50 protein-coding genes, 2 tRNA genes, 1 rRNA gene, 1 pseudogene and 1 riboswitch (1 of these 55 running past the window's edge) are annotated in these 57,671 nt (G+C 38.3%); of the genes and pseudogenes, 26 read left to right on the plus strand and 28 right to left on the minus strand.

The annotated features are described in order from the left end of the window. The first annotated feature begins 93 nt into the window (after positions 1-93). From rrf to H5092_RS18925, 3 genes are all read left to right on the plus strand, one after another. A 5S ribosomal RNA gene (gene rrf, locus H5092_RS18915) occupies positions 94-208 on the plus strand. A 585-nt stretch (positions 209-793) separates the two neighbouring features. Beyond that, on the plus strand, positions 794-1,987 hold the full coding sequence (locus tag H5092_RS18920; RefSeq protein WP_182734577.1) for a porin: 1,194 nt from the start codon (positions 794-796) through the stop codon (positions 1,985-1,987). After that, complete coding sequence (locus H5092_RS18925; RefSeq protein ID WP_024597417.1) at positions 1,987-2,448, plus strand: hypothetical protein; 462 nt, start codon at positions 1,987-1,989, stop codon at positions 2,446-2,448. The genes H5092_RS18920 and H5092_RS18925 overlap by 1 nt, the downstream gene beginning before the upstream one ends. Before the next feature lie 40 nt (positions 2,449-2,488). Here H5092_RS18925 and H5092_RS18930 read toward each other — a convergent pair whose 3' ends face one another. Further along, on the minus strand, positions 2,489-4,582 hold the full coding sequence (locus H5092_RS18930) for a bifunctional diguanylate cyclase/phosphodiesterase (protein ID WP_182734578.1): 2,094 nt from the start codon (positions 4,580-4,582) through the stop codon (positions 2,489-2,491). A 259-nt stretch (positions 4,583-4,841) separates the two neighbouring features. On the opposite strand from H5092_RS18930, the gene H5092_RS18935 reads away from it, so the two are divergent. From H5092_RS18935 to H5092_RS18970, 8 genes are all read left to right on the plus strand, one after another. Further along, positions 4,842-5,774 (plus strand): hypothetical protein, encoded by a 933-nt coding sequence (locus H5092_RS18935; protein ID WP_033020991.1) that lies wholly within the window; start codon positions 4,842-4,844, stop codon positions 5,772-5,774. A gap of 26 nt (positions 5,775-5,800) precedes the next feature. Further along, positions 5,801-6,700 (plus strand): DUF350 domain-containing protein, encoded by a 900-nt coding sequence (locus H5092_RS18940; RefSeq protein WP_024597420.1) that lies wholly within the window; start codon positions 5,801-5,803, stop codon positions 6,698-6,700. Between the two features lie 3 nt (positions 6,701-6,703). Beyond that, entirely contained in the window at positions 6,704-8,425 is a 1,722-nt protein-coding gene (locus H5092_RS18945; protein ID WP_182712675.1) for a polyamine aminopropyltransferase, read from the plus strand. Positions 8,426-8,504: 79 nt separating this feature from the next. After that, positions 8,505-8,918, plus strand: a complete 414-nt coding sequence (locus H5092_RS18950) for a YjfI family protein (protein WP_004335098.1) — start codon at positions 8,505-8,507, stop codon at positions 8,916-8,918. A 24-nt stretch (positions 8,919-8,942) separates the two neighbouring features. Further along, the gene (locus tag H5092_RS18955; RefSeq protein ID WP_004335088.1) at positions 8,943-9,635 is read left to right on the plus strand and encodes a PspA/IM30 family protein; all 693 of its coding nucleotides are present in this window, start codon (positions 8,943-8,945) and stop codon (positions 9,633-9,635) included. Between the two features lie 74 nt (positions 9,636-9,709). Beyond that, on the plus strand, positions 9,710-10,348 hold the full coding sequence (locus H5092_RS18960; RefSeq protein WP_024597422.1) for a DUF4178 domain-containing protein: 639 nt from the start codon (positions 9,710-9,712) through the stop codon (positions 10,346-10,348). Continuing rightward, complete coding sequence (locus H5092_RS18965; protein ID WP_024597423.1) at positions 10,345-10,665, plus strand: hypothetical protein; 321 nt, start codon at positions 10,345-10,347, stop codon at positions 10,663-10,665. Before H5092_RS18960 ends, H5092_RS18965 begins: the two co-directional genes overlap by 4 nt. A 15-nt stretch (positions 10,666-10,680) precedes the next feature. Continuing rightward, a complete protein-coding gene (locus H5092_RS18970; protein WP_182734579.1) occupies positions 10,681-10,866 on the plus strand; it encodes a hypothetical protein in 186 nt (61 codons plus the stop codon). A gap of 29 nt (positions 10,867-10,895) precedes the next feature. Here H5092_RS18970 and H5092_RS18975 read toward each other — a convergent pair whose 3' ends face one another. The 5 genes from H5092_RS18975 to H5092_RS18995 form a co-directional block, all read right to left on the minus strand. Further along, a complete protein-coding gene (locus tag H5092_RS18975) occupies positions 10,896-11,297 on the minus strand; it encodes a hypothetical protein (RefSeq protein WP_024597425.1) in 402 nt (133 codons plus the stop codon). A 10-nt stretch (positions 11,298-11,307) separates the two neighbouring features. Then, a complete protein-coding gene (locus H5092_RS18980; RefSeq protein WP_182696302.1) occupies positions 11,308-11,841 on the minus strand; it encodes a hypothetical protein in 534 nt (177 codons plus the stop codon). A 109-nt stretch (positions 11,842-11,950) separates the two neighbouring features. After that, positions 11,951-13,327: an aspartate ammonia-lyase gene (locus tag H5092_RS18985; protein WP_182696301.1), complete on the minus strand. Its 1,377-nt coding sequence runs from the start codon at positions 13,325-13,327 to the stop codon at positions 11,951-11,953. An 11-nt stretch (positions 13,328-13,338) separates the two neighbouring features. Next, entirely contained in the window at positions 13,339-13,704 is a 366-nt protein-coding gene (locus tag H5092_RS18990) for a hypothetical protein (protein WP_259398402.1), read from the minus strand. Between the two features lie 101 nt (positions 13,705-13,805). After that, a complete protein-coding gene (locus H5092_RS18995) occupies positions 13,806-13,991 on the minus strand; it encodes a hypothetical protein (protein ID WP_024596419.1) in 186 nt (61 codons plus the stop codon). A gap of 200 nt (positions 13,992-14,191) precedes the next feature. On the opposite strand from H5092_RS18995, the gene H5092_RS19000 reads away from it, so the two are divergent. Further along, complete coding sequence (locus tag H5092_RS19000; RefSeq protein WP_182734580.1) at positions 14,192-14,782, plus strand: DUF938 domain-containing protein; 591 nt, start codon at positions 14,192-14,194, stop codon at positions 14,780-14,782. On the opposite strand, the gene H5092_RS19005 is transcribed toward H5092_RS19000, so the two are convergent. From H5092_RS19005 to H5092_RS19020, 4 genes are all read right to left on the minus strand, one after another. Beyond that, positions 14,759-15,898, minus strand: coding sequence for a GNAT family N-acetyltransferase (locus H5092_RS19005; protein ID WP_182734583.1), 1,140 nt, complete (start codon positions 15,896-15,898; stop codon positions 14,759-14,761). The two genes, H5092_RS19000 and H5092_RS19005, sit on opposite strands and share 24 nt — an antisense overlap. 6 nt (positions 15,899-15,904) lie before the next feature. Then, entirely contained in the window at positions 15,905-17,293 is a 1,389-nt protein-coding gene (locus H5092_RS19010; protein ID WP_182734585.1) for a carboxylesterase, read from the minus strand. Beyond that, the gene (locus tag H5092_RS19015; RefSeq protein ID WP_182716505.1) at positions 17,283-20,003 is read right to left on the minus strand and encodes an ATP-binding protein; all 2,721 of its coding nucleotides are present in this window, start codon (positions 20,001-20,003) and stop codon (positions 17,283-17,285) included. The genes H5092_RS19010 and H5092_RS19015 overlap by 11 nt, the downstream gene beginning before the upstream one ends. A 72-nt stretch (positions 20,004-20,075) precedes the next feature. Next, a complete protein-coding gene (locus H5092_RS19020; RefSeq protein WP_024604725.1) occupies positions 20,076-20,531 on the minus strand; it encodes an Lrp/AsnC family transcriptional regulator in 456 nt (151 codons plus the stop codon). Positions 20,532-20,667: 136 nt separating this feature from the next. Here H5092_RS19020 and H5092_RS19025 point away from each other — a divergent pair, with 136 nt between their 5' ends. Together H5092_RS19025 and H5092_RS19030 are read left to right on the plus strand one after the other, a co-directional pair. After that, on the plus strand, positions 20,668-21,837 hold the full coding sequence (locus H5092_RS19025) for a monodechloroaminopyrrolnitrin synthase PrnB family protein (protein ID WP_182734588.1): 1,170 nt from the start codon (positions 20,668-20,670) through the stop codon (positions 21,835-21,837). Position 21,838: 1 nt separating this feature from the next. Continuing rightward, positions 21,839-22,963 (plus strand): aminotransferase class V-fold PLP-dependent enzyme, encoded by a 1,125-nt coding sequence (locus H5092_RS19030; RefSeq protein ID WP_182716503.1) that lies wholly within the window; start codon positions 21,839-21,841, stop codon positions 22,961-22,963. On the opposite strand, the gene H5092_RS19035 is transcribed toward H5092_RS19030, so the two are convergent. The 4 genes from H5092_RS19035 to H5092_RS19050 form a co-directional block, all read right to left on the minus strand. Then, positions 22,947-23,435, minus strand: a complete 489-nt coding sequence (locus H5092_RS19035; RefSeq protein WP_024597153.1) for an RNA-binding protein — start codon at positions 23,433-23,435, stop codon at positions 22,947-22,949. The genes H5092_RS19030 and H5092_RS19035 overlap by 17 nt on opposite strands. A gap of 307 nt (positions 23,436-23,742) precedes the next feature. Continuing rightward, positions 23,743-23,835, minus strand: a tRNA-Ser gene (locus H5092_RS19040). Between the two features lie 51 nt (positions 23,836-23,886). After that, positions 23,887-23,977, minus strand: a tRNA-Ser gene (locus H5092_RS19045). 218 nt (positions 23,978-24,195) lie between these two features. Beyond that, positions 24,196-24,336: a hypothetical protein gene (locus H5092_RS19050; RefSeq protein ID WP_164487637.1), complete on the minus strand. Its 141-nt coding sequence runs from the start codon at positions 24,334-24,336 to the stop codon at positions 24,196-24,198. Between the two features lie 325 nt (positions 24,337-24,661). Here H5092_RS19050 and H5092_RS19055 point away from each other — a divergent pair, with 325 nt between their 5' ends. Next, on the plus strand, positions 24,662-25,531 hold the full coding sequence (locus tag H5092_RS19055) for a diacylglycerol kinase family protein (RefSeq protein WP_182734590.1): 870 nt from the start codon (positions 24,662-24,664) through the stop codon (positions 25,529-25,531). Positions 25,532-25,568: 37 nt separating this feature from the next. Here the strand turns inward: H5092_RS19055 and H5092_RS19060 are convergent, their stop codons facing one another. Continuing rightward, the gene (locus H5092_RS19060) at positions 25,569-26,498 is read right to left on the minus strand and encodes a DMT family transporter (protein WP_182696294.1); all 930 of its coding nucleotides are present in this window, start codon (positions 26,496-26,498) and stop codon (positions 25,569-25,571) included. 103 nt (positions 26,499-26,601) lie between these two features. On the opposite strand from H5092_RS19060, the gene H5092_RS19065 reads away from it, so the two are divergent. Next, positions 26,602-28,044: a PLP-dependent aminotransferase family protein gene (locus H5092_RS19065; RefSeq protein WP_182725039.1), complete on the plus strand. Its 1,443-nt coding sequence runs from the start codon at positions 26,602-26,604 to the stop codon at positions 28,042-28,044. A gap of 238 nt (positions 28,045-28,282) precedes the next feature. Here the strand turns inward: H5092_RS19065 and H5092_RS19070 are convergent, their stop codons facing one another. Next, a complete protein-coding gene (locus H5092_RS19070) occupies positions 28,283-29,077 on the minus strand; it encodes a YggN family protein (protein WP_033030970.1) in 795 nt (264 codons plus the stop codon). A gap of 387 nt (positions 29,078-29,464) precedes the next feature. On the opposite strand from H5092_RS19070, the gene H5092_RS19075 reads away from it, so the two are divergent. Then, on the plus strand, positions 29,465-29,650 hold the full coding sequence (locus H5092_RS19075) for a PA3496 family putative envelope integrity protein (RefSeq protein ID WP_007579801.1): 186 nt from the start codon (positions 29,465-29,467) through the stop codon (positions 29,648-29,650). Positions 29,651-29,768: 118 nt separating this feature from the next. On the opposite strand, the gene H5092_RS19080 is transcribed toward H5092_RS19075, so the two are convergent. The 3 genes from H5092_RS19080 to H5092_RS19090 form a co-directional block, all read right to left on the minus strand. Continuing rightward, entirely contained in the window at positions 29,769-30,266 is a 498-nt protein-coding gene (locus H5092_RS19080; protein ID WP_024597148.1) for a glutathione peroxidase, read from the minus strand. Positions 30,267-30,339: 73 nt separating this feature from the next. Further along, complete coding sequence (locus tag H5092_RS19085; RefSeq protein WP_004335020.1) at positions 30,340-30,639, minus strand: AzlD domain-containing protein; 300 nt, start codon at positions 30,637-30,639, stop codon at positions 30,340-30,342. Beyond that, positions 30,636-31,340: an AzlC family ABC transporter permease gene (locus tag H5092_RS19090; RefSeq protein ID WP_182196307.1), complete on the minus strand. Its 705-nt coding sequence runs from the start codon at positions 31,338-31,340 to the stop codon at positions 30,636-30,638. Before H5092_RS19090 ends, H5092_RS19085 begins: the two co-directional genes overlap by 4 nt. Positions 31,341-31,447: 107 nt before the next feature. On the opposite strand from H5092_RS19090, the gene H5092_RS19095 reads away from it, so the two are divergent. From H5092_RS19095 to H5092_RS19110, 4 genes are all read left to right on the plus strand, one after another. Continuing rightward, positions 31,448-32,104: a cytochrome b/b6 domain-containing protein gene (locus tag H5092_RS19095; protein ID WP_182734593.1), complete on the plus strand. Its 657-nt coding sequence runs from the start codon at positions 31,448-31,450 to the stop codon at positions 32,102-32,104. 88 nt (positions 32,105-32,192) lie between these two features. Continuing rightward, positions 32,193-32,280: riboswitch (cyclic di-GMP riboswitch) on the plus strand. Between the two features lie 96 nt (positions 32,281-32,376). Further along, positions 32,377-32,940: a chitin-binding protein gene (locus H5092_RS19100; protein WP_182720802.1), complete on the plus strand. Its 564-nt coding sequence runs from the start codon at positions 32,377-32,379 to the stop codon at positions 32,938-32,940. 137 nt (positions 32,941-33,077) lie between these two features. Beyond that, positions 33,078-35,153 carry a S9 family peptidase gene (locus H5092_RS19105; protein ID WP_182734595.1) on the plus strand — a complete coding sequence of 692 codons (2,076 nt, stop codon included), beginning with the start codon at positions 33,078-33,080 and terminating at the stop codon, positions 35,151-35,153. A 60-nt stretch (positions 35,154-35,213) separates the two neighbouring features. Then, positions 35,214-35,612 (plus strand): hypothetical protein, encoded by a 399-nt coding sequence (locus H5092_RS19110; RefSeq protein WP_182196302.1) that lies wholly within the window; start codon positions 35,214-35,216, stop codon positions 35,610-35,612. 22 nt (positions 35,613-35,634) lie between these two features. Here H5092_RS19110 and H5092_RS19115 read toward each other — a convergent pair whose 3' ends face one another. Beyond that, a complete protein-coding gene (locus H5092_RS19115; protein WP_182696288.1) occupies positions 35,635-36,387 on the minus strand; it encodes a LytTR family DNA-binding domain-containing protein in 753 nt (250 codons plus the stop codon). A gap of 238 nt (positions 36,388-36,625) precedes the next feature. Between H5092_RS19115 and H5092_RS19120 the strand changes: the two genes are divergently transcribed. Continuing rightward, positions 36,626-39,568 (plus strand): TonB-dependent receptor domain-containing protein, encoded by a 2,943-nt coding sequence (locus H5092_RS19120; protein WP_182734597.1) that lies wholly within the window; start codon positions 36,626-36,628, stop codon positions 39,566-39,568. Positions 39,569-39,850: 282 nt separating this feature from the next. Here H5092_RS19120 and H5092_RS19125 read toward each other — a convergent pair whose 3' ends face one another. After that, positions 39,851-40,324, minus strand: a complete 474-nt coding sequence (locus H5092_RS19125; RefSeq protein ID WP_004334993.1) for a Dps family protein — start codon at positions 40,322-40,324, stop codon at positions 39,851-39,853. Between the two features lie 334 nt (positions 40,325-40,658). On the opposite strand from H5092_RS19125, the gene H5092_RS19130 reads away from it, so the two are divergent. Beyond that, positions 40,659-40,868, plus strand: a complete 210-nt coding sequence (locus H5092_RS19130) for a hypothetical protein (RefSeq protein ID WP_024597139.1) — start codon at positions 40,659-40,661, stop codon at positions 40,866-40,868. On the opposite strand, the gene H5092_RS19135 is transcribed toward H5092_RS19130, so the two are convergent. Both H5092_RS19135 and H5092_RS19140 read right to left on the minus strand, forming a co-directional pair. Then, entirely contained in the window at positions 40,865-41,470 is a 606-nt protein-coding gene (locus H5092_RS19135; protein ID WP_004334986.1) for an alpha/beta fold hydrolase, read from the minus strand. The two genes, H5092_RS19130 and H5092_RS19135, sit on opposite strands and share 4 nt — an antisense overlap. Positions 41,471-41,653: 183 nt before the next feature. Further along, positions 41,654-42,190, minus strand: coding sequence for a YaeQ family protein (locus H5092_RS19140; protein ID WP_182734600.1), 537 nt, complete (start codon positions 42,188-42,190; stop codon positions 41,654-41,656). 91 nt (positions 42,191-42,281) lie between these two features. On the opposite strand from H5092_RS19140, the gene ylqF reads away from it, so the two are divergent. After that, on the plus strand, positions 42,282-43,226 hold the full coding sequence (gene ylqF / locus H5092_RS19145; protein WP_004334981.1) for a ribosome biogenesis GTPase YlqF: 945 nt from the start codon (positions 42,282-42,284) through the stop codon (positions 43,224-43,226). A 553-nt stretch (positions 43,227-43,779) separates the two neighbouring features. On the opposite strand, the gene H5092_RS19150 is transcribed toward ylqF, so the two are convergent. Beyond that, a complete protein-coding gene (locus H5092_RS19150) occupies positions 43,780-46,758 on the minus strand; it encodes a DUF3857 domain-containing transglutaminase family protein (protein WP_182734602.1) in 2,979 nt (992 codons plus the stop codon). A gap of 239 nt (positions 46,759-46,997) precedes the next feature. Here H5092_RS19150 and H5092_RS19155 point away from each other — a divergent pair. Next, a pseudogene (locus tag H5092_RS19155) lies at positions 46,998-47,201 on the plus strand (HTH domain-containing protein); the annotation flags it as partial. Positions 47,202-47,407: 206 nt separating this feature from the next. Next, a complete protein-coding gene (fusA, locus tag H5092_RS19160; protein ID WP_004334977.1) occupies positions 47,408-49,492 on the plus strand; it encodes an elongation factor G in 2,085 nt (694 codons plus the stop codon). A gap of 474 nt (positions 49,493-49,966) precedes the next feature. Here the strand turns inward: fusA and mdoH are convergent, their stop codons facing one another. The 4 genes from mdoH to hemB form a co-directional block, all read right to left on the minus strand. Further along, the gene (gene mdoH / locus H5092_RS19165) at positions 49,967-51,928 is read right to left on the minus strand and encodes a glucans biosynthesis glucosyltransferase MdoH (RefSeq protein WP_182734604.1); all 1,962 of its coding nucleotides are present in this window, start codon (positions 51,926-51,928) and stop codon (positions 49,967-49,969) included. After that, positions 51,900-53,519 carry a glucan biosynthesis protein gene (locus H5092_RS19170; protein WP_182693856.1) on the minus strand — a complete coding sequence of 540 codons (1,620 nt, stop codon included), beginning with the start codon at positions 53,517-53,519 and terminating at the stop codon, positions 51,900-51,902. Before H5092_RS19170 ends, mdoH begins: the two co-directional genes overlap by 29 nt. A gap of 330 nt (positions 53,520-53,849) precedes the next feature. Next, positions 53,850-56,582 carry an ExeM/NucH family extracellular endonuclease gene (locus tag H5092_RS19175; protein ID WP_182734605.1) on the minus strand — a complete coding sequence of 911 codons (2,733 nt, stop codon included), beginning with the start codon at positions 56,580-56,582 and terminating at the stop codon, positions 53,850-53,852. Positions 56,583-56,709: 127 nt separating this feature from the next. Continuing rightward, positions 56,710-57,671: the 3' portion of a porphobilinogen synthase gene (gene hemB / locus H5092_RS19180; protein WP_024597079.1), read on the minus strand. The gene runs 49 nt beyond the window's last position; the window shows 962 of its 1,011 coding nt (coding positions 50-1,011); the start codon falls outside the window, past its right edge; its stop codon occupies positions 56,710-56,712.

A 57,671-nucleotide genomic window follows, 5' to 3' on the forward strand; every position in this document is an offset into this window, starting at 1 on the left:
AAGTAGATATTACTTAGAAAAACTTAAAAAATATTATCAGATATTTTCCAAATTCAGTTAGTGCGTAGCGATACGGATTAACGCCCAAATTTGCTTGGTGACAATAGCGTTTTGGACCCACCTGAATCCATGCCGAACTCAGTAGTGAAACGAAACAGCGCCGATGATAGTGTAGCATTTGCTATGTGAAAGTAGGACATTACCAGGCTTCAAATTGTAGAAAGCCCGACTAGAAATAGTCGGGCTTTTTTACATCTGCAGAAAAGTAAAATGTGCGCAATTAATACACACTCATATCGCGACACAAAGAGAGTGTAGCATTTCACTGCGACTTTCTACCGCTGTGGGCACTACGACATCATCAGGGTTCAAATTGTAAAAAGTAAAATGTGGTGAATTACTCACATATCGCATTATAATTTAGCTAATTTACATCCTACCAAGCACTTATGTAAAACACTCAATCTTGGTGAACGAGATAAATTAAGAATCAGTTTGATCCCCTACTTAGTTGAAAAGTATCTATATAAATATAGTTAAGCTCTATCTCAATAATACTGAATGGGATTGAGGTAAAAACAGTGTTACCTAGGTACTTAATACTCTTATAGAGCACATATATTGTGCCAACATGTAATTCATTGACTATAATCATTAATCCTAGGTCGCGGTAAAGAGCGCTACTTAAAATAATTAAATAATGGATTATCCGAACTGGTGAATTATTTCCTTGTTAGCATAATTAATCTTCATTGTACTTTGCATAATTCAACAAAGGATTTAATTTTCTCTGATGCGATATAAAATATCTTGGTGCTTACTTTTTACCACTATGCTTACTCATTTTTCAGCTTTTTCTAATGAGTTAGAATTTTCTGGTTATGCTCGAGTTATTGGTGGTTACTTAGACGAAAAAAATGTCGAGTTTAAGGGATATGAAGACAGTATTAAATTTTCTCCATCTAGTTTAATTGGATTCCAAGGCGAGTATCAATTTGATGATAAGTGGTCTGCAACAGCTCAATTTTTGTTAAGAAGCAATAACACAACAGCTTCCGATAACTCAGGGTTAGAGTGGTTATATTTAACATATAGACCGACAGATAATATTCAAATAAAACTCGGAAAGTTACGCACACCCTTTTTTACTATGAGTGACTTTTCGGATGTTGGTTTTGCGTACCCATGGATCAATCCACCTCAACAAGTCTACGATACTTATTTATTTAAAACATTTAATGGCATAGATGCTGTTTATAAATTTGGTGCAGAAAACTTTGATTTGAGCTTTGAAGGTTACTATGGTGAAGAGTCGGGTGATATAGGGATTGGCGCCTTAAGAACGGGCTTTGAAGTTGATAATCTTTTAGGGTTCATTGGTAAGATTAATATTGAAAACTTAGAATTTAGAGTTTCCCGTTATAATGGGAATATCAAGCTTGATATTGATGAGATAAGACAGCTAGAAAATGTGCTTAATAGCCTTAATTTTACAAAAAGCGCCAGCTCGGTAAAAACAAAAGGTAGAGCACATGCAAATCAATTTGGCGTAATTTACGACAATTTAGATTATTTTTTTAGAGGTGAATGGGTCCGCATTAAAACTGATTTAGGGATAGTGCCTATAATTCAAAGCTATTATTTAACTGCCGGTGTTAATCATGCTCCTTTTACTTACCACTTAACATTTGCAGATAGCGACGTAGAAACTCGTTCTGCTGAAAATGAAATTCCGTTAGGTATTAATAGCGACTTAGATCAACTTGCATATGGGTACAATCGTATTTTTGATGAATCTACGCCTGACTCAATTAAGAGTTGGACGGTTGGTGTACGCTGGGATGTGTTGCCAAACCTTGCCTTAAAAGCTGAGTTTTCAACCCTAGAAGGCGACGATGTAAAAGACTCGTTTTTTGTTACTCCTGATGACTCTGATTTTGATAAAAAAACTAATCTTTATCTTATTGGTTTGGATTGGGTGTTTTAATGATATTTTTTAAACCTATTAATAACATTAAAAAAATAATGATGCTCTTTGTAGTCGCTAGTAGCCTATTTGGTTTTAGCATTTCAGTTTATGCAGAAAATACAAACCCCTCGAACGTCATTATTGTAGTAAATACCACAGATAAAAACTTATCTTTTAGTAAGCAACAAATTCGCCATATTTATATGGGCGGAGCTATGAGCAGACAATTTAAAGCAGTTAACCTATTTGTCGGCAATCCGCTTAGAATAAATTTTAACACTAGGATGGTAGGTCTTACTGAGTCTAGAATACAAGCTTATTGGGCCCAAATGCGATTCACGGGGCGCAGCAAGCCCCCTGTTGAATTTGAGTCTACAGAAGAGGTTATAGAGTACTTACTAACCGTTGAAGACTCAGTAGCTTACCTTCCAGCAGGAATTACTATACCTAAAGAGCTCACCATAATTGCACTAAATTAAAAGTAAGCCGTTTGCTTAGTAAAAAATCAATTGCACTGAGTTATTTTGAAGTTATTGTTAGTTCTTTAAATAATATTTTCGCTCGTTCAATTGCGTGTGGTAGTTGTGCAATGCACACTGGTTTTGCAAAGTAATGGCCCTGCATTTCATCACTACCATTTGATACTAGGTAGTTAGCTTGGTCGGTTGTTTCAATTCCTTCGCTACATATTTTTAAACCAAGGCGTTGGCCTAAATCGAGTATTGCTTGTAATACTGCAGTGTCTTTTGCTGAGCTTGCATATTGATTTACAAACATTCGATCTATTTTTAATGTATCAATTTCAATTTTAGTAAGGTAACTCAATGAAGAGTAACCTGTGCCAAAGTCATCTAATGCAATTGAGCCTCCCATAACTTTAACTTGATTAAAAAATTGATTCGCGTTTTCAAAATTTTCTAAATAGCTTGATTCTGTTATTTCAAACTGAATATTTGAAATATCGACGCTATGTTCAAGTAGTTTACTTTTTACAGTATGAATGAAGTTATGATCTTTTAAGTCATGGCTTGAAAGATTCATGGAGACGAGTACATTATTCCCCATAAGTTGTTTTAGCATTTGCATATCTTTAAATACTTGTGTGATCACCCATTGAGTAATCGCTTTTATTTTACCTGCTTGTTCCGCTATAGGTATAAACTCACTAGGAGAAACAAAGCCTAGCTCTTTGCTTTGCCATCTTATTAAGGCTTCTAAGCCTTGAGCTTCGCCTGTATTCGACATTTTAAGCTGATAAAATAACTCAAATTCATTTTGCGCTATTGCGTGAGATATTAAGTTAGCGACTTGCGCTTTTCGTTTGTTATCTTCAAGCATTTTATGGTGGAATATTGTATATGCGCCTTTGCCTTTTTCTTTTGATGTGTACATTGCAATATCGGCATTACTGATAAATGTATTTATACCAAATTCAGCTTCTTTGGCACTTGCAATACCAATACTAATACCCGCTGGTACGTCCCACTCATTTATAGTGAATGGCTCTTTCATACCCTCAATGATACTTTCGGCAATATCTATAACAATAGATTGCTCAGTGATATTAGGTAGCATAATTAAAAACTCATCACCGCCTAAGCGTGCAATTATGTCGTTACTACGCAGATAACTTTTCACTTTTTTAGCCACAGCTTGTAAAAGCATATCTCCGGTTTCATGGCCTAGGGTGTCGTTAACGCCTTTAAAACTATCAACATCAAAGAACATAATCGCAACGTCTTGATCGTTACTTTTACTACTAGCCAGCTCGAGTTTGAGTAGGTCCATAAAAAACATGCGATTAGGTAAACCTGTTAATATATCGTAGTTGGCGAGGCGCTCCATTGAATGCGTTTGTACTAAAAGTTGTGCGGTATGTTTATGATTGGTTTGAACTTGGGAGTCAATTGTTTGTAGTAATGCATTAATGTCGTTACCAAGTTGAGATACTTCATCATGACCAGTGACTTGGTATTGAAGCTTATAATTTGTTGATTTTTCAACTTTCTGTGTGAACTTCGAGAGCGCTAAAAGTGGGCTTAATAAACGCTGATATATCCAAAATGAAATAATAATGGTGAGTGCAATAATTAAAACAACAAATGGAGCTGCACTATAAAAAAGGCTAATTTTACTTTCATTCAGTGGCTTTTTAAAGTCTTGCACAATGAGCAAATATCCAATAGGAAACTGCTCCTCCCCAATTGCCTTTAAGGCCACTAGTCCTTCATTGGTTATTGTAACCGCATAAGGTAAATTTTTTGGTTGAATACTTATAAGTTCAGGCTTAAAGCTCTCAAGCTCTAAATAGTTAGGGTGGACATACGATTGGATTAATTGCCAGTCAGCGTCAAATACATTAACAAACTTAATGTGTTCATATCGATCAAAACCGAGCAATTCGGTGGTTATAGAGAATAAATCAACTTGCTCAGACATAACACGTAATAAGCTATCGGAAATATTTGAAGACATTGCATCTAAGTTTTGTTTAACAGATTGGCGATATAAATCTTCGTGTTCATTAATCGCGAGGAAAAAAACTAAATTTGCGCTAAATATAATTAAAACCGTTGTTATTATAATAAATTTATATCGAATACTATGAAGCATCAAATCTAACCCTTAACCATCATTTAATTATGTTTTAGTTATTATTGTGTAATCAGGCAATCCATAATTACAAAAAAGTTACTGACTACGCCCTTTGTAGCACTAAAAGCTTAACATTGAGAATGCTTTTAAATTCATATACTAAATATAGCTGTTTATTTAATTTTGTACTGACTTACTTTGTTGCAATTTCATTCTTGGTTTAATAAGTGACCTGTGTAAAACTACCTTAGTTAATTTAGTAAATCAGGTGACATGAATGTCGAATATTAAAGCTTGGAAACTTATAAGCCTGTTTTGTTTGTTCGCAGTGCTTATGGGTTGTCAATCTAAAGAAGAGCAGCTGCAACAAACAATTCAAGAGTCTATTAAAAAAGCAGATACAGAGCTGTCACAGCTTGGTACTGCGCTTGATAATGGGAATGTGCGCAATGCTGTATTACTTAAAGAATATGGCGAGCTCCTTAAAAAACAACAGCCAGAGCTTACAAAAGTTGTTGATGTAATTACCCTTGATGCAACGCGCCGAGGCGCACTTTATAGTGGTTTAACACAGCGACTTAAAGATATTAAAGGAACTTACTTAATTCCTCCTTACGAAGATACGTTGCATAGTATTGATTTGTTGCGTGATGCGTCTAAACCTACGCTATTTTCTGATGCGTTAACCGATCCTATTAATATGCTAGCTGATATGTCCAAAGGCACTTTAGCGCGTGTAGGCGCAATTAGTAAGCAAGCTGAAGGTGAGGGTGTTGGTAACCAAATGGTAGGTAACCCTAACTATGGTAACTGGCAAACAAATAGTAATGGTATTAGCTTTTGGCAATGGTACGGCATGTACCGTATTTTAGGCGATGTATTTGACCGTGTTGAATATGGAAGTTGGAGCAAACGCCGAAAGTATAGTTATTACAATGACTATGGCCGTTCGCGTTATTCAAGCCCTAAACAAATTAAAACCCAAAGCGCGCTAGAAACACGCACGCGCCAAACATACCAACGCCAAGGTAAGCAGTTTACAAGCCCTTATGCGAGTAAAAAAACAGGTGCATCCGGTTTAAGCCGTAGTAGTTATACGCCACCAAAAAGCCGCAGTAGTTATTCTCGTTCGAGCAGTTATAGCAATAGCTCAGGATCGGTGCGTGATAGCGGTAGCAGAACCTCTCGTGGCGTGAGCCGTGGTAAGTAAAAGAATAAAGTTGGAGTTAGAATAATATGTATGAATTTAATGGAATAACTATGTGGTCGCTACAAGCATTGGCGATTGATTTTGCAATTATTGTTTTATTATTTGTAAGCCTTAAATATATAAAAGGTTGGGTTTCAAACTTACACGCAAATGATGAAATAACAGAGCGTGATAACTTTGCTTTTGGTATTAGCTTTGCCGCTGGTTTAGTGGCACTGGCGATTGTATTAACAGGTGTAAGTAGTGGTGCTTTTGCTGCAACATTGCAACAAGAAGCACTGCAAATGTTAGCTTACGGCGCATTAGCAATTGTACTTATTAAGTTGGGTCACTTTTTTCAAGATAAAGTAGCGCTTCGTAAAGTAAGCCTGCACGACGAAATAGTTAAAGGTAACGTTACAGCTTCAATAATTGATTTTGGTCATGTTGTTAGCGTTGCAATAGTTATTCGCTCAGCACTTTTATGGGTGGCTACTGATGGCTGGCATGGCCTTCCAATTGTAATTGCTGCCTTTATTATAGGTAGTGTTGTATTACTACTTGTTAGCCAGTACCGAGTGCAGTTATTTAAGCGTACAAACAAAAGTGGCGACTGCCTACAACAAGCAATTGTTGATGGTAACTTAGCTGTGGGTATTCGTTACGCTGGATTTTTAATAGGTAGTGCATTAGCTATTACAGCTGCAACGGGTGTTGCGCCATACGCTGCTGATAACATTAATGCGAGTTTACTATACTGGGCTATTAGCGCTGTAGTGAGCCTTGTCGCATTTATTATTTTGCACTTAGTGACAATTAAAATAATTTTATCTGGTTGCGATATTTCAGATGAAGTTAATCGTCAAAAAAATGTAGGTGTAGCAGCTATTTCTGCAGCAGTATCATTTGCTGTAGGTATCACTATGGCAACCTTACTAGGCGCATAATCAGTGTCATCAACCAACACTCCCCCAAGTAAGTCTCGCTTACTTGGGCACGATATATTACTAATTACTGTTATGGCCGTGCTTGCTGGGTGCGGCCTTATTTATGAATACTTACTGTCTCATTATGCGGGCCGTGTACTTGGCTCAGTAGAAAGCGCTATTTACGCCATGATCGGTACTATGATTGTAGCAATGGGCTTAGGCGCTTTTTTAGCGCGCTGGTTTAAAGATGCATTTACCGCTTTTGCTTGGCTAGAAAGCATTATTGCTTTGGTTGGCATGGGCTGCATTTTAGCGATAGCGGGTGTAATAGCTGTAAGTTATTCTCTTCCTCATTTATTTTCGAGCATTTTTAACTTACCCCCAGACGTTGTACTTAATGGTTACGTATTTCAAAAGCTACAAGAGTGGTCACGTTTTCTACCTTATGTTTTTGGTTTAATACTGGGTTTATTTATTGGTATGGAAATACCGCTTATAGCGCGCATTCGTCAGCACGTTTATGGCCGTTTTTTAGAAAACAACGCAGGGACTATTTATGGTGCCGATTATATCGGTGCTGGTATTGGTGCAGCCATTTGGGTAAGTATCATGCTCTCAATGCCTATAATGCAAGCTGCAGCGTGGACGGCGTTATTTAATATCATCGCAGGACTCGCTTTTTTATGGCGTTACCATGCCCATGTGCGCTTTGCTAAGGCACTTTTAGTTTGCCATATAGTACTGTTGGCATTGTTTGGCTTTATTTTAGTATTTGGCAGTAGCTGGATGAACAATCTAAGTAATGTTTTATACAAAGATAAAGTAATTTATTCGCAAGCAACTAAATACCAACACGTAGTTTTAACCGAAAGGTTAAGCAAAAACCAACCTCAGCCAATTACCGATTTATATTTAAATGGGCGTTTACAGTTCTCAAGTATTGATGAGCAAATATATCATTCAATGCTGGTTTATCCTGCAATGCTTGCCTCTAACAGACACGACCGTGTATTAATAATTGGTGGTGGTGACGGGCTTGCACTTAGAGATGTTTTAAAATGGCCTGTGAGTGAAGTAACGTTAATAGATTTAGACGCGCAGCTTCTCAATTTATTTGGTCATAAAGACGGTGACTTTACCCCGCCAGAGCACATCAATAAGCGATTACTACAGCTAAACAATAAATCGATGCAAGACTCGCGAGCCAACATAATTGTGGGTGATGCATTTTTAGAAGTAGAAAAGCTACTTGATCAATCTAAGCAGTTCGACACTATCTTAATTGATTTACCGGACCCAAATCACCCTGATCTAAATAAAATGTACAGTGACTACTTTTATAATCATGTACGTCAGTTATTAGCACCCGATGGCGCAATGGCGGTTCAATCAACTTCACCTTACCACGCTAAAAAAGCGTTTTTAAGCATTGCTAAAACAGTTAAAGCCGCAGGGTTTGGCTATGTTGAGCAGTATCAGCAAAACATACCTTCGTTTGGGCAGTGGGGCTGGACTATAGCCACTAAAATGGGTCAGTCGGCCAGTGGCCGTATTAATGATGCGACGGCTATGCCTGTGCCATCAAGATGGATTAGTAAAGAATATTTATTGGCAAGTTTTGTATTTCCTAACCACTACTTTGAACAAGTTAAAAGTATTGAGGTCAATAGGTTAGGATCTGGTCAGCTTTATGATTACTACCGAACTGCATGGCAAATAGAAAGCGAATTGTATAAAAACTAACAAAACATGGTTGACATAATATGTCGACCATGAGAATCTTAACTCAGACATAATATGTCAAACGACAAAAGGCAGAGACATGGAATTAAATGAACTTTCAATAAAATTAGCTTCTTTTGAAACTGAAGGCGCTAACTTTGAGTCTTTCTTGATTGCCAACCCTGGCGAGCAAGATGTTTTACAAGTCATTGTTGATGGAAATGATGAACTTCCAATTTTTGTTACACAAACGCAAGAGCAGTTGTTATGTATTAGCTACTTGTTTGACGAAGATGAAGTTAAGAGTGAATTACGCAACGAGTTAAACGAAACATTACTACGTTTAAACGTGCCAATTCCACTGAGTGCATTTGCTAAAATCGATAACAAATACGCGATTTTTGGTGCACTGTCGGTAAATTCATCATTAGATGACGTTACCCACGAACTAGTGACATTAGCCGATAACGCTATCGATGCACTAGAAGCCGTGACCTTGTATTTAAACGATTAATAGCCAGTTAGTGGAGTTAAGATTATGAGTATTTTAAAAAAATTATTTACAGCAGTACGTGGCGGCGCTCGTGAAGCAGGCGAAGCAATTGTAGACAAAAATGGCATCCGTATTTTTGAGCAAGAAATTGCAGACGCGCAAAATGCACTTCACCGCGCTAAAAAAAGCCTTACAGAAGTAATGGCTAAAGAAATGCAAACTAAGCGTAAAATTAGCGCTGTAGATGCATCAATCGCGGAACACGAAGCGTATGCAGGCCAAGCTCTTGAAAAGGGCAACGAAGCGTTAGCATTAGAAATTGCAGAAAAAATTGGTGACTTTGAAGCTGAAAAAGCCGAAAACGAGCAAGTATTATCTGGCTTTAGTAACCATATTGTTGCGCTTAAGCAGCAAGTTAAAGATGCTGAAAAATCGATTAAAGAGAATCAACGCCAGCTTACAATGGTTAAAACCACTGAAAGCGTACAGCAAGCAACAATGGCTGTTAACAGCACGCTTAATACAAACAGCTCGTCTATGACATCGGCTCGTCAATCGCTTGAACGTATTAAACAGCGTCAACAAGATCGTAGCGACCAGCTAGGTGCTGCAAAGCAACTTGAGTCAGACGTAAATGGCGATGACTTAAAAGCAAAAATGGCTGAAGCAGGCATTGGCGACACAAGTCCAAAAAGTGCTGATATTTTAGCTCGCATCAAAGCGAAGCAAAATAGCTAACCATTACGTTTATACTTTAAAAAGGTAACCGAGTTTTGCTCAGTTACCTTTTTTGCTTAGAAGGCAGCCTTCCTATGTTTAATTTTTTCAAATCTAAAAAAGAGCCAGAGCGTCAGCTTAATCATCCGAGCGAGCTTAAAAAAGGCGACATGTTTAGCGTTATCGACTCATTTGCTTATCCGGCATGGTTAAAAGGTGAAACGCTACGTGTTACTGATATTCAGACTTACCAATATCAGCACAGCAGCGATACTGAATTTGTACTTGAGACAAATAGCGGCCAAGTTGTATTTTTACAAATTGAGCAAGATGACGGCGAAGAGTGGGCTAACTTTTCTATTAAAATTCAGCGAAACGAAGTTGAAGAGATATTTGGCCTTGATGAGTTTGCGCGTATTTTTGATGAAGAGTCGTTAACCCACATTACAGTGCAAAATACACCAGAGCGCTTTATGCAGTTTTTAGCTAAAAGCTATCAACAAAGCGAGTCGCCTTATGTGTGTTATTTCCATAATAAAGATTACCGCAACCAAACTTTGCCTCGTTATGAGCAAGAAGGTGGTGAGCCATGTGAAATGATTTGTTTAGCATCAGATAATGAAGGCTTTGGTTTAAATATCGAAATTTGGGATGGCGGCGAAACCGAAGTATCGCTAACGCTCATGCGTCCAATGTCTGATATTGTAGACTTGTTTCCCGGAGATGCTAAGTGAGTGATGCTAAAGACAAGTGGTTACGTCAGGAACAAGCTGTACGTGCCACACAAATGGCATTTGATCTAAGCAGTGAAGTTCAAAAGCTGATAAAAAAGCAAGCTATTGACCAAGAGTTAACGCCGTCAGATATGATCCGTAAAATACTTGGCTTAGATGTAAAGTCTAAAAAAACGCGTCAACGTTTATCGTTTAATTTAAATGATGATGAGATTGCGCAACTAGCCAGTCGCTTTGATGTCCCAAGTGATGATAAGCGAGCCGTAAAACAACAAGTAGCTGACTTACTAATTGCTCACACTAAAAAAACTAAGTAGTTGCACTAGATTATTATGAATATTACTCTAATTGCTTATCTACTTATTTTTGCGTTGTTTGGTACTGCGGCGAGTTATTTTGTACGCTTTATTTATGCATATTGGGTGCTTAAAACAATGCCCATGAAGTACATTATAAAAGCGGGTGTTTGCGTAGTGCTGGTTGTTGTAATTTCAGCGTTAATTCCGTATTTAGGTTAACGCTGAAATTAGCTTATACGCGACCGTTTTTATTTTATATCAAACGACTGGCATTGGTGATTAATACACAGCGATTGCACTTCAAGTACTGGTGAACAATCGGTTAAGCCTTGTGCTTTATTTTGTATTTTTTCTTGTTTTGTTATTTGTTGAGCAAGCTGTTCTGCTTCTTCTTGAGATGTGTTCAGCGTTGAATAAACAGCATACTTACTCGGTCCGCCGCATGCTCGGGCGCCCACTTCAAGTACTTTGCACTGAAAGCTTGCAGTGCAGCTGTTATTACTCACCATGTTATTCAGATCATAGTTTAAGTCAGATAAGTTTTTACTTTGCTCATTTGACGTCACAGTACTAGCACAACCACTTAGTAGTAAAATGCTGCTAGCAATGCTTAAAATTGATAGTTTAATTGCCGATGGTAAACAACTCATAACGTTATCCTTAAAATGCACTTACCGCTGAACCTTCAAGTTTAACACATTTATTTTCAACACACTGCGTGCTTGGCGTTGTTAAATGCTGACAAATGCTCATCATCCCTTTTTGTGAATTATAACTACTTTCAAGCTTAGTAATTTTGTCGCTAAGGGCTGCTACTTGTTTTTCAGACGCTGATTTTGTTGAATACACAACAAAGCTACTTGGCCCGCCACACGCGCGACTGCCTACTGCACTTATTCTGCATTGAGTGCTGGTATCACATTGCTTATCTGTAATTAGCGTATTTAATTCGGCTTTAGCTGTTTTTATATCGTCTATTGAAACGTTTTTTAAATCAGCTTTTGGTATTTTTTCAGCAACTACGTTCTTTTTAGTATTTTCTTGTAATTGAGTGTTTTCTTTTAGCTTTTGTAGCTCTTGCTTTGGTGCTTCAGCTTCTGAGGTTATTGTTACTTGCTGCGTTTCAGTTGGCGTTTTATCTAAGCATGCAGTTAAACAAAGTGGTAAAAGTATGGCTAACAATGGGGTACGCATAACAAACCTTGATAGTGATGAAATATTCATCACTATCATACACGGTGCATTTTTTACAGCAATAAAAACTATATTATCAAGTAATTAAAGCCGTGAAAAATATCGTTTATTAAAGTCCCCCCTGCGTTAGTTTGGTGGGATTAAGTAGCTTTTCGAGTTCACTGCGTGGTAAATCGGTTTCTTGTTCGGCTACATCAATAATAGGGCGGGCTTCCTTATAAGCCTGCTTTGCTATTTTTGCTGCTTTTTCATAACCGATCACCGGATTGAGCGCAGTCACTAAAATTGGATTTTTAGCGAGTGCTTTATCTATATTAGGCTTATTTACTTTAAAGCTGGCAATGGCTTTATCGCCCAATGCTTGTGCGCTATTGGCAAGTAATTCTATGCTTTGCAAAATATTATACGCAATGACTGGCAGCATAACGTTTAGCTCAAAATTACCCGCTTGGCCTGCTACTGTAATGGTCGCGTCGTTACCGATTACTTGTGCGCTTACCATGGCTGCGGCTTCTGGTATTACCGGATTTACCTTGCCAGGCATAATAGACGAGCCCGGTTGAAGTGCTTCTAGCTCTATTTCGCCTAAGCCCGCAAGTGGTCCTGAGTTCATCCAGCGTAGGTCGTTCGCTATTTTCATTTGTGCTACAGCGAGTACTTTTAATTGCCCCGAAAGCGCTACTATGGCGTCTTGTGAGCCGATGTTATAAAAAAAGTTACTACTAGGCGTAAATCTAATGCCTACATTGGCACTCAGGTTTTCTGCAAATTTGGCTGCAAACTTAGGGTCTGCATTTATTCCTGTTCCAACAGCTGTACCGCCTTGTGCCAGTTCGCATACACGCTCTAAGCTATGTCTAATTCCTGCTGCGGCATGGTTAACTTGTGACTGCCATGCACTTAGTGTTTGATCAAATGTAACAGGCATTGCATCCATTAAATGCGTACGGCCCGTTTTAACTATATGGCCTATCTCAGCTTTTTTCTTTTCTAGGCTTTGCGATAAGTTTTCAAGCGAAGGAAGTAATTCATACACTACATTTATTGCGCTACTGAGTGCGATAGCAGTAGGGACTACATCGTTAGAGCTTTGCCCCATGTTTACATCATCATTAGGGTGAATGCTTTCACTGCCTAATCGGCTAGCAAGCGTTGCAATAACTTCGTTGGCATTCATATTTGAGCTTGTGCCCGAACCGGTTTGAAAAATATCAACGGGGAAATGCTCAACGTGCTCGCCATCAATAATACTTTGACAAGCTTGCTCAATAGCATTTGCTTTGTCTTTACTTAAATGGCCAAGCTCGCAGTTACTTTGCGCAGCAGCTTGTTTTATATAAGCCAGTGCAGTGATAAATTGCTTTGGCATAGATAAGCCACTAATAGCAAAGTTATTAACTGCTCGTTGTGTTTGCGCCTGATAGAGCGCATCAGTAGGTACTTGTAGCTCGCCCATGCTGTCTGATTCTGTTCTAAAGTTGCTCATAAGTGTGCTCCTTAAAAAGGGTTGAATTCGTGACTAAGAATACGAGCTTCACGCTCAAGTATTAAAAATTGTGCAATATTGTTATGCACCTTATAAAACCGTTTTAATGCTAATAATGGTTTGTATAGCTGCTCTAAACATTGTTTACGAATAGCATTATGTATAAGAGGGTCGCACATTTTGTTCATAATTTCATGGTGTGTGCGCCTAAGATAAAACTCTTGAAGCAAGGGATTATGTTGTTGCTCAAATTTTTTGGCGACGTTAAGGGCGGTTTCTATGTAATCGGCAACGAGCATGGGTGCATGCAGGCCAGGTCTTAAGCAATGACAAGAGAGTTCTTGATGGTAGCGATGCTGGGCATAATTTGAAGACATAAAAAAACCGACTCAAGTTAACGATAATAGTTATCATTACATTTAATCGGTTTCAGTGTAAACAGTTATTATAAAAATTATTTGCGATACTAATTTGAGTATTAATTGTAGCCAAGAATAAATATCTGATCTGTTTCATGTTTGCTCATCGCCTGTTGATTATGTTTAGGGTGCGAAAGTAAATCGATTACTGTAGCTCTCATATCAACGGCGTAACTATGATCGTCGGTGGTTTTTTCGGTTATAGCAATGGCCGCGTCTACAGCGGTATAAGGGGGTATATGCATAATTTTATCCTTTGAAATTTAATATAAGTTAAACCCTTTAGTGGGTTAACAATATAAAAGCATATTACGTACCAACCATAATGAGCCAGCTCAACCATATGATAGTTATAGTATTTAAAAATTACCTTTTTTTCATCACGACAAAATAAGCTAAATTTGCTTTACTGTTGTGCATTAATCTACAATTTTGGTGCACAGTAATGACAAAGCCATTTTCACAAGCCTGTGAAAACAATAAAACCCCTATTTTAGAGCAATTAAAGGACGTATTAAAAAATACTAAAACAGTCCTCGAAGTCGGATCAGGAACAGGCCAACATAGTGTGTTTTTTGCAGAGCAATTACCACATTTACAATGGCATACAAGTGATCGCGCTATAAACCACGAAGGGATTAATTTATGGCACCGCGAAGCTAATTTAACTAATTTACATGCACCACTTGAGCTTGATTTAAATAATGAATGGCCTGTAGATAAGGTTGACGCTATTTATACTGCAAACACATTTCATATTGTAAATTGGCAATTAGTTGAACGTTTTTTTGATGGTGTTAAACGTCACTTAAATAGCGACGGTATGTTGTGTATTTACGGACCATTTAAGTACCAAGGTGAATTTACCAGCCCAAGTAATGATGACTTTAGTGCCTTTTTAACAGAGCGCGATCCGTTAAGTGGAATAAGAGATTTTGAAGCAGTTGAACAACTAGCTAAGCAAGCAGGGCTTACGCTTATTAGCGATACTGCCATGCCTGCAAATAATCAGTTACTCGTTTTTAAACGGCAGTAATGAGCTACATTGCTCTTTATATATATCAATATGGCCGCGTTCACGCTTTAAGTAGTCGCTTATTGCATTACTGAAATCGCCATCAACAATATGGTGAGCAGAGTAGGTAAGTACGGGTTCAAATCCGCGTGCTATTTTGTGCTCACCTTGTGCTCCCGAATGAAAGCAGCTGAGTTTATGCTTTATTGCAAACTCAATACCTTGGTAATAGCACAACTCAAAGTGAAGCGAATCTACTTCCTCACTTGCTCCCCAGTAGCGCCCATAAAGTGTATTCTCACCTACTAAACTAAGTGTTGCAGCAATCACGTTGTCGTCTTTTTTGGCCAGCATAATAACGAGGTTATTAGCCATTAATGCATGTAAAAGCGTAAAAAACTCCATATTTAAATAGCCCAAATGACCAGATCGCTTTAAGTAGGTACGCTGATAAAACTCACAAAACAATTGCATTATCTCGGGCGTAATTTGCGTTCCTTGCAGCCATTCAATATCAATATTTTGTTGCGCTATTTTAGCTCGCTCTTTTTTAAGAGATTTACGTTTTCGTGAGCTAAGTATTTGCAAAAAGTCGTCAAAGGTTTCAAAACCTTTATTAAACCACTGAAATTGCACACCCACTCTTAGCATGGCGTGTTGCTCAGTTAATGATGTTGCTTGGGCTTGGTCGCAAAAATTAACATGCCACCCCGACCACCTTTGCTCAGCACTGTGTATGCTAAGTTGCTCTGTAATGTACTGATACACCGCATTTGGATTCGCGTGCTCGATAGCAATACGCTTGCCTTCAATAGGGCTAAAGGGAATGCCAGATAGCCACTTGGGATAATATTCTAAACCGTGTTTTTCGTATGCCTCAGCCCATGCCCAGTCAAATACGTACTCGCCGTATGAATGACTTTTTAAATACCCAGGTGCAAGCGCAATGAGCGTATCATCTTCAAAAATAGCGAGGTGATGGGGCTGCCAACCGCTTTTTTGTGTTACGCATTGGCTTTGTTCAAGGGCATATAAAAAAGCATGTTGAGTAAATGGTTCATCACCAAATAAACGTTGCCACTGCGCCTGATCAATCTCATTAATACTGCTAAACCATTGGTGCGAAAACGTTCCCATGACTACTTACCTTGTAGTTGTTCTAAGCTGTTCTACGTTTTTAATAAACGTACTAATTTGCTTTTTAAGCTCGGTAAAATGAGGATTATAAGTTAAGCGTTGTAAAGCCGGATAGTGTTTTAAGTTGGCGCTTGTACGCTCTCCTAGTTGTGGATTTTTTGTTGTTTTACATGTTTTGTACAGGGACTCGTCGTTAATAAAGCTGCCACAATTACGATAGGTTGCGTTAATCCCATAATGTGGATTTTGCGGTGAGTTAACAATAGCAATATGCGACATACCATGAACTTTTTTACACTGAGGCGATGTGCATTGCGGGTTATTTACTGTGTAGTCACTAGCAAAGTCTGGCGGTAAAATATCAGTGCTTCCATAAAGCACTAAAGTATCGAGCGGCTTATATTTTACTGAATTATCTTTGTGTAACGCACTTAATAATTTTAGCGTGGCACGCGTATCTATCGTGGTATCAATATCGCTAAGTACACTAAAAATAGGTAATTTAAGTGCAGAGCGTTTGTTTAAGCTACTTACGCTTGCAAGTGACATTGCATCGTACGACGCGGCAGCTGCATTTAAAGGAAATGATTCATACTTAGCAAAGTCTACATCAGCGTCTTTATCTATCCAATTAACAAAGGGTATGTCATCAATCCACTTTGCTATCCAGCCGTACTTATTATGTGGCTCGGAGCCTGGCGAATAAAGCATAAGCGCTTTAATTTTGGGTGAAACAGTGTGCTTGGTTGCGTAATCAATAAGTAACGCTGCACCGGTAGAGTAACCTGCGAGTATCACCTCATCAAAGTCTTGCACCGAGCGTTTAATACCGTATTTTATTGCCTGTTGCCATTGGCTAACCTCTACATTGAGTAATGCACTTGCGGCGCTTCCATGTCCTGGTAATAAAATAGTACGCACAGTATAGCCTTGTTGATAATACACTTGTGCTAAATCGTGATACGTAAAGGGTGAGTCAGTTAGCCCGTGAATTAGTAGTGCAACTTTATTGCTGTTTGGATGCGTAAGCTCAAAAGGGGCAATAATATCTGCAATAGTAGGGTCAGGTTTTCGCGTACCTTGTGTTACTAATTGCTGGTACGTTTGTGTAATAACAGGGCATGGCATATCTGCACGTGGATTGGTTTTATTTATATGTTTATATGCAAAATCTAAGTAATCGTTAAATGGTAAAAGTGCGTGGTAATTAAAGCGCTGGTGGTTGTGCTCTTTTTCAAAGCGTAATAAGCCTTGTTGCTTACTTTTTGTTATAAATTTAAAGTCGCTCGCCTGCGAGATACAGTTTTGAGCGACAGCTGTATGCGAAAAAACACTTAAAACAATACCAAAAGCGACTCTTAAAACTACTCTTAAAATTAAACCACTATTGTTCATTAACTTCTGCATATTGGACAAGACACTCGGTTAGCTTAATGAGTTCAAGCGGTTTTGCAAGATGCTGGTTAAATCCAACTGCTTGTGCATGTGCTTTATCCTCTGGCATAACGTCGGCAGTTAAAGCAATAATCGGGAGCTCTTGTTCAGTTTTAAACTGGCGGATCAGTGCCGTTGCTCTATAGCCATCCATTACAGGCATTTGGCAATCCATAAGCACTAAGTCAAAATGCTGCTTTTTAACTATATCAACGGCCAGTTCGCCATTTTCTACTATATACGGCACAATTCCTAATGAGCCAAGCATCGCTTTAATAACCATTTGATTTACCGGGTTGTCTTCTGCGACCAAAATATCTAGCGAAGCAATATTAGTATTATCAAATGCAATAACATGTTCTTTTTTAGGTTCTGTTGTTTCTAATCGCATTGAAAATGTAAAAGTAGAGCCTTTATTTACTTCACTTTTAAGTGTTATATCAGCCCCCATTAATTGGCTTAACTCTTTCGCTATGGTTAAGCCAAGGCCTGTACCACCAAACTGCCTTGAGGTAGAACTATCCGCTTGGGTAAATGCGTTAAATAATTTTTTATGTTGGCTTGGTTTTATACCTATGCCGGTATCACTAACGGTTATAACTAGCTGTACTTTATTGGCGGCGGTAAACTCTGTTTCTATGTTTAAAGTAACGCTGCCTTGGCTTGTAAATTTAATCGCGTTGCTACATAAATTAAGTAATATTTGCTCAATTCGCATAGGATCACCAATAAACCAGGTATCAACAGGTAGCTTTGAATTAACTTGCCATTTAATACCTTTGTTAACTGCGCTTTGCTCAAACATGTTGTTTATACGTGTTATTAAAGCACCTAAGTCGAATGCAATAGATTCAATAACTAACTTTTGGGATTCTATTTTTGATATATCAAGAATGTCATTAATTAAGTTTAATAAGCTTTTAGATGCTGAGTTTATTTTATCTAAATAGCCAATGAGTGTATTTGCATTGTCTGTTTCTCTAGCAAGTGAAGAAAAACCAATAACGGCGTTTAATGGTGTTCGTATTTCGTGGCTCATATTCGCTAAAAATTGGCTTTTAGCCTGATTAGCTAAATCGGACTGCTTCTTTGCTTGTGCGAGTGAGTGAGTACGCTCTGCAACTTGACGTGTAAGTGCGATTTGTTGCTGATTAAACAGCAGTAAAACCATTAAAATTAAAGAACATACGGCAACTTGAAGTATGAGTAATAATAAAGTTAGTTGACTATTATGTTGTGTTAAAAAGCTTTCTTTAAGGGCTAGTTTTACAATCCATTTTTGCCCTGCAAAGTCCACATCAAACGACATTAAGCGGCTGCCTTTAGCTTGCTGAACATTTTGAGAGTAATTACTATAAAACGGCGGAGTGTTTGTATCTTCGTATATACCAATCGAAAACATATCAGACTGTTCTTTAGAAATTGCCTGCTCAATAATACTACGCACTAAAAATACACCAGTGGCATAGCCTTTAATTGTTTTTTCATCACTATGCTGGGAGTACACAGGGGCAAATAATAAATAGGCTGGTTTAGGTTGTTTGGTTTGCACTAACTGAATTATTTTAGTTCCTACTGGCATGTACTTTATAGCGGGGTTAAGCAGAGAGCTTTTTCGATCAGGGTTTGAAAATACATTAAAGCCAATAGCTTTTTGATTACCATTAAAAGGAGCTATGTATTTTACTATCACAAGGGGATCGCTACTTTCAAGAGGCTCACCTACTACATCAATATCTAAATGATAAATGTTTGATATTTCTTGGGCAAAGACGTCGCGTTGATCTTGAGGTATTTTTGCGTTCCACGATAAGGCGTTAATAAATGCGTGCTGAGTTAGTAACTGGCTAGCATAAGAATAAAAATCTTGCTGGCTTAGCATGGGAGATGACTGTACCTGACTTGCTAGGCTCTGCACTGCAATAATACTACGATTTGTATATCTATAAAGGCTGTTTTCTATAACATGGACTTCACGTTCAGCAATTTTAATAGTGTTTATACGATTTTCTTGATCGTATAACTGCGTTGTTACCGCGACTGATAAAAATAAAATAGAGCATACTGCAATTGTCGGAAACGCCGATATATTATGTTGATTAGACTTTTGTGGTAATAAAGAAAGTAAAAGCGGAGTCGCAATTAATACTCCTAATGTATCACCAAGCCACCAGTAAGTAACATTCTTCCAATGATTATCAACACTGTAAACCGAGTTGAATTGGCTTAAGGCAAATACGCCAAAGTTAGCCGAAATTAAGCTGACCAATATTGCTATGACAAGGATAAAGTAAATTATATTCTTGCGCTTTTTAAAGCGCAGCGGGTGCCCAAGCCAATACTTTAAAAGAGCTGCGCCGACCATTGCCTGTATAACAACACCAAAGGCGATATACATAGCCTCGTTAAATGAGTTACCGACCAGGACTAGCTCATGAGCAGAACTGTCAAAAATATTTAGATTAAATGCAATTGCAGCTACAAATAAAGGCGGGATAAAGCGCCACCACCAAATATAACAACCGACTAGTGCTATGCCGGCAGGTAACCAAATTGGAATTATTTGCGAGTTAAAAGCAAGTTTAGTGAGTGCTATGCCGACTAAAAAATATGCTAAAGCAAACATGATGTAAAAAATAATGGAATGATTTTTAGAGTTAAAATTTTTCACATAAGGTCCAAGCAATTATTATTGTCGTTTTGAAATATCAGTATAGCTAACAGTAAGTTATTTTGGTTATTTTTATAAAGGTAACTGTTTTTTGCTAAATGATTGTTTAAGCACAACTGTTGATTCTATATTTGCGATACAGCTTAAGCCACCTAGTTGATGTTTCACAAACGTTTCGTAGCTCTCAAGATCATGTGCAATGATTTTTAATAAATAATCATAGCTTCCTGATATTACACAACACTCTAATACATGTGGTAATTTTTCTACATGTTGCTCAAATTGCTCTGCAGCACTGACCGAGTTTTGGCTTAATCGTACAAACGCATATACCAATACATTAAGATTAAGTGCTTTAGGGTTTATGGCAGCGTGGTAGCCGGTAATAATGTTTTCTTGCTCTAACTTTTTTATACGCCTTAAACAAGGTGTATCCGATAGGTTAATACTGCCAGCTAAATCTGAAACCGACATACGAGCTTGGCTTTGCAGTGCAATGAGTAATTGCTGGTCTTTTTTATCTAACATAGTTGTCGGCTTTTATTAATTATTTTTATATTTGTAGTGATTATTGCTAAGTATTGCAGTTTTTACTAATTTTTTTGGCGTTTTACCCTCATTGAACTCTGTTAGCATTTAACTATAAAAATAATAGAGCACAACAATGAACACACATACCGCTATTTTCGATCACTGGATACGAACTGAGTTTGTCACTTTAAATAGTGAATTAGAGCAGCTTTATTGGCAGCAAACCGATAAAGCAAATGTAGAAGGGGTAGGCGAGGCCTTAAAGCAACAATTAGAAAAGGAAGGCAACGTATTAATTAGCAATTTATTAGCCGAGGGAAACACAGATCAAGGCTTTGATAGCGCTTTTGACTTACTCGGTAACGTAGGATTATTTATGGCAGCGTGTAGGCGCCATGAAATTACTGAGCCAAGCAGAGAAACTACTTCACCGCTAATAGAAGCCTCAGCGCTTGCTATGCATATAGGCGCATCCATTGGCGTAACCCCTCGTTTTGCTACCGCCCACTTAACTACTCATAACAAAGCACTTAACGGTATTTATAAACGATTTACTAATTTACCTGATGAAAAGCTATTTATTGATTACAACACCCAAGGCATTTTGGCCTACAAACGGGCAAGTGATGCATTATTAAAAATATTGCCGTTAGGTATTTCACATCCCTTGTGTGGTGAGTTATTAAAAGTAGCTAAACAAGCGCTTATAGATGTAATTGAGTCAAACAATGCACTTTATTCTGAGCTCGATACAGATCGCTTTTTTAACTGCGTTCGCCCTTATTATAAACCGTACCGTGTAGGTAAAGAGGTTTACAGAGGGGCAAATGCTGGTGACTTTGCAGGTATTAACGTGATTGATATGCTGTTAGGGCTGTGTAGTGCAAACGAGCCTAGTTACTCGCAAATGCTGGTGGATAAGTTTTTATATATGATGCCAGAGGATCAACAAATCCTGCGAGAAGCCATGCGTATGCAAAGCTTTATGGATGACTTTTTACAAGCAGAGCAATATAAAAATACAGATTGGTTTAAAAGCCACGCAACGTTATTTATCCAAGTGTGTAAATTACATGGCGACACCGCAGTCGGTCATCATAATCAACTGGTTGAAAAGTTTATTGCTCAGCCTTCAAAAAATATGCAACAGCAGCATATGAGCAAGGTAACAGCAAGTGGTCCGCCGCTTAATGTGTTACTTGATTCGCTCGAAAAATTAAGAGATAGGCGAGCCAGTGCCAAACGCGACGATATAAAAACACGTTTTGACGATCTAAATACACTTAAAGAATGGGTTAAATAGCATGCTTAAAAATGATTTTTGTATGGCTGATGGCTGTTATTTACTAAACCACTCGGTAGGGCGTCCTCTTAAAAATACGCAGCAATATTTAGCACAGCACTACTTTTTACCGTGGGAGAGCTCAAATAAAGAACCTTGGCAACAATGGCTGCCCGCAGTTGAGCAATTTACTACCGCGCTTGGTAAGTTATTTAATGCGCCTAGTTCGCAGTTTTGTCCTCAGGTTAATTTATCAAGTGGCTTAACAAAATTGCTTATGTCGCATCCACGGCTACAGCAAAAAAATTGTAAAGTGCTTATGGCGCAAAGTGATTTTCCGAGTATGGGTTTTGCAATGCAAAAAGCGTTGCCAAAGTGCGCGCAAATCATATTTATACCTGAGCACGAAAACCTAACTGATATTAGTGTTTGGCAGCGTTATATAACCGCCGACATCGATTTAGTTTTTATAAGTCATGTATATTCAAATACAGGTGTACAGGCGCCTGTGTACGATATTGTAGCTATAAGTAAATTTACCAATAGTTTATCAATAGTTGATGTTGCTCAGTCAGCGGGTGTTATACCGCTTGATTTAAGCGTGCTCGATGCGGACTTTATGATTGGCTCGAGCGTTAAATGGTTATGTGGTGGCCCAGGTGCAGCTTATTTATGGGTTAACAAAAATCAAATAGAGTATTGTGAGCCTAAAGATGTGGGTTGGTTTTCGCATCAAAATCCATTTGAGTTCGATATTAACCACTTTGAATATAACGCCAGTGCGCTCAAGTTTTGGGGTGGCACCCCTTCTGTAGCGCCTTATATTATTGCCGCAAATAGTATTACCTACTTTGCAGAGCTAACAGCTCACAAGGTAAGGGTGCATAACTTAGCGATGCTTACGCTTATTCATGAGCAACTAAGCGAATATGTTGTATCACCTATGAGTGGTGATAAATGCAGCGGGACTGTTATTTTGTTTTTTAACAAGCAGCAAGACCATGTACTTACAGAGCTTAATAAAGCGAAAGTCAGTGTAGATGCTCGCAAATTTGGAATACGAGTATCGCCACATATTTATAATACTCAAGAAGACGTTGCGCAATTTATTTCTATAGTAAAACGAGCGCTTAAGGGTTTTGGCTAAGCTGCTGCTTTCTTTGCTTTAATGACTCTATTTTTTGCTGCGTTTGACTAATTGATGCGTCGTAGGCTTGTTTTAATGAATTTGTTTTAGTTGCGATAGCATCAGCAATAGACGAAGCGCCTAAACGATTGGCCTTATCTTGGGTCATATAATCTATTTGTTGTTTTTTAGCTGCGTATTCTTTTTGGCTTTGTTCAATAGATAGCTCAAGGCGCTTTATTTCACGCTCTATTTGCTGAACCTCTAAGTAGTCATCAACAGAGGTATCGGTAATACCTTTACCGGGCGTAGAGCTTTTATATGCTTCAATTACATTTATATCTTTTAGAGTAATAACTTGTGCATCTTTAGCGCAAGGCGTTTGGCTAAAGGTAGGAACGCCCTTAATTACACACTTATACACTGTTGTACTTTGTGCCAAGGTAAAAAATGGTGCTGCCGCGCAAAATGATAGCAATATGAACCGGATCATAGCTAAACCTAAAAGTGGCTAAAGTTGTGTTAATAATGCCCTAAGTTATTACTAGGCACAATTTGTTTAGTTTTTATAAATTTTAGGCACAAAAAACCACAATCAAGTGGTTTAAATTACGTATGGTCCAGAGGGAGGGATAGACTTGCTTACATCCATGTAATCAATCGCTACGCGACGCTTGCAGCGGCCTAAAATATTCCAGACATTTTGTCGAACCATGTCGAGGGTTCTCACCCTCCCAATTTAGTATCGGTGTTAAATTTTAGGCACAAAAAAACCACAATTAAGTGGTTTAAATTAAGTATGGTGGAGAGGGAGGGATTCGAACCCTCGATAGAGCTACAAACTCTATACTCCCTTAGCAGGGGAGCTCCTTCGGCCACTCGGACACCTCTCCAACGCATAACCGGTTGTATTGATGGAATAAAAAAATCCACCAATTAAAATATGGTGGAGAGATAGGGATTTGAACCCTAGATGGGCTATAAACCCATGCCGGTTTTCAAGACCGGTGCATTCGACCACTCTGCCATCTCTCCGTGACGCAGAATAATACTTAGGTGATACCGCTGTGTAAATAGCAAAATGACTGTTTGCCTAAAAAATATACGTAAATGAGGTTTTTTTTGTAAATAAGGGGAAATTAAGGCAATTTTTAATAAAATAAATAGGTTGCAGCAAACAATGGGAGCTAAATAAGTGACTTCATTTAGTGGTTGAGTGTTCGCTGCACCGAAAAATAATCATGGTTGGGTGATTATTTATATTGAGCTGCACCGCTAAGTGCTAGTCTTTTACCAATCGTGTTAAGTTTAGCTAACATTCTTGCTTTACGGTTAGTTGGTTTAACGGCTACTTGCGCTACTGCTGTTTGATTTAATGTATTAATTGGTTTCATTATTTTGCTCCGGTCGTATCTGTTGAAATCGCGTGCATTTTGCACGTTGTTTGATTAAAAATACAACGATAAAAATTGAGCCTGAGGGATTAGTTAAACTAATCTGAATTGATTTTATTAATATGCGATTCAGTAAGTTGCATTACTGTTTTTGCATAGCTATTTATATGACGGTTGGTTTTAACCCCTTTGATGTTGGGGTTTTTGGTTTTTTAATTTATTTTTATGCATTTTATACAATGTTTTTTGATTATTTATTCAGATTAAAAAAATTTAATTAAACGTTTGTTATCTCACTCTAAAATACATTGCTGGAAACAAAAGCTTGTCACTACTTATAATTATTAAACCAAGTATCAAAAAACAGAGCCAAAAATCATTGGCATGGCTTAAAAATATCTGTAAAAAACGCAGCTTTTCTTATTGTATATTTACTACAACGGGAAGCTTTGACGATGACTGCGCTCAAATAAGGTTGTTACTGAGTAAATTTCCCAAAGTAGTTGCACTAGGTGGCGATGGTACATTGAACTTGGCGGTTAATGCACTAATAGGGAGCAGCTGTTCGTTAGCATTATTACCTTGCGGTACAGGTAACGATTTCTCCAGAGGGTTTAATTGCAAAGAAGATGATTGGCGAAAGGCATTATTTAATACACCGACAGCCATTGATATAGGAAAAATTAATAGCCGCTATTTTATTAATATTGCAGGGGTAGGATTTGATGCTCATGTGATTAAAACTATTAACGATAAAGCTAGTTTTTCATCTTTTGATTACAGTTGGACGAGCATTAAAGAGCTATTTTATTATCAAGCTCAGCAGTTACAAGGTACGTTTAATAACGATGCTCGGCAGTATCAAAATTTAATTACTGTATTTGCTAATCATAAGTACTTTGGTGGCGGGCTAAAAATAGCGCCAAAAGCAGATTTAACTGATGGCCAGCTTGAGTGTTATCAAATGCGATCGGGTGGGCTTTTTTATAATGTAATAAGCTTTATTAAGTTATTTTTTAAGCGTCATGAGTATATAAAAAACCTTACCTATAGTCGCTTAAATACAGCTTCCATAAAAACTGAAGGGTTATTGATTGAAGCAGATGGTGAGCTGATAGGTAAAACTCCTGCAGTTGTTAGTGTGTATGGACAGGCCTTACTTTTTCATATGCCAATAAAAAAGCGCCTTCAGTAAAGTAGGCGCTTTTGCGTTAGTTGCGTTAATAACGCGTCTAACTGGGGACGGAGCCACTTTTAGCTATTGCTCTATTAGCTAAAAAGGCGTTAATTCGTTTTGTTGGGGTAAGCACAATGGCGTTACCTAATAGCACTAAGCTAAACCCTGCAAAGGTATTTGCGTGCCATTCAAAGCCTTCAAAAAAGCTACTCAGTGTTACTGCCACTAATGGGAATAAAACAATAACGTAGCTGGCTTTTTCAGGGCCTATATTTTTTAGTAGTGCAAAGTAACAACCAAAAGCGATTACTGTGCCAAATATTGATAAATAAAGTAATGATAACCAGTAGCTAGTTGGGGCGTTTAAACTAAATTGCACATCGTTCATTAATACATATAAAGCTAAGCCTATAGCACTATATAACATGCCCCATGCATTGCCCTGCAATACGCCAATTTGCTTACGAGAATTACGAACGCTTATCATGTTGCCCAATGAAGCCACAAAGGTGCCACCAAGGGCAAGTAGTAACCCGACCAATGCACCGTTACTTAAGTCGAACTGCTGTAACTGTGGCCAAAACAGACACGTAATACCTAATACAGCGAGTGCGGCACCGGTATAAATTCGTTTTGAGATAGGTTTACCAAAAAATAGTCGAGTGTTAACTATGTTCATAACCAGCAATAGTGAAAAGGCGATAGAGGTCATAGCGGAGGTTAAGTAATTTTGTGCCCAGTAAAGCATTAAGTAATTTAAGGCAAAATTACAAATAGCCAACAAAGCAAAAAAGCCATGATCGATTAATGAAAAGCGCATATCCGGTTTTTTGTACGCTACATATAACCACATTAAAAGTGCTGCAATAGCAAAGCGATAAAATAACGATAGCTCTACCGCAATATCACCTAGCTGAAATTCGATGGCTAACCAAGTAGAACCCCAAATTAAAACGGTTGTAATGTATAGCGCTGCACTTTTCATGGTTACTCTCCAAAGCCCGATTGAATGGCTATTTTAAGACCTGTCTGTATACTTACCATATACAGAAAAGTAAAAATGTAACCTATACAGATTTGGATGCGTGATGATAAGACAAAAAAATAGCCAGGGGCATGAGTTTCTATATCAGCAAGTTATTCAGTTGATCAGAGATATGAGCGCCCAGCAGGTTTTACTTCCTGGCGAAAAACTTCCATCACTGCGTAAAATGGCAGATAACTTAAACATTAGTATTCCGACAGTGAAGCAAGCTTATCAAACACTTGAAGATCAGGGGTTAGTAGAGGCACGTGAAAAATCAGGGTATTTTTTAAAAGTCGTTAGCATGGCGCATAATTTACCTAAGCGAGTTAAATTAAGTCGCGAACCTGTTGTGGTAAATAAACAAGCCTTAATAGAGCAGGTATACAGTGCGATTCATCAAGCTAATGTAGTTCCTTTTGGTATCGCTAATCCAATTGCTGCTGCACCCACCGATAAAGCACTCGCCAGAAACATGCGCCGTGTAATGACAATTGCGGGCAGTAAAGCTATTAACTATGGACCAACAGATGGGTTTGTACCGCTGAAAAAGCAATTGGTGCATCGCTATTTAGATTTTGGTATTGGCATAAATATGGACGAGCTTGTGATCACCAATGGTGCGCAAGAAGCCATGGCTATTGCACTTAAGTGTGTGACAAAGCCAGGCGATGTAGTTGCCATTGAGACGCCTTGCTATCACGGGATTATCGAGTTAATAGAAAGCCTAGGGCTTAAAGCGCTCGAAATACCACTGTGCCCAGATAATGGTATTTGGTTAAGTGATTTGGAACGCGCTTTAAATGAGCATGATATAAAAGCGTGTTTATTCTCGACTGCAATTAGTAACCCTGTGGGCAGCTTTATGCCTGATACAAACAGACAGCAGCTGGTGGAGCTACTTGAAAGTCATGACGTAGTGCTTATTGAAGATGACGTATATGGCGATTTATATTTTACGGCAAAACGAGGCACACCTGCTTTAGCGTACTCTAAAAAAGGATTAGTGATTAGTTGCTCATCTTTTTCTAAAACCGCAGCGCCTAGCTATCGTGTGGGTTGGGTCGTTGCCGGTAAATTTGCAACGCAAGCAAGGCGATATAAAAGAGCATTAAGTTGCTCTGCTTCGTTAATAAACCAATGGACGTTATCTGAATTTATTGCCAGCGGCGAGTACGACCGAAATTTAAAAGTACTTAGGCAACGCTTGCGCGATAATAAAGAGCGTATGCGATGGTGCTTACAACAAGCTATGCCAAAAAATACACGTATAAGCGATCCAAAAGGAGGCTGCGTTATGTGGCTAGATTTAGGTGGCGAGTACGATAGCCAAACATTGTTTTTACTTGCGCTTGAGGTTGGTATTAGTATTACCCCTGGGCTTGTTTTTTCGGCCTCTAATAAATATAAAAGCTGCGTAAGATTAAGTTATGGTGTGCAATGGAACGCGCAAATTGAGCAAGCAATAGTTACATTGGGTAAGCTTACTTTATTAGCTAAAAAGTAATACCAATCTGCTTATATATGGGGTCTATTTAACGTTAAGAAAATTACGCTAGAACTAGGCAAAAGTTTTTGTATCGAGTTGTTCTAAATAAAAAATTTTTAACGACGTTATAGTGCAATTTAATTCGTTAAATTGCTCAAAGATTTATGCAGGTTGGTATAAGTTTGCGAAACACAAAAAAGCAGCATTTAAGTAAACTTAAGTGCTGCCAAAGGGATGTTAAATAACGTTTGCTGTACTAATTTTGTTTAAAGCTAAATAACTGGTAACCTTCAAGCTCAGGCACTTGCATTACTAATTGCTCTTCTTGTTTTGCAATATCAGCAAAGTTTCCACATAAAGAGTTGGCACGTTCTTCAAGTGCGCTTGCATGTAGCTCTACTTTTTCTTCTATTTGTGCACCCATATTTTCCATACGTTGTTCAAAGGCATCCATATCACCGCCTGAACCAAGTAACTCAGAACCTAAAGCAACTAAAATACTGCCCATTGATTGCATTACTGCTGATTCAACCGCTGTTTCTATCTGCTGCTCAAATTGTTGTTCAAAGTTTTCGCCAAATTGATTAAAACTTTGTTGGCCCATCACAAATGTACCTTGCTGGTAAAATGTGTTTTCTACTTCGATTTTAATGTCATCCATAAGCTCAGACATATTATCAAGACCGTCAATATTAAATGCATTGCCTACTTCTTCTAATGCTACTCCGGCAATTTTAACACCCTCAAGCGCTATATTAGCTACTTCAGGTAATTGAGTGCGTAAGCTATCAGAGTACTTGGTTAGCGCGTCGCGCTGCGAACTATTCAGCGCTACAAGTTCGCCATTTACGGTTAAGTCACCATGGGTATTAAACTGCATGGTTTTATTGTTGGCGGTAAAAATTTCCAATTCGTTTGGCTTAATGCGCACATCATTTTTAAATTCGACGTTACATTCATCATTACTAAATGAAATTGCAGAATCGTTATCGTTATGAGCCATAGCGGCTGGTGAACAAATTAATGCGCTAACTAATAGTAATTTTTTCATGTTTGTTCTCTACTTTTTGTTGATGACGATTAATTAATAACAAGTTTGATGCCAGTTTTATTTTTTAATATAAAACATATGCTTAACTGTTTTTGTTTGTTTTTTAGTAAATGAAATTAATTAATAAATAACTATTTTTTAGTCAAATTGGCTAACTAATAAAAATTAATAAATTTTATTTATCGATACGATAAAAAACTCTCACTTTCCTCAATTCAAATTTAGCGCTATTTATTCACATTACTGACATGAAGACTATTTACAGTAGTCACGTGGCTTTATTTTGATGTTAATTTGCACAGCATTTTGACGTTAAACATTTTAATTTTACCGACTATTGCGATAATAAAATCCTTGGTTGGTCTCAAACACTTTATGGAGTGGGTTGTGGGTAAGACATTTAGTTACGATGCGCTAGATGACGATTTTGTTGAAGACGAGTACGAAATGCTCGGCCGTAATCAACACGATAAGAACAAGCAAAAGGTTAAAAAGAAGTTGGAAGACTACCTTGAGCAAAAACGCTTGCGTAAAAATCTAGGCGAAGATGATTTAAGCGATTACACCGATTAAATTTCACTAGTACAAATAAAATACCAATTAATATTGAGAGTTTAAATGTGCAGTTATGCGTATGTTTAAGTTTCAGTAGTATTGGCAATAAAGAGGCCTTGCGCCTCTTTATTACTTTTTAAAGCGCATTTTTAGTTTGTGCCAAAGCTTTTTGAATTGTAAGTTCTAGCTTTTCTGGTTTAGTAAAAGGTGCATAACGTTTAATTGGCGTGCCATCTGCAGCAATTAAAAATTTAGTAAAATTCCACTTTATTTTACGTGTTAAAAAACCAGGTAAAGCCGATTTTAAAAAACGAAAGACTGGGTGAGCATGCTTACCGTTTACATCTACTTTGGCCGCCATTAAAAAACTCACACCAAAATTAATTAAACACCCTTGCTCTATTTGTGTAGCGTCGCCGGGTTCTTGCTGACCAAATTGATTACACGGAAACCCTAAAATAACTAAACCTTGGCTAGCATATTTATTATGCAAAGCTTGAAGCGACTCGTATTGGTAGGTAAATCCACATTTACTTGCGGTATTAACAATAAGCACAACCCTACCTTCAAAATCACTAAAGTTAATAGGTTGACCCTGCAAGCTTGTTGCGCTTAATTGATGGAATTTGTGCATATTGGCGTCTTTTTTATTATTGTTATTGGTATTTTAACCTGAGTACAGTATTTCATAAAGTACAAAGAGTGCTCTAATTTAATATTAAAAATAGCCCCATACCGGCAAGTGTTGTGTAATAAATATTATGTGTTTTATAGGCAACAATGATGGCGACTATTGCTGCGCTTAAATAAGGGTTTTGCCAGTTTAAGTTAATGCCATCTTCATTCAAAAACACGATAGGCACCCAAATTGCTGTAAGCACCGCAGGTGCGCTAAAGCTTAAAAATTGCTGCATTTTAGGACCTACTTTAAACGGTAAAGCGCGGTGTAAAAATAAATAACGCGTAAAAAATGTAATGCACGCCATGAGTAAAATAGTTGTCATCATAGCGTTGCTTCCTTTTTAGCGGTTAGCCTTGCTGTGCTGTAACCTGCGGCCATTGCCAGCAGCGCTGAGCAAACAAGCCACAACTCAAATCCTGTACTTTTTAAAAGCGTTGCGCTAACACCAGCTACAATTACCGTAACGAGTGAGGCCAAATTTTTGATTCCCGGAATAACCAACGCGATAAACGTCGCGGCAATTGCAAAGTCGAGCCCTAAATTAGTTAGGTCGGGCAGCATTGTGCCCGCTACAATGCCAATTAACGTCCAAATATTCCATGCAATATAAAAGCTAAAACCAGCGCTTAATGCGTATATTAAGCGTGTTTTTGTTCTATATGCTCTTCGATGATGAGAAAACGCAAACAGCTCGTCGGTTAAAACAAAGCTCACCGGTAAGCGCCAACGCATAGGTTGATCAATGACCTTATGACGCACAGCTAAACCGTATAAAAAGTGTCGAGAGCTAATAATAAATGTTGTGAATAAAATTGTGAGCAATGGTGTGTTGCCCGCCATAAGTTCAATCGCAACAAGCTGTGCAGAGCCTGCAAATACTAATAACGACATTGCTTGGGTTTCAAAGGCGCTAAAACCATTTTGAATTGCTAAAGAGCCGCATAAAATACCCCAAGGAACAACGGCTAAACACAGTGGTAGCATATCTAAAAAGCCTTTTAAAATAGCTTTTTTAACTGGTTGCATGATATTTACTCTCACGGCTTGTAGAATGGCTCATAAGGATACCTTAATATTATGATGTTAAAGTAGTTAACAAATTAAATAATACTGTTTTTTTAAGGATAGGCACAATGACGACGTTAAAAGTGTGGGATGGGTTTATTAGATGCTTTCATTGGTTTTTGGTTGTAAGTATTGCAGTGCTTTATTTTAGTATTGAAGAGGGCATGATTGAGCTTCACTTTGTCGCTGGTTTTTTTACTTTAGCACTTATAGTAACACGTTTAATATGGGGTGTTATTGGTAGTAAAACCGCGAGATTAAGTGGGTTACTGCATTCTCCTAGAGCTATTTTAAGGGCGCTAAAAACACCAAGCGAATCGTTAGGCCATTCAGCACCCGGTAGCTGTATGGTGATAGTGTTTTTTATATTGATCATAACGCAACTTGTAAGTGGCTTAATGAGCAGTGATGGTATTTTAACTGACGGGCCGCTTGCTCAATATCTGTCTAGCGATACGATTGATTTTGCCAATTGGCTACATGAGCTGAATTTTGACATTTTACTTTATGCTATTGGCTTGCATGTATTAGCTATTATTGTTTATAGAATAAAAGGCAAACCGCTAGTTAAGGCGATGATCACAGGCTCAAAAGAGTTAAAAGCGGATGACTCTGAGGCTAAAGTAACTAAAGCGTCTTGGCCTGCGTGGTTAATATTTATATCTTTATTGGTGTTGCTGGTATTTACGTGGGCGAAAGAGCCTTTAACTTATTTGTTTAGTTAAAAACACATTAAACCAACCTTAAAGGGTTGGTTTTTGTTTTTGGTTACATTCTTTTGTTTGATTGTTATGCGGGGTCGAATTATAATCGCCGCATTGCTGGCAAACTAGCCGAAAGGTTAGGACGCAAAGTTTCCGGTCTAAGGCTTTTTAAAAGCTATGGTAGCGGGACTACTGCATAACGTGTTGTTATGTATCACTTGCCCTCAGTGTATTTTTTGTGTATCCATAGTGTATGGATAAGATTTTGTAACTCTTAAGGTGTTGCCGTGTTTATGCATACGTCGTTGGCCTGTGGAAAGTGGTCAACAATAGGTTGCTTAAATCATCATACCCAACTATTTATTGGTGATGTGGTGAGTGTAACCTTTTACGACATGCAAGGAGAGCTGGTTAGTTTATCATTTGATTACAAGATCACCTCGCTTGAGCAAGGTGAGCCTCACGCATGGCCGCGTTTAGTTGCCGAGCATATTAATGTGCATGTTCCTCTGGTTAGCGCAGGTAAAATGACCGAACAGGGTTTAATTGTAGCCTATAGAAATAATGAAATTTTTGCACTGCAAAGCAGTGGCATATGTAAAGCACACATCGACTTTCATTGTATTGCAAAATGCGATGAGCGTGTTGTTAATAACCTTGATACTTATGATTACGTGTACCCTGAAAATTGTGAAAACTATAATGCGGGTACAAAGGTATTGCAGCCAAAAACTGGGCATGTATATCAATGCAGGCCTTGGCCATTTAATGAGTTTTGCCGCACGAATGACGATAATAAGTCTATGTTCGAACCTGGTGTGGGGCGAAGCTGGGCTATGGCTTGGCAGCAAATATAAAGCTTAAATTATCTTCCCAAAGGTATAGCGGTTTTAGTAATGAAGCGTTTACCGTTTTAGCCCATCCAACTATTGGATGGGCTTTTTTATTTTTATGATAAACTGCAAATCACATTATTTTTTTAATTGGTTTTGTTGTGTCTCGTCCTGTCTACTCTTTAAGTTTATTACCTAATTTCCCGATTGCTAAACAGCAAGCCCATACATTAAGTACTCATAATAAGATACGTACCGATAATTACTATTGGATGCGCGATGACGATCGCCAGGATGAGCAAGTACTTGCGCATTTACATGCTGAAAATGCGTACTGCGATGAACAGTTAGCTGCTATGAAGCCACTACAAAATACACTTTTTGAAGAGTTAAAAGCACGCATTGTAAAAGATGATAATTCGGTACCCGTTAAAGACGGGAAATACTGGTATCACTCAGAAGTTCGTGGTGATGATGAATACTCGCGTCACTATAGAAGTACGAGCATAAAGGCCGATAATAAAGAGCTTTTACTCGATGTTAATGTATTAGCTGAAGGATTTGAGTTTTTTGAGCTGGGCGAAGTCGCACTAAGCCCATGCGAGCAGCTTATGGCTTACTCTGAAGATACTGAAGGTCGTCGTATTTATAATGTTCGCTTTAAAAGCTTAGCGACCGGTGAAATGCTTCCTGATGTGCTTGAAAATACAGAAGGACAAGTTGTTTGGGCTAACGACAATAAAACTGCTTTTTATGTAAAAAAAGATTTAAAAACGCTATTAGGATACCAAGTATTTAGGCATGAGCTTGGCAGCGAGCAAAGCCAAGACGTAATGGTCTACGAAGAGCAAGACAGCAGCTTTTTTATGGGACTTGGTAAAAGCCGCGATGAAAGCTTAATTATTATTGATTTAGCATCGACAGAGACCAACGATACATGGGTGCTTGATGCTAATAATCCCACTGGCGAATTTAAAGCATTAATGCCGCGTGAAGATGGCCACGAGTTTGACGTAGATAAGCTAGGTGACACATTTTATATTGTGACTAACTGGCAAGCTAAAAACTTTAGATTAATGACGGCAACAAACGAAACGATTGCTGATAAAACACAATGGTTTGAGCATACAGCTCACAGAGAAAATGTCCTGCTTGAAGGTGTCGAGTTATTTAATGACTTTTTAGTATTGAGTGAACGCGAACAAGGGCAAGCTCGATTTGTAGTTGTTAATAGGCAAGGGGATCGTATGGCACTTGAGTTTGCCGATCCTTGTTATTATGCTGCAATAGCAATGAACCCAGAGCCAGACACTCGCACTGCGCGTATTTATTACTCAAGCTTAACAACACCAGGTTCGTTATATGACGTTGATCTAGCAACCGGCGAAAAAACACTACTTAAACAGCAAAAAGTACTCGGTAGTTTTAATGCCGATGACTATCAGTCTGAGCGATTAATGGTAACTGCTCGCGACGGAGTGAAAGTACCCGTATCAGTTGTTTATCGAAAAGACAGCTTTAAAAAAGGTGGCTCAAATCCGTTATTTCAATACGGTTATGGTGCGTATGGCTATACGATTGATCCAAGTTTTTCAAGTTCATCGCTGAGCTTGCTCGATCGTGGTTTTGTTTATGTAATAGCACATGTTCGAGGCTCTGAAATGCTAGGCCGCGAGTGGTACGAGCAAGGTAAAAAAGAGCATAAACAAAATAGCTTTAGTGACTTTATTGATGTGACAAAAGCGCTTGTTGCACAAGGCTATTGTGATGGCAGCAAGGTGTTTGCCTCAGGCGGCAGTGCTGGTGGTTTATTAATGGGGGCGGTTGTAAACCAAGCACCAGAGTTATATTGCGGTGTTGGCTGTCATGTACCATTTTTAGACGTATTAACCACGATGCTTGATGAAAGTATTCCGCTCACAACAAATGAATATGATGAATGGGGTAATCCAAATGAGCCTCAGTTTTATGATGTAATTGAAGCTTACTCGCCGTATGACAATATTCGCGCCCAAAACTATCCGAACATACTCGTTACTACCGGTCTTCATGACTCACAAGTGCAGTATTGGGAACCTATGAAGTGGGTTGCAAAAATGCGTGAACTTAAGACTGATAGTAATATTTTAGTATTTAAAACCGATATGGATGCAGGGCACGGCGGTGCATCAGGTCGCTTTAAAAGTTTAGAGGAAAAAGCACTCGAAATGGCCTTTTTTATTGCTTTATTAAATTAACTGCAAAATCGGAAAATTGTATTATCCTATATATAGAAGTTGATATATGTAAGGCGATATATGTTTGGTGCACATGGTGAATTTCAAATTTGTTCACAGCCCCCTCAGATGTATTTAGAATTGAAAGGGAGCTTTAATAATGAAGGCATTACGCTGTTAACTAATGGAGTTGTTCAGGAGTTGAGCACTCACCCTGAAAATACGATTAAGTTTGTGGTTGTTAATTTAAAAGAGTTTGAGCTGTTAACTTTGGATGGCCTCGATTCATTAGAGGCCTATTTTGCCGGTGTAAAAGAACGAGGCTATCAACGAGTTGATTATATAAACATTAATATCATAGCTAAAAATATGTTTGAAAAAGTATGGAAAAATAGCGATGTAGAAGTTAATTTTTATAAAGATACCGACAGCTATTTATTAGTGCACCCAAATGACAGTTATATAAAACAGAACTGGTAACTAACATGAGTATTATAAACCGCTATTGAAGAGGGCTTATAATACTCTCTAAACAACCTTTATAGCGCCGTGAAAGGTTTAAACACATATCGTTTTTCAGCCTTACTCTATAATCGCCACTGTCAGTAGGCATCAGTTCGCAAATAGCTTGTCTTCTTACCAGCGTTGAGCGATGAATGCGAACAAACCCTTCTGGTTCTAGTTGTTGTTCAATATTTTTCATGGTTTCGCGATGTAGTACCGGCGTATTACCTTGGGTAAAATGCAGCTCTACATAGTTGCCCGCGCCATTTATCCAAATAATATCATTGATATCAATTAGCCTTACCTTACCGACATCTTTAACCACAATGTGTGATGATGGCTTTTCAGCTTGTGTGCTTTGCTGGTATTGGCGTTCGGCCGCACTTGCAATCGGGCAAAGGTGAATCAGCTTATCAAAGCACTTATCAATACGTGATGCAGTTGAATCTAATATTAAAAAATCAACAGCGCCAACTTCAAAGGCAAAACTCGCAAAATGTCCCGATTGGGCAATAATGACTAACTTCAGCTTTTTAGCAAGCTCTGTTAAATGCACTATTTGCATAGGGTCAGCTAGGTTGGTTAGTTCGTAAAACAGTACATTGTATTGATCAGTGTCTATTTGATCTAATCTATTTGTTTGAAGAAAAGATTGAGATTCAAAGTGCCGGTGATCTTGCACGCGCTTTGTTAAAAATGTTGCAAACTTAGTGTTACTAACAAAAGTTAATGCATGAAAAGAAGCGATCATTATTTTATATCTCTTGCTGTATATAATAATAAAGACCGTGCTTAGCGGAAAAACTGTTATGAAAAGTACAATATATTTATAAAATAATTGTGACGTACTAATTCATCCCATAAAACCAGCTATTCGTACCAAAGACTACGCCTCATAAATAATGCCCGTAGAGTGTTTAAATAAATCCCCTTACTGTAATCCGCGAAGTAACCATTTAGTTACAAAAATAACAATTCAGGGGAATTATATGACATTAACTAACAAAGGTAGCGCGCGATTATTTAAAAAATCGTCGTTAACAGTTGCGCTAAGCAGCGCAATACTTGCAAGCTTTTCATTTCAAGGTGTGGCTGCAGAAGATGACGAAATTACTAAAATAGAACGTGTACAAGTTACAGGTTCTCGAATTCGTTCAGCTGAGGCAATGTCATCTGCTCCTATTCAAGTTTTAGATAGTGCTGCTATTGATGCATCAGGGTCGTTAAATATTCAAGACTTATTATTAGAGAACCCTGCATTTGGTACACCAGCTATTAGCCGAACTAACTCAAACTTTAATACCGCAAGTGCGGGTGTTGCTACTGTTGATTTACGTAATTTAGGCTCTAACCGCACATTGGTTTTAGTGAATGGTCGTCGTTATGTATCAGGTGTACCAGGTAGCTCTGCTGTCGATTTAAATACTATTCCGAGTCAATTCATCGAACGTGTTGAAATTATGACAGGTGGTGCTTCATCTGTTTATGGTTCTGACGCTGTTGCTGGTGTAGTTAACTTTGTACTAAAAGATGATTTTGAAGGTATTGAATTCGAAGGCCAATATGGTGAATCAAGCGAAGGCGATGATGAATCACGCCAATTTAACTTTACCTCAGGCTTATCAAGCTCAGATGGGAAAGGGCACGCGATGTTCCATCTTGGGTATTCTGATCAAGGTGCTGTTTTTTCACGTGACCGTGACCGCTCGGCAGTAGACCAATTTTCAGGTATCTTCTTTGAAGATGATCCAGTAGCAAACCCAGGTTCTGTATTTGATGCTGTAAGCCCATTTTTATCTTCATTTCCGCCACAGGGTCGCTTTAGCGCTGGGGATGAAACATTTACGTTTAATGATGCAAACACCCTACAAAACTCGTTTAGTACTAACGGTGGCGATGGCGTAGCTGCAAATGGTTTTAACCGAAGTGGCGTACGTACGATAGCGATACCTACAGAACGTTACTTATTTGCCTCAAATGGTAGCTACGAGCTAAGCGACAAGCATAGCTTTTTTTATGAAGGCACTTACGCTGCAACAACAACTGTTTCTGAATTAGAGCCGTTCCCTTTTGCTTCTGATGATATTTATGCAAATGGCCAAGTACCGATTGAATTTAATGTAAACGGTGAAATATTACGTAATGCATTTGTACCAGACGATATATATAACGCAGCAACCGACACCGATGGTGATGGTATGCGTGATATCTTTTTTGCAAAACGTTTGAGTGACATTGGTAACCGTGGAGCACGAGCAGAGCGTGATACATTCCGTTTAGCGCTTGGTTTTCAAGGTGAAATAGCAGATGGTTGGTTTTACGATACTTACTACGTATATGGTAAAACAAAAGAGCAGCAAGTTTCTGGTGGTTTAGTCAACGTGCAAAGCTTCCGTCAAGGTTTAGAAGCTGTTATTGATAGCCAAGATTTAGATGGTGATGGTATAACTGACGAGGCTATCTGTATCGATGCGACAGCCCGCGGCTTTAACTGTGCGCCTGTAGACATTTATGGTTTTAATTCGTTATCACAAGGTGCTATTGATTTTGTAAGTGCACCTAGCTCTCTTTCAACGTCAGTTGAGCAAGAAATCATTGGTGGTAATATCTCAGGTGATTTATTTGAACTACCAGCGGGTGTTGTAGGCATTGCTGCTGGTTTTGAATACCGCGAAGAATTTTCACGCAGTGAGTTTGATGCACTACAGCAAGCCGGTCTTAATGCAGGTAATGCAATCCCAGCAACAGAAGGCTCGTTTGACGTAACTGAATATTATGTAGAAGCAAACATCCCAGTACTTGATACTGTAACGATGAATGCAGCAGTTCGTTTATCTGATTATTCAACAGTCGGTAACACCGAAAGTTGGAATGTGGGTGTTGATTGGGAAGTAATGGATAGCTTACGTTTACGTGCTACTCGTGCTCGTTCAACGCGTGCTCCAAATATCGATGAACTATTTTCTCCGCCTTCACAAACGTTCCCAAGTGGTTTAAACGATCCATGTTTAGGTGTTACTAATAGTGGCGGTGGTGCTGCTGGTGATGCTTGTCGTACAGATGGTGGTGTTACAACTAATATCGCTACAAATGGTGAGTTCACGCTTAACCAGTCTGACTTACAAGGTATTAGTGGCTTTAACCGTGGCAACCAAGATTTAAAAGAAGAAGTTGGTGACTCTGTGACAGTAGGTTTAGTATTTACACCAGAAAATCTAATATCAGGCCTAGACATTACGCTTGATTACTTTGATATCGAAATTACAGATGCAATCGTATCAACACCTCGTCAGTTTATTCTTGACCAATGTTATGGTGGTGGCGATACAAGCTTTTGTGACTTTGTAACTCGTCGTAGTGCGCCATCAGGTAATAATAGTGCTGGTTCACTAGAGTTTATTGACAGTGGTGTATCTAACAGTGGTGGTTTAGGTACAGAAGGTGTTGATTTAACACTAACGTACTCTACTGATATTGGCCCAGGTGCGTTTAGAACTCGCCTTGCTTATACTTACCTAATTGATGGTTATAGCATCCCACTTCCAGGCGCTGATAAAGATGAGTTTGCTGGAGAAATTGGTGCATCAGAGCATAAAGCTAACTGGAACTTTGGTTATAAACTTAACGACTTTGATTTTAACTGGAGCTTAACTTACATTGGCGCTGCAGACTTTGATGATCAATTCTTAAGTGGTTTTGGTATTGCTCCAGGTGGAGTAGGGATTGGTTCAGTGACATATCATGATGTTCAAGCAAGTTACCATATCAGCGATTCAACAGAGCTTTACGCTGGTGCGAGTAACTTATTTGATAAAGAGCCACCACGCATTTTATCGGGTGTGAGCGGTTCAAGTACTGGTACTGAAACAGACGCAGGTACGTATGACCCAATTGGTCAATCATTCTACATAGGTTTTAGAAGTAAATTCTAACCAACAATAACGACACTAATATAGTTACTTAATTCGTAACGTTCACAAAGCCTCAGTATTGCTGGGGCTTTTTCATGGGGAAAAATAATGTAGTAGTAATGCTTATACATTGTTTATCCCAATATATGAGCATTACACCCACTTAAACCCAAAACAACGCCACTGGTAACAGGGGCGTTGTTTAGTATTGGGAGGAGGCTAATATAGTAACCGAATCGCTTGATTATTTAACGATTTATCCCTATTTGTGGCCCTCTTCATTGAGGGCTTTTTTTTGCTGGTTTAGTCTAAGTAAGCCTTTAGCATCCAAACCAGTTTCTCTTGCTCTGAAATGTAATCGCTCATTAGTGAGGCTGTACCTTCATCGTCTGCATCACCAGCTTGGCTTAAAATATCACGCTGCATGTGAATTAATGTACTGTAACCAGCAAGTAGGTTTTCTACGGCTGTAACACCATCACTAATACCTTTAGCTTCTTTAATTTTACTTACTTCAAGGTAATCAGAAAATGCATGTAGTGGTGCGCCATCTAACGTTAAAATACGTTCTGCAACTTCATCTACTTTTAGAAGTAGCAAGTTATAAATTTCTTCAAACTTAACGTGTAGTTCAAAAAAGTTACGGCCTTTAATATTCCAGTGAAAACCACGCGCATTCATGTATTGAATCTGGTAGCTACTCAATAATGTATTGAGTGACTTTATGATGTCTTCGCTTTTTGCGCTGTTTAGACCAATTGCGTTTACATGTGACATAACTTGCTCCTGAATAACCGTTTGTTTGTGAACTTGTGATAAGTATTACTAATTTCGATAAATTAGTAAAATCGTTTAAATGTATCTAGTTAATAGTTTTAACCTATTAGCTGTTTTTGATACCTGTATTCACTTTAGACTATTAATAGAAATAGGACTGATTAATAAAAATACTACCCCTCAAAAATAAATAAAACCCAGAAGTATATAAATCATGATCTAAAACAAACTTTATTCAAGGTAATGACTTAGCTATTTTTTTATTGATGTAGGTCAAAAATCATCCACCCTAACGGCGCATAATAATGTTGTCGAAATAATTAGGAGAGATAACATGCATGCAAAAACAGCGAAACAAAATAAAGCAGAGTTAATCGTGGTAGGAATTGCAGTCATCGCATTTGTGCTTGGGCTAGTCGCGCACTTAGCAGGAGCAAGCTTTGCGAACTCAGATTTTTTTGGTTACATTGCGGCGCCCATTCCGCTGATACTGGCTGTGATATTTTTAATTAGTTATAAAATAGCAGCCAATGCTGAGGATTAATCTTTCTCGTTTAAGCACTTTAAAATGTAATCGAGTACTTGGCGCGAGTAAATCATACTGGTATGGCTTAAATGAAACACTTTATGTTCGGCCATACCTTTAAGTTTGGTTTCATCTAGTAATACAGTGCCATCTGACTGGCTACCTTTGACTATTAAAGGCATAAGCCCAATAGGTAAATCCCCTGCGATACTATAAAGCTTAGCTTTAAAAGGCCAATTACCATTTTTAGTAAGCAAAAATTCAACACTATTTTTTAAAAATGATTCAAACCCTTTTTGCTTCATTTTTTGCGCTATATGGCTGCCTTTATGTGGAGTACCCAGTGTAATTACCTTCGTAATATTCTGGCTAGCAGGAGAGTTTGCCTCTAGGTAAGCACGTGCAATCAGCCCTCCCATTGAGTGGCATACAAGCGCTGCAGGTTCGTTAGAAATACACTCATCAATTTGTGCAAATATGGTATCGCGGTGAGGGTCGAGCGTATTGTAGGTAATGTTTAATACCGTCATACCCGACTCTTCAAGTCGTGAACAAAGTGGGCGCATAACAAAGCCAGACATATACAAGCCATGTAAAACAATAACGTGTTTAACTTTCATATGCTCCCTAATACCAATTTTATTAAAAACATGATCATCCTAGCGTATTAAATAATCCGCTACCTGCGTTAAAAATTATTTAGATAGAACAACTATATGTCATAATTTTCGCCTTGTTATCGACTTATTTATTTGTCGCTATAATAGATAACTAATTTAATGCAATTGGTATAACTACTGTAATTACATTAACTGTAGCGGTTTTATTTCAATATTGGTTGTATCGGTATTTACCCATACTTCACCATCTTGAATGGAAATGGCGAGCTTAATTCCACGATCAACCAAAGCAGCAAGTGCTTGTGTTGCTGCGTAATCAAGGCTAAAAATACTTAGATTTTTAAATTCATACAATTTAGGTTGATGTTTTTGCCACCAAATTGCTTGATTGTTTTCACCATAAGTATATAGCACCACTTTTTTAGATTTATTACAGGCTTTTTTAAGGCGTTTCTCATCTGGTAAGCCAAGTTCAATCCATAGTTCTATCTCTTCACTATAGCTTACATGCCAAAGTTCAGGCTCATCATCAGCACTTAACCCTTTAGTAAATTCTAAACCATCACAGCTATTTAGCGCAAAAGCGAGTAAGCGAATCATCAACCTTTGGTCGGTTTCTGATGGGTGTTGAGCCAAGGTTAAATTAAAATCTTGATAAACGTGGCGGTCCATATCGCTAAGCGATAACTGCACTTTCATAATGGTGGATTTAAGAGCCATAACAACTAATCTGAAAAAATTTGCGCCAGTATAGCGCAATTAAATGAATTGCCAGTTAAAATAGCGGTTAATTATACGTTAGGAGTTAAAAATGGCTATCCAGTGGTTCCCTGGGCACATGAATAAAGCCCGCAATGAAATTAAAGAAATAATGCCACAAATGGATGTGATCATTGAAGTGCTTGATGCGCGCATTCCCTACAGTAGTGAAAACCCGATGGTGGCAACCTTGCGTGAAGGTAAGCCGGTCATCAAAATTTTGAACAAAGCTGATTTAGCTGATCCTAAAATGACTCAAATCTGGAAAGATTATTTTGAGCAAGAAAACGGTGTTAAAGCGATTTCTTTTGGGCATGATAAAGCAGCTGAAGTACACCGTATTAATGAGCTTTGTAAAAAGCTAGTGCCGCATAAAGTGGGTGCAGATAAGCAAATTAAAGCCATGATCATGGGTATTCCTAACGTGGGTAAATCTACGTTAATTAATGTATTGGCTGGGCGTATAGTTGCAAAAACAGGTAATGAGCCTGCTGTTACTAAAGCGCAACAACGCATTAAGCTTGAAGACGGTATTATGCTTTACGATACGCCAGGTATGTTGTGGCCAAAAGTAGAAAACGAAAACTCAGGTTATCGCTTAGGCGCCACCGGTGCCATTCGTGATACAGCACTTGAGTATGAAGAAGTAGCAAGTTACACAGCTGAGTACCTATTGCGTGCATACCCTGAGTTATTAAAAGCGCGTTATAAAATAGATGAATTACCACAAAGTGATTGGGAATTTGTTGAAATGGCGGGGAAAAAACGCGGCTGTATTCGTGGTGGTAATCAAATAGACACATATAAAATGTCTGAAATACTAATCAACGAATTACGCGACGGTATCATTGGCCGTATTACTATGGAAACTCCGCAAATGCGTGAGGAAGAAGAAGTAATGGTTGCTGGTTTACGCGCTGCAGCAGAAGCTAAAAAGGCAGCTAAAGAAGAAGAGAAAAAACAACGCCGAGCACGCGCACGTAAAAACCGTCGTTAATTGATTTAGTTTAATTTAACCAACTAAATTACAGACATAAAAAAAGCCCGTAAGGGCTTTTTTAGTTTCATATCTACCGTCACCGATATGAGCAATGTAGCAAGTAAAATAGTAGGGCGGTTACTCATCATCAACATCAAGGGGCGTTGCGGTTCATAACAAGTAACCATAGCTGTTTACGTGCGCCACACGTTGTTTCAGGGTCGAGAAACAAATCAATTCATTCCTTAACAAGTGGTATGCAATCCGTCTTGTTGATATTGATTATCAGTTAGATCTAACTATCTGTCAATATCTAAATGCAAATAATTCTTATTATTGGTGAGTTTGTTTTTTATTCATATATAAATCGGCTAGTTAGCACTGACATTTAATAAAAATACTTACTTTGGTTGAACAATTAAGAATAAAAAATAGATGCTTAATACTTATTAAATAATTTGATATGGATTTTTATTATAAAAGCATTGCTTGTAAAACCTTAGCCCCTAAAGATCAACAGCCTTTAATTTATGGCTAAAAATATTCGTACTTAACTGGATATTTTAAGCCACTAACGCACTTTATTTGCTGTTATACGTAAATTAATCTGCTCCACTAGTACTTTATCCTGCTTGTTTAGACGCCCTACAATGAGCAAGAAATCACTACCGTCAGTTTTTATTACTTTAATGCTTGTGTTATCAAGTTTGGTTTTACCGTATGTGGTTTCTATTTTTTCTATGTCTTTAAAGTGACTAAGATCTGATTCAAGCTTACCGTCATCGTTTTTGTAGTAACTAAAAACATAGTTCTCGGTTATTCCGTTACCGTCTTCTCGGTAATCAAATACTGCATCGCTATAAAAATAAAGTATTTCTTCGTTTTCAGGTGTTAGGCGATTACGTTTTAAAAAGTGTACTTGGTAAGGCCATAAACTATCGCCTTTTATAATTGCAGCATTGGGTAAAATATTTACTTCTTGAAGTACGCCTAAAAATAATAGAGGTGCAAACGCAAGCGAGATTAAATACTGTCTAATTCGCCAGTATGAGTTGTAATGTAGGGCTTCTTTACTTATATCGGTTTGCTCAATGTAACTAACTAGGGGCAACCATAAAAATGGCATTATACAAATCACTATGGTTGCGTATTCGTCCATACGATAAGCAAAGGCGCTGGCAAGTACCATTAGCCAGAGTGTTAAGGCAGTCCAGTTAGGCATTACTTTATTTTTGTTTAACTGTTGTTGGCTGTGCTGTGCAAGTGCGAGATACAAAGGGTAATACCATAAAAATGCAAATATACCTCGAGCAATAGGCATAATACTTGAGTTATCGCGTTCTTTAATGGCTTTAAAGTTACGATAACTCCAATAGTTAACAAATATGCCTAAACTCAAAATACTGTAAATAATAAACTTACCTACAGATACGGCATAAAATGGACTATCTTCAAATTTTACTTTTTTTGCTGACTCTAATCGCCAATCGGCGAAAAAGAATATGAGTACTAAAATATAGCCAGCCAACACATATTTAAGCCAGCTATAACCAAAGCTATCTAACACATCAGCTGTTGTTTGAGGCGTTTCGCTCGCCTTTGCATATTTTAGAATAGGGTAATGAGTTGCTGATATTAACTTTTTACGCTGTGCTAAATAATCATCTATTTGAGTGGCTTTTATATGATCTTGTTTTGCGTAATAGCTATAGGTCAGTGTTAAAACGTTATTATTAAATTCAGTGGCTGTTTTTAAATTAAAGTAGTCGTTATCAATTTCTTCTTTTTCGCTATCAAATCCCCAATCTTTTTCTGCAAAATGTAGTTTTATTGTGGTGTTAATTATATTGGGGTAGCTGAAGTAAAGCGGGTCAGTTCTGTTTACTTGTTTTGGTTCGTAAACGCTATTTTGTATTTCACTCGCATAAAAACTAGCTTCGTAGCCTTCGTCCGTTTTTTCCCAAAATTCATCAATTAAATACGATTCTTTGGTTATTAGTTTACCCGTTTGCTCTTGCTCACTAATTGCCATTGTTTCATTTATTGATAAGCCATTTAAAAAACCTTGGTAATACTCGAAGTAAGATTTAGCAACGCTATTTAGACCACTGCTGGCTATATTGTTTCTTCGGTTAATTGCTTCAAATTCAGCATAAGTGTACTGGGTTTCAAAACGTGATGACTCAGATACTTTTTCAGCAATAAAAAAGTTATCCTCTACAGATACATTTGTATGTACAGGTTTTTGCGCCATAGAGGTTAAAGCAGTTTCACCTTTATCAATAATTAGGGCATAGCCATAATCAGGTTGTGCTAAATATTCAAGTGTACCTCGTTGGTAGTTCACCGTAGGATCGAGCCAGTAGCGCTTTCCGTCTTGCTTAAGCGTAACAATGACGTGATTAAACACACTTGCAGTAGCCGGTAGTTCTATTAAACGTTTGGTTTCTTCAGTATCGACCAGCGCAGGGAAAGCCTCTATACCCATCGCTTTTAATAACGAAATAAGCAGTACCGTTTTATCTTTACAATCGCCGTATCGTAGCGAAAGCGTTTCTGAAGCTGACGTTGGTTGATGCGAGTTAGTGCCCATTTCAAGCCCTAAATATCGAACTTCGTCTTGGCTAAAGCGCAGTGCTGCGGCAATTTTATCTGATGTTTTTATGTGTGTTGCTTTTATGTTTTCAGCTACATCCAAAATGCTATTTGGGGTTTCTATGGCTGATTGATAAAGTGGATATGCCCAGTTAACTACCTGACCCCAATCGTCAAACTCAGAAAAGTAAACTTGTGTATATGGGTCGTACCACGTTGGGGTTTGAGAATTCTGCTCCAGTAAAGGTTCTTCAAAAAGAGTTATAGAATAATCTTTGCCATATTTATTAAGCGTTTCTTGAATATCTGCTGTGCCGTTTATTGTATTTATATGTAGAGGTGTTTGTTTACCCCAAAGTACACGCATATTTTGTTGCACTACGGGTACCGACCAGTTCAGCGTGCGTCTTGTACTAAATTTATTAGCATATATAGGGTTGCTACCTGTCACTGTGTAGCTGTAGTCAAGTATGTCGCCACTGCGCATATCATCAATAATAATATTGAGTGACAGGCTACCGTTATAAATACGATCTGCTAATTCAGATTCACTTTGTATAACCGTCATTCTCGCGCTACCAAGCTTATCAATGCGCTCGCTATTTCTAATAATTGTTAAGCTGTTTAATGTTAGCGACTCGTAACTTGGATCAAAATCAAGATTAAGCTGGCTTATATAATCAACACCACTTTGATTTAAAGCTTTCATAACTAGGCGGGTATAGCGTTGTTGCTTTTGTTTATTTGGAACATAAGTTTGGTTATCGAGTAACAAATACAGTGTACCGTCACGCACTTTGGTTATGTCGGAATGCTTGGGTTGCTCAATAATATGTGTATTAACCCAATTAGCTGGCTTATCTATTTTATATTGCTGCGCAAAAATATTATGAGAGAAAATTAATAAGGTAAGTGCAATTAGCCAAGCACTGAGTCGAAGGAAGTTCCATTTCATTGTGGGGTCTTATAGTTGTTTTTATAAATACTATTGAAGGAATAATGTACCAAATTTAGGCTTTTTTGACAATGAGATGTTAATAGAACCCATCGACATATTTATAATTATGATAATGATTAAGTTCAGCTCAATTTAGCTTATTATTTATAGGCATGGGTTATAAATACAATGAAAGCATAAAGGTATTTAATTATCTCTAAAAATGCCTTTGCTGTTTGTCTTATTGCTCGGCACACATTTTACTTTGCAAAATACACTATGCTTTTATAATGCACGCAACCACTGCATTTACTGCTCAGCAAATGGGCGATTTGGTCGGTGTGAGTCGCTCTACAGCACGCCGTTACTTAGAGTATTTGCTTGAATCAGGTAAGTTAACAGCGGATCAAAGTTATGGCAGTATTGGCCGTCCTGAACGTTGCTATAAAATAGCGAAGTAACTTGGTGTATCTGAAACTTAAGTATTAAACGCTATTAATTTCAATGTCTTGCGTTTTTTTTGTTATGTTTGATATTTAATAGATTCTGACGATAAAAAAAATATGTTGAATTGATTGCATTTTAAGCGGCTTGTATGGTGATGTTCGCATTAAGTGATGTTATACTCCTGCCGAATAATTTATCGACTTTATTAAGAGTAAAATTAATGGCAGATTTATCGAAGTACAGAAACATTGGTATTTTCGCGCACGTTGATGCGGGTAAAACCACGACTACTGAGCGTATCCTAAAGCTTACTGGTCAAATCCATAAAACAGGTGAGGTTCATGATGGTGAATCTACTACTGACTTCATGGAACAAGAAGCTGAGCGCGGTATTACTATCCAGTCTGCGGCTGTAAGCTGTTTCTGGAAAGATCACCGTTTTAACGTTATCGATACTCCTGGACACGTTGACTTCACAGTTGAAGTATACCGTTCACTTAAAGTATTAGATGGCGGTGTTGGTGTATTCTGTGGTTCTGGTGGTGTTGAACCACAATCAGAAACTAACTGGCGCTATGCTAACGAATCAGAAGTTGCACGTATTATCTTTGTAAATAAATTAGACCGTATGGGTGCTGATTTTTACCGTGTAACTGAGCAAGTACGTAAAGTACTTGGCGCAACTCCACTAATCATGACTTTACCAATCGGTATCGAAGATGAGTTTGTTGGTGTTGTAGATGTTTTAACTAAAAAAGCGTACGTATGGGATGACACTGGTCTTCCAGAAAACTACGAAATCACTGACGTTCCTGCAGACATGGTAGAAAAAACTGATGAATACCATGAAATGCTTATCGAAACTGCTGTAGAGCAAGACGATGACCTTATGGAAGCGTACATGGAAGGTGAAGTACCTTCTATCGAAGATATCAAGCGTTGTATCCGTAAAGGTACTCGTGACCTTGCTTTCTTCCCTACGTTCTGTGGTTCTGCTTTCAAAAACAAAGGCATGCAACTAATCCTTGATGCTGTTGTTGACTACTTACCTGCTCCAACAGAAGTTGATCCTCAACCTCTTATGGATGAAGAAGGTAACGAAAATGGCGAATTCGCAATCGTATCTGCTGACGAACCTTTCAAGGCGCTAGCATTTAAGATAATGGATGACCGTTTTGGTGCATTAACTTTCGTACGTATCTACTCAGGTAAGCTTAATAAGGGTGACACTATCCTTAATGCGTTTACTGGTAAAACTGAGCGTGTTGGCCGTATGGTTGAGATGCAAGCAGATGACCGTAACGAATTAACTAGCGCACAAGCTGGTGACATCATTGCTATCGTAGGCATGAAAAATGTGCAAACTGGTCACACTCTATGTGATCCTAAGCACCCAGTAACACTTGAGCCAATGGTATTCCCAACTCCAGTAATCTCGATTGCTGTACAGCCTAAAGATAAAGGCGGTAATGAGAAAATGGGTGTTGCTATCGGTAAAATGGTTGCAGAAGATCCATCTTTCCAAGTTGAGACTGATGAAGATTCAGGCGAAACTATCCTTAAAGGTATGGGTGAGCTTCACTTAGATATCAAAGTTGATATCCTTAAGCGTACTTACGGTGTAGACCTTATCGTTGGTCAACCACAGGTTGCTTACCGTGAAACTATCACTCGTGAAATCGAAGATAGCTACACGCATAAGAAACAATCTGGTGGTTCTGGTCAGTTCGGTAAAATCGACTACCGCATCAAGCCAGGCGAAGTTGCTTCAGGCTTCACGTTTAAATCATCAGTTGTTGGTGGTAACGTACCTAAAGAATTCTGGCCTGCAGTTGAGAAAGGCTTTAAGTCAATGATGGGCGAAGGTGTTCTAGCTGGCTTCCCAGTATTAGACGTTGAAGTTGAACTTTTTGACGGTGGTTTCCATGCCGTGGATTCATCAGCAATCGCGTTCGAAATCGCTGCTAAAGGTGCTTTCCGCCAATCGATCCCTAAAGCGGGCGCACAACTTCTTGAGCCAATCATGAAAGTTGACGTGTTCACTCCAGAAGATCACGTTGGTGACGTAATCGGTGACCTTAACCGTCGTCGTGGTATGCTAAGCGACCAAGAAGCTGGTTTAACTGGCGTTCGCATTAAAGCTGACGTTCCGTTATCAGAAATGTTCGGTTACATTGGTTCACTACGTACAATGACATCTGGTCGTGGTCAGTTCTCTATGGAGTTCTCACACTACGCACCATGTCCACAAAACGTAGCTGACACAGTAATCGCTGCAGAAAAAGAGAAAAAAGCTGCTAAGTAATTAGTTCCTTAACTCTTTAAAAAAACCCGCACATGTTGCGGGTTTTTTATTACCTATAATTTGGTTTTATTCTTTATAGGTTTTTATAACTGCTCTTTATTATTAATTAGTCCTATATTTTTAATTAATGAAAAGGTACTAGATAGAAATTTATTTATATTGTTACAAAGCAGGGATTTGTTATACACGTCTATGCACAGAGCGTTATATCAATAGTGAGGAAATTACTGTTGTATCATTTAGCTCGTTTTTTCTTTTCACTATTTTAAAGTAGAACTGGAGAATGGTAAGGTTTTTCATTTTTATAACTGGCAACTTGATGATGAAACGCAATCAGTTATTTCTAAAATGTACTGTAATAAGTTAGCTAGAAAAATAGAAAATATTAGCGGCAAATGCAGCGCATGATTTTTTAATTTAGATAGAAAAAAGGAGCAATTAATTGCTCCTTTTTTGTTTTTATTTTATAACGCGCTAATTAAACTTTTTTATAGCCTTAGCTTTTAGCGCTTTCATCTTTAGCCTGCGTGGCTTTTTAAAAGATTGTATAGGCATTGATACCATATGCTCTTGTGGCAGTGCCGGAATTGTTTGTGGGTAAGTTCCTTCCTCTGGCACGGAAATCTCTTTTAGATGTACTTTAAGCGCCTCTAGAGTTGAGTCGTTATCAACTTCACTAGGGCAAATAAATATACCTAACTTTCTTAGTTGTACGCCGAGTTTGATACTACTGGTATAACGGATAATTGGAGCACCTAATACTAAGCCTAATAATATAGGTGATAGCCACCAAAAGAAGACAGGTGTGAAGTAGTAGGCTGTGCTACCCCATGCTATAGCCACAATAGTAGAGAATAACGTATAACCAAACGCTTCTTTCCACGGAACCATACGACCTTCGCGCGGTTGTGCATCCCACTTCACTTTTTTACCTAAAAATACGCAAAGCACAAAGTAAGCATGAAATACCATCATTAATGGCGCAACAATAATAGCAAATACGGTTTCAATGATTGAACCTAGTATGAGCTTAATTGAACCACCAAAGCGTTTGTTTCTATGAATTAGGGTGACTATTACGCCCATTAATTTAGGCATTAATAAAATAACAATAGTTAAATACAAGAGTGAATCAATAAGATCGGTTTTAGCTATTTGCCATGTAGGAAATAATTGATAAACACGGTTAAAGTACACATCACTATTTAATGCGCGCGTTACTGCATCAATAGTACTTAGCGCTAGCATTGAGAGCCAAATTAGTGATGAAATATAAGCGGTTGCACCTAATAGAAAGTGCAGCTTACTCATTAATTTTAATTTAGATGACGATAGTAAACCTAAGTGCTGAATATTACCCTGCACCCAGCGTCTATCGCGTACAGCATAATCGAGAATATTACTTGGTACTTCTTCGTAGCTGCCTTCAATATCTGATAGTAATAGTACATCCCAACCTGCACTATGAAGTAGTGATGCTTCTACAAAGTCATGACTTAAAATCTCACCGCCAAAAGGTGCGTTACCTTTGAGTGTTGGCAAGCCACAGCACGTTATAAATGCTTCAACTCTAATGATTGCATTATGACCCCAGTAGTTGGCTTTATCTGTTTGCCAAAATGCTGAGCCAGTAGCGAGCATTGGGCTATATAGCACTGATGCAAACTGTAAAAAACGACCAAAAAAGGTATCTTGACGAACAGGTATTGGAATCGTTTGGATCAGGCCTGCTTGTGGGTTGTTTAGCATGCTTGTAGTAAGTTCTAACATACATTTACCGGTCATTACGCTATCTGCATCAAGCACAATCATATGGTCGTAATTACTTCCCCAGCGCTCACAAAAGTCGGTTAGGTTACCTACTTTGCGGTGTTTGTTATCTTCGCGACGACGATAAAAAACATGCTTTGCTGTATCCCCTAAACGTTCGCACAATGCATGCCATGCACTTAGCTCGTTTTTAACTATTTGAGGGTCTTGTGTATCGCTTAATAAATAAAAATCAAATTTATCAAGCTGACCAGTTTCTTTTAACGATTGTAGACTTACTTCAAAGCCCGCGATAACACGGTGGGTATCTTCGTTATAAATAGGCATTACAACGGCGGTTTTCTGAGCGTTAATTGCCTCGTTATTGAACTCAATTGGTTTAATACGTTTTAACGTAAGCGGGTCAATTCGAAACAACTGTAGTACAAAGCCGATTGTGCCACTACAAAAGGCCGTTACAATCCAAGCAAATGTGATTGAGAATAATACTAAAAGAGCATACTCAAGTAGTGTCATACCGTTTGAGCTTAAAATCTCAAACATAATAGATATGCCGTAGCCAGATGTGCCAAGTGCCGCAATGGCAAATAACCATACTCTTAGTGTTTTGAATGGCATTGGAGTGCCCCTACCTTTATTACTTGATGTCATTTGGGTACCAAACATAGCTCCATACCTCGCTAATTTCTTTGTCACGTAGTTTTAACGATAAACGCATATCAACGGGTTGATCGTCCTGTGGTGCAATTTTAAAGGCTACACGCCATCCACGTGAATCCGGAAGTTTTTGTACATTCACGTCGGTTACTTCGCCTGTTGTAAGTTGAATGTCGGCATCTAGTTTTAACTGTTTAGACAGTTGATTTATTTCTGATCCAGTAAAATCAACAGTAAATTGGCGGTGGCTTTTTGGTGGTGGGTTGTCCTCACCAGGTAAAGCGGCGCTACCAATTCTTGTACGTAGTACACGTGCTTTCTCGTGCTGAGTTAAAACTGAATTAAAGGTCGTCATTTTGTAGCTTAATTTTAATGAATCTCCGGCCTTCATTGGTTTTTCTGGTACCCAGTAACTTACGATATTGTCGTTAGTTTCTGTATCAGTCGGTATTTCTACAAGCTCTACACGACCATTTCCCCACTCACCTTGTGGTTCAATCCATAGGCTAGGGCGGTCGTGGTAATGTGCTTCTGTGTCTAGATAGTTATTAAAGTCTCGGTCTCGTTGAGCTAACCCAAAACCTTTTGGGTTATTGTACGAAAATGAAGTAACGCTGAGTTGTGATGGGTTGTTAAGAGGGCGCCATACCCACTTGTCATCAGCAGATTGAGTTAATAGGCCATCCGAGTCATGAACTTCAGGGCGATAGTCATCAAAAAATTTGGTGCTGTTTTCGCCGTGATAAAACATACTCGTTAATGGTGCTACACCTAGTTTTTTAATATCTTTACGCGCAAAAATCTGCATATCAACATCAACTAGCATATTCGTTGTAGGGTCGACGCTAAATTTGTACGCACCAGAAATAGATGGACTATCCAACAATGCAAAAATGGTGATTTGTGTTTGCTCTGCCTTTGGTTTAACTAACCAAAACTCTTTGAACATTGGAAATTCTTCACCCGAATTCTCAGCAGTATCAATGGCAAGGCCTCTTGCTGATAAGCCATAAACTTGTTGAGGGCCAACGACTCTAAAATACGATGCTCCCTGAAATACCATTACTTCGTCTTTATACTCGTTAGTATTTAATGGGTAATGTAAGCGAAATCCAGCATGGCCTAGTTGAGTGCCCGCCACACTTTTAGCTATTTCTTCTTGTAGTGGTGCAGCAGTGCCATCGTATTGGTAAAAGTCGGTGCTGAAAGGTAAGCGGCTACGTTTAGAGTCGCTATCAACAGTATTTATTGTTACAGGTGTTTTATATAAAAAACCAGGGTGGAATAATTGCAGCTCGTACAGGCCTTCATCTTTCCACACCGCTTTGTCTTTTTTAAATCGAATTGAACGGTAGTCTTGATAATCAATATTATTTAGTGCTTCAAGCTCGATGTTTTTAGGTGCCACATATTCTTCGCTTGCTAGCTTTTTAGCGCGAGCGCTAATTACATCAAATAAGCTACTTTGTGGAATTGCTACATCAACAGTTGCAGCAATCGCTTGGTTGCTATTGCCCCAAGTCGAAAAAATAATAAGTAGACCCAGTAGTGGTGCTGACTTTTTTTGCCATTTAGGCAAGTTTTGGGTTAGTTGTTTCATTCTCATTCCTTTATAAAAACACGACTTATTTTTACGTTTAGGGTAAATATTGATTTTGTTTTGTAAGTATCTTCTAATTTACTTAAAGCAAAATGTGAACCCTTATAAAAGTTCATATTTTTCAATAGGAAAACCAATATACGTAACTCATTGAGGTTTTTGTTGTGTAAAATTCACTCAATCTTATGTAGTTGTTACTGATTAATTACTAGAAGACTCACTAATCGTATGAACATATTACGGGGAGTTTAATGAAGCTTGTCTGAATTACATTTGTATAAAATAAAAAAGCCGCAAAAGCGGCTTTTTATATGTTTAGATTTTACTTAATTATTTCTTTTTAAATCGACGCACTATTGATAGTGGTGCTAAAAGAAGTGATAACCATAATAATGAACCTGCATCATTATCATCATCTGAGCGTAAGTTATTTACCTTAACGGCTACTTTTTCAATGTTTGATAAGTTACCAGCACTATCTTGAGCTTGTACTGTTAAAGTAATACGATTTTCGAATTCGTAATCAATCTCTCCAGCAACAATTAACTGCCCCTCATTGTTAATAGAAACGCTGTCATTATCAGATGTAATAAATTTAACAACAGGTGATTCATCGGCATTTGGATCACTAAAATCGAGCGTGCCGATAATTGTGCCAATTGCGCTGTTTTCATCGATTGCAAAAACTTGATCGGCTGCAATTACAGGTGTTTGCTCTTCAGGCGTTAAAGTAATTTCAGATTTAATGTCAATAATCACAGGGTCATGGTCTGATGCGCGGTATGCACTTTCAGAGTACAAGCTAGATTGTTGACCTTCGCTTTTAAACTCTACATTGTAATCAAGTGAAATAGGTTCATCTGCGTTGATATGCCAATCTGTTGCAGCGACAACTTTGCTAAGTAATGATTGTGTAGCTACTGCATGGTCTAAACTTCCTGCACGACCAGAAAAGCTATAAGAATAACCAAGTGTATCACCATCAATTTCAGCAACTACATTTTTGTAGCCTTTATCAGCAAATGCACGTATTGGATCTTCCATTGCGTAAGCATTCATATCGCCGACTAAAATAGTATCTTCGTCATCAACACCGGTTGGTTTGCTATCAAGCCAATCTGCGAATGCATTAGCACCTTGCGTGCGTATTTCATTCCAACAGCCTTGGCCATCACCTAAATCTGCATTATTTCCAGAAGCACTACCACAGCTTTTAGATTTAAGATGTGACACAGCAACAGTAAATACTTCATCAGTTTCTATTGATTTAAAGCTTTGTGCAATTGGAGCACGGTTACTAAAATCAAATGGAGCCTCAGTTGTAATGGCAGCAGTGCCTACTTCTTCTACTTTGTTAGCACGATAGATAAGTGCGGTAGTAATTGCATCGGTACCAATTTGATCTACGTTAAAATCAACAAATGCATAGTTGTTAGCACTATCTGCATCATTTAATGCATCTACTAAGCTAGCAATTGCACTAAATTCGCCAAAGCCATCATTCTCAATTTCCATTAAACCAACAACATCGGCCTCAATAGCGCTAATAGCACTTACAATTTTAGCTTCTTGACGAATAAATTCAGCTTCAGTATCTGCACCTCGAGATGTAGGGAACCCTCCGCCTTGGCCATCACCATTGAAGTAATTAAGTACGTTAAAGCTAGCTACACGTAAATCTGCTTCAGCATTAAGTTCAGGCGCATCTTCACGTGCATTTGTTGCAATAAACGAAGGCGCTAAAGTTGGGTGAATTCGGTAAAGACCGAAGCTATAAGCAAGTGCCCCTGTAACAGTATTAACAGTATCGCCAGTTCGTAATGTATTTTCTGCCGATAAGCCTGGAGTTGGATAAGCTGTAGGGTCTAAGTTTTGTACTGTAGAGCCATCATCTATTAAAATCTTTTTAAGTAGATTTTCAGTTTCAACTGCATTAGCAGTATCGCCAGGTAACGCAACCTGAGTACCTTGGTACAAGCGCTCTGTTGCTAATTCAACTTCACCATATCGACCAAGACCAAAGTTATTAGTCACTACTAATGGTTGCTCTAATGTGACTAACATACCTTCAAAAGCTTCTAAATCAGTTGTATTAGCTAAAGGTAAAGTGATTTTTGTAGCTGCTGCAGCTAAACCAGTGCCACACACCTCAACTTGGCTAACACTGCCAATTTGTGTTGCATCAAAATATTCTTCAACAGTACCTTGTACACGTACATGGTCGCCTACATTCACGTCAGTATCTGCAAAATATACAAATACACCTTCAGAGGTAAGTGGATTTGCATCTATATCAGCAGCCAGTGAGTTAACAAAAAAGCCTTTTAATTGTTCATCACCTTGAAAATCGGCGCTTACAACACCTTCAAGTTCTACTAATGTACCTACAAGTGGGCTAGCAGAGCCGTCACCTTGAATAGCATTTATTAGTGTTTTTTCTGCACCACAAACTAGTGGTTCAAGTGGTTCTGGCTCAGGGTCTGGCACAGGAGCGGTACCGCCGTTTCCTGTGTGTGAACCTAATCCATCAAAGGTGTCAATATCAAACTGTTCCCATTCTTCGCTAGGATCAAAAATGGCTGTCGAGTCAGTTCGGCCTGTGGTAATGCTATCTTTTCTTCGCAGCGTTTTGTTAACCGTAGTTACCCCCCCTTCAGACCACTCTGAACCCGGATCAACACCAACTTGACCAAAACTATCAACAATTACACCGTCTTTAGTTAAAACAAGGGCATCATCACCGTTATAGTAGGTTACTGTGCTGGTTTCATCTGCAATATCAAGTATTGCAGCTGCTGCACTGGGGTTTGAAATAATGTAGGTGGTATTGGCGGCCAATGTTCCGGTTAAATCAATCGAGTTGCCAATCGAACTGCTACCATTTGAATAGAGTCCTAAAGTATAACCTTCAAGAGAAAGCTCCGTATCAGCATTATTATAAAGCTCGATTGCTTTATTATTACTGCTTCCCTCTATATATTCTGAAATGATTAGATCAGCGGATGCTGGTGCACTGAGACTTGCTATAACAAGTGCGAGTGGTGTTATTTTTGTTTTAAACATTTTTTTATTATTCCCGTGTATTAATCCCAAAATGGGACACCAGTTTAGAGAATAAATATGACGAAAATAATACAAAAATGTAAATGAATGTAAACAAAAGGCGGTTTAACCGCCTTTTAATAAAAAATTACTTTTTAGCTAGATATTTTGCGGCTTGCTTAGCAAAGTAGGTTAATATTCCATCGGCTCCTGCACGCTTAAATGCAAGTAAAGATTCCATTATTGTAGCCTCTTCACTTAACCAACCGTTATCAATTGCTGCTTTGTGCATTGCATACTCGCCACTTACCTGATATGCGAAAGTAGGTACACCAAATTCGTCTTTAACACGCCGTACAATATCTAAATAAGGCATACCGGGCTTTACCATAACCATATCAGCGCCTTCTTGTAAGTCTAATGCGACTTCACGTATTGCTTCATCAGAGTTTGCTGGATCCATTTGGTAAGTTTTTTTATCAGCACCTTTTAAGTTACCAGCAGAGCCTACAGCATCTCTAAATGGGCCATAGTAGCTAGATGCGTATTTAGCTGAGTAGGCCATAATTCGAGTATGAATAAACCCATCAGCTTCAAGTGCTTCGCGAATAGCGCCAATACGACCATCCATCATATCAGAAGGGGCAACAACATCAGCACCAGCTTCTGCATGGGAAAGTGCTTGTTTAACTAAAATTTCAGTAGTGACATCATTAATAACATAACCTGAATCATCAATAATACCGTCTTGGCCATGCGTAGTGAAAGGGTCAAGTGCTACATCAGTAATCACACCCAACTCAGGAAAAGCTTCTTTTAACGCTCTTACGGTGCGTTGTGCTAAGCCATCATCGTTATATGCTTCTTCGGCAAATAATGATTTTTTATCCGCAGGCGTTACTGGAAAAATAGCAACGGCAGGTACGCCAAGTTCAACGAGTTCTTTTGCTTCAACAAGCAGTAAATCAATTGATAGGCGCTCAATACCAGGCATTGATTCAATTACCTCGCGGCGATTTTTACCATCAAGTACAAATACAGGGTAAATTAAATCATTTACGCTAAGCTGGTTTTCAGCCATTAAGCGGCGAGAAAAGTCGCTGCGGCGCA

This window comes from Pseudoalteromonas sp. SR41-7 (assembly GCF_014163935.1).
Taxonomy (GTDB): Bacteria; Pseudomonadota; Gammaproteobacteria; order Enterobacterales; family Alteromonadaceae; genus Pseudoalteromonas; species Pseudoalteromonas distincta.

What these genes read in the sequence shown, in the direction of transcription:
- H5092_RS19120 (WP_182734597.1), top strand. Translation starts at nt 36,626, where the DNA reads ATGACATTAACTAACAAAGGTAGCGCGCGATTATTTAAAAAATCGTCG.
- H5092_RS18955 (WP_004335088.1), top strand. Translation starts at nt 8,943, where the DNA reads ATGAGTATTTTAAAAAAATTATTTACAGCAGTACGTGGCGGCGCTCGT.
- H5092_RS19175 (WP_182734605.1), bottom strand. Translation starts at nt 56,582, where the DNA reads ATGTTTAAAACAAAAATAACACCACTCGCACTTGTTATAGCAAGTCTC.
- H5092_RS19035 (WP_024597153.1), bottom strand. Translation starts at nt 23,435, where the DNA reads ATGATCCGGTTCATATTGCTATCATTTTGCGCGGCAGCACCATTTTTT.
- H5092_RS19140 (WP_182734600.1), bottom strand. Translation starts at nt 42,190, where the DNA reads ATGGCTCTTAAATCCACCATTATGAAAGTGCAGTTATCGCTTAGCGAT.
- H5092_RS19050 (WP_164487637.1), bottom strand. Translation starts at nt 24,336, where the DNA reads ATGAAACCAATTAATACATTAAATCAAACAGCAGTAGCGCAAGTAGCC.
- H5092_RS19010 (WP_182734585.1), bottom strand. Translation starts at nt 17,293, where the DNA reads ATGAACAATAGTGGTTTAATTTTAAGAGTAGTTTTAAGAGTCGCTTTT.
- H5092_RS18960 (WP_024597422.1), top strand. Translation starts at nt 9,710, where the DNA reads ATGTTTAATTTTTTCAAATCTAAAAAAGAGCCAGAGCGTCAGCTTAAT.
- ylqF (WP_004334981.1), top strand. Translation starts at nt 42,282, where the DNA reads ATGGCTATCCAGTGGTTCCCTGGGCACATGAATAAAGCCCGCAATGAA.
- H5092_RS18980 (WP_182696302.1), bottom strand. Translation starts at nt 11,841, where the DNA reads ATGCGTACCCCATTGTTAGCCATACTTTTACCACTTTGTTTAACTGCA.
- H5092_RS19125 (WP_004334993.1), bottom strand. Translation starts at nt 40,324, where the DNA reads ATGTCACATGTAAACGCAATTGGTCTAAACAGCGCAAAAAGCGAAGAC.
- H5092_RS18940 (WP_024597420.1), top strand. Translation starts at nt 5,801, where the DNA reads ATGTATGAATTTAATGGAATAACTATGTGGTCGCTACAAGCATTGGCG.
- H5092_RS19095 (WP_182734593.1), top strand. Translation starts at nt 31,448, where the DNA reads ATGACGACGTTAAAAGTGTGGGATGGGTTTATTAGATGCTTTCATTGG.
- H5092_RS19110 (WP_182196302.1), top strand. Translation starts at nt 35,214, where the DNA reads ATGTTTGGTGCACATGGTGAATTTCAAATTTGTTCACAGCCCCCTCAG.
- fusA (WP_004334977.1), top strand. Translation starts at nt 47,408, where the DNA reads ATGGCAGATTTATCGAAGTACAGAAACATTGGTATTTTCGCGCACGTT.
- H5092_RS19080 (WP_024597148.1), bottom strand. Translation starts at nt 30,266, where the DNA reads ATGCACAAATTCCATCAATTAAGCGCAACAAGCTTGCAGGGTCAACCT.
- H5092_RS19025 (WP_182734588.1), top strand. Translation starts at nt 20,668, where the DNA reads ATGAACACACATACCGCTATTTTCGATCACTGGATACGAACTGAGTTT.
- H5092_RS19030 (WP_182716503.1), top strand. Translation starts at nt 21,839, where the DNA reads ATGCTTAAAAATGATTTTTGTATGGCTGATGGCTGTTATTTACTAAAC.
- H5092_RS19070 (WP_033030970.1), bottom strand. Translation starts at nt 29,077, where the DNA reads ATGAAAAAATTACTATTAGTTAGCGCATTAATTTGTTCACCAGCCGCT.
- H5092_RS18950 (WP_004335098.1), top strand. Translation starts at nt 8,505, where the DNA reads ATGGAATTAAATGAACTTTCAATAAAATTAGCTTCTTTTGAAACTGAA.
- H5092_RS18975 (WP_024597425.1), bottom strand. Translation starts at nt 11,297, where the DNA reads ATGAGTTGTTTACCATCGGCAATTAAACTATCAATTTTAAGCATTGCT.
- H5092_RS19000 (WP_182734580.1), top strand. Translation starts at nt 14,192, where the DNA reads ATGACAAAGCCATTTTCACAAGCCTGTGAAAACAATAAAACCCCTATT.
- H5092_RS19065 (WP_182725039.1), top strand. Translation starts at nt 26,602, where the DNA reads ATGATAAGACAAAAAAATAGCCAGGGGCATGAGTTTCTATATCAGCAA.
- H5092_RS19020 (WP_024604725.1), bottom strand. Translation starts at nt 20,531, where the DNA reads ATGTTAGATAAAAAAGACCAGCAATTACTCATTGCACTGCAAAGCCAA.
- H5092_RS19135 (WP_004334986.1), bottom strand. Translation starts at nt 41,470, where the DNA reads ATGAAAGTTAAACACGTTATTGTTTTACATGGCTTGTATATGTCTGGC.
- H5092_RS18930 (WP_182734578.1), bottom strand. Translation starts at nt 4,582, where the DNA reads ATGCTTCATAGTATTCGATATAAATTTATTATAATAACAACGGTTTTA.
- H5092_RS19115 (WP_182696288.1), bottom strand. Translation starts at nt 36,387, where the DNA reads ATGATCGCTTCTTTTCATGCATTAACTTTTGTTAGTAACACTAAGTTT.
- H5092_RS19060 (WP_182696294.1), bottom strand. Translation starts at nt 26,498, where the DNA reads ATGAAAAGTGCAGCGCTATACATTACAACCGTTTTAATTTGGGGTTCT.
- H5092_RS18925 (WP_024597417.1), top strand. Translation starts at nt 1,987, where the DNA reads ATGATATTTTTTAAACCTATTAATAACATTAAAAAAATAATGATGCTC.
- H5092_RS18985 (WP_182696301.1), bottom strand. Translation starts at nt 13,327, where the DNA reads ATGAGCAACTTTAGAACAGAATCAGACAGCATGGGCGAGCTACAAGTA.
- H5092_RS18990 (WP_259398402.1), bottom strand. Translation starts at nt 13,704, where the DNA reads ATGTCTTCAAATTATGCCCAGCATCGCTACCATCAAGAACTCTCTTGT.
- H5092_RS19085 (WP_004335020.1), bottom strand. Translation starts at nt 30,639, where the DNA reads ATGATGACAACTATTTTACTCATGGCGTGCATTACATTTTTTACGCGT.
- H5092_RS19100 (WP_182720802.1), top strand. Translation starts at nt 32,377, where the DNA reads ATGCATACGTCGTTGGCCTGTGGAAAGTGGTCAACAATAGGTTGCTTA.
- H5092_RS19150 (WP_182734602.1), bottom strand. Translation starts at nt 46,758, where the DNA reads ATGAAATGGAACTTCCTTCGACTCAGTGCTTGGCTAATTGCACTTACC.
- H5092_RS18970 (WP_182734579.1), top strand. Translation starts at nt 10,681, where the DNA reads ATGAATATTACTCTAATTGCTTATCTACTTATTTTTGCGTTGTTTGGT.
- mdoH (WP_182734604.1), bottom strand. Translation starts at nt 51,928, where the DNA reads ATGTTTGGTACCCAAATGACATCAAGTAATAAAGGTAGGGGCACTCCA.
- H5092_RS19170 (WP_182693856.1), bottom strand. Translation starts at nt 53,519, where the DNA reads ATGAAACAACTAACCCAAAACTTGCCTAAATGGCAAAAAAAGTCAGCA.
- H5092_RS19005 (WP_182734583.1), bottom strand. Translation starts at nt 15,898, where the DNA reads ATGGGAACGTTTTCGCACCAATGGTTTAGCAGTATTAATGAGATTGAT.
- H5092_RS18995 (WP_024596419.1), bottom strand. Translation starts at nt 13,991, where the DNA reads ATGCATATACCCCCTTATACCGCTGTAGACGCGGCCATTGCTATAACC.
- H5092_RS18920 (WP_182734577.1), top strand. Translation starts at nt 794, where the DNA reads ATGCGATATAAAATATCTTGGTGCTTACTTTTTACCACTATGCTTACT.
- H5092_RS18935 (WP_033020991.1), top strand. Translation starts at nt 4,842, where the DNA reads ATGTCGAATATTAAAGCTTGGAAACTTATAAGCCTGTTTTGTTTGTTC.
- H5092_RS19130 (WP_024597139.1), top strand. Translation starts at nt 40,659, where the DNA reads ATGCATGCAAAAACAGCGAAACAAAATAAAGCAGAGTTAATCGTGGTA.
- H5092_RS19090 (WP_182196307.1), bottom strand. Translation starts at nt 31,340, where the DNA reads ATGCAACCAGTTAAAAAAGCTATTTTAAAAGGCTTTTTAGATATGCTA.